At 32.9% G+C, this 54,104-nt stretch carries 74 protein-coding genes and 1 pseudogene (2 of these 75 only partly in view); 64 read left to right on the top strand and 11 right to left on the bottom strand.

The window, feature by feature from the left end; all coding sequences use genetic code 11:
• From HMPREF3023_RS01295 to HMPREF3023_RS01275, 5 genes are all read right to left on the bottom strand, one after another.
• A protein-coding gene (locus tag HMPREF3023_RS01295; RefSeq protein WP_070700055.1) for a tyrosine-type recombinase/integrase crosses the window boundary here: on the bottom strand, window positions 1–227 show its start. 943 nt of this gene lie to the left of the window's left edge; 227 of the gene's 1,170 nt are visible here — the first part of the coding sequence; the start codon lies at window positions 225–227; its stop codon lies off the left edge, out of view.
• Between the two features lie 96 nt (window positions 228–323).
• Window positions 324–824 (bottom strand): OB-fold protein, encoded by a 501-nt coding sequence (locus HMPREF3023_RS09160; RefSeq protein ID WP_083315483.1) that lies wholly within the window; start codon window positions 822–824, stop codon window positions 324–326.
• Between the two features lie 137 nt (window positions 825–961).
• The gene (locus HMPREF3023_RS01285) at window positions 962–1,531 is read right to left on the bottom strand and encodes an ImmA/IrrE family metallo-endopeptidase (RefSeq protein WP_246829158.1); all 570 of its coding nucleotides are present in this window, start codon (window positions 1,529–1,531) and stop codon (window positions 962–964) included.
• A gap of 228 nt (window positions 1,532–1,759) precedes the next feature.
• Window positions 1,760–2,545 (bottom strand): type II toxin-antitoxin system PemK/MazF family toxin, encoded by a 786-nt coding sequence (locus HMPREF3023_RS01280; protein ID WP_070700053.1) that lies wholly within the window; start codon window positions 2,543–2,545, stop codon window positions 1,760–1,762.
• Between the two features lie 14 nt (window positions 2,546–2,559).
• Window positions 2,560–2,919, bottom strand: a complete 360-nt coding sequence (locus HMPREF3023_RS01275; RefSeq protein ID WP_070700052.1) for a helix-turn-helix domain-containing protein — start codon at window positions 2,917–2,919, stop codon at window positions 2,560–2,562.
• Between the two features lie 123 nt (window positions 2,920–3,042).
• On the opposite strand from HMPREF3023_RS01275, the gene HMPREF3023_RS01270 reads away from it, so the two are divergent.
• Window positions 3,043–3,249 (top strand): helix-turn-helix transcriptional regulator, encoded by a 207-nt coding sequence (locus tag HMPREF3023_RS01270; RefSeq protein ID WP_070700051.1) that lies wholly within the window; start codon window positions 3,043–3,045, stop codon window positions 3,247–3,249.
• 73 nt (window positions 3,250–3,322) lie between these two features.
• Window positions 3,323–3,472, top strand: a complete 150-nt coding sequence (locus tag HMPREF3023_RS09415; RefSeq protein WP_168165792.1) for a hypothetical protein — start codon at window positions 3,323–3,325, stop codon at window positions 3,470–3,472.
• Here HMPREF3023_RS09415 and HMPREF3023_RS01260 read toward each other — a convergent pair.
• Both HMPREF3023_RS01260 and HMPREF3023_RS01255 read right to left on the bottom strand, forming a co-directional pair.
• A complete protein-coding gene (locus tag HMPREF3023_RS01260) occupies window positions 3,459–3,893 on the bottom strand; it encodes a hypothetical protein (RefSeq protein ID WP_070700049.1) in 435 nt (144 codons plus the stop codon). The genes HMPREF3023_RS09415 and HMPREF3023_RS01260 overlap by 14 nt on opposite strands.
• Entirely contained in the window at window positions 3,886–4,287 is a 402-nt protein-coding gene (locus HMPREF3023_RS01255; RefSeq protein ID WP_144019616.1) for a hypothetical protein, read from the bottom strand. Before HMPREF3023_RS01255 ends, HMPREF3023_RS01260 begins: the two co-directional genes overlap by 8 nt.
• A gap of 245 nt (window positions 4,288–4,532) precedes the next feature.
• Between HMPREF3023_RS01255 and HMPREF3023_RS01250 the strand changes: the two genes are divergently transcribed.
• The 52 genes and pseudogenes from HMPREF3023_RS01250 to HMPREF3023_RS01010 all read left to right on the top strand — a co-directional run bounded on the left by HMPREF3023_RS01250 (window position 4,533) and on the right by HMPREF3023_RS01010 (window position 38,883).
• The gene (locus HMPREF3023_RS01250) at window positions 4,533–4,775 is read left to right on the top strand and encodes an excisionase family DNA-binding protein (RefSeq protein ID WP_070700047.1); all 243 of its coding nucleotides are present in this window, start codon (window positions 4,533–4,535) and stop codon (window positions 4,773–4,775) included.
• A gap of 13 nt (window positions 4,776–4,788) precedes the next feature.
• Entirely contained in the window at window positions 4,789–4,974 is a 186-nt protein-coding gene (locus tag HMPREF3023_RS01245; protein WP_070700046.1) for a hypothetical protein, read from the top strand.
• Window positions 4,975–4,986: 12 nt separating this feature from the next.
• Complete coding sequence (locus tag HMPREF3023_RS01240; RefSeq protein ID WP_070700045.1) at window positions 4,987–5,196, top strand: hypothetical protein; 210 nt, start codon at window positions 4,987–4,989, stop codon at window positions 5,194–5,196.
• Between the two features lie 110 nt (window positions 5,197–5,306).
• Complete coding sequence (locus HMPREF3023_RS01235) at window positions 5,307–5,519, top strand: hypothetical protein (RefSeq protein ID WP_070700044.1); 213 nt, start codon at window positions 5,307–5,309, stop codon at window positions 5,517–5,519.
• On the top strand, window positions 5,506–5,976 hold the full coding sequence (locus tag HMPREF3023_RS01230) for a siphovirus Gp157 family protein (RefSeq protein WP_070700043.1): 471 nt from the start codon (window positions 5,506–5,508) through the stop codon (window positions 5,974–5,976). The genes HMPREF3023_RS01235 and HMPREF3023_RS01230 overlap by 14 nt, the downstream gene beginning before the upstream one ends.
• Before the next feature lie 12 nt (window positions 5,977–5,988).
• On the top strand, window positions 5,989–6,843 hold the full coding sequence (gene bet, locus HMPREF3023_RS01225; RefSeq protein ID WP_070700042.1) for a phage recombination protein Bet: 855 nt from the start codon (window positions 5,989–5,991) through the stop codon (window positions 6,841–6,843).
• Between the two features lie 78 nt (window positions 6,844–6,921).
• Window positions 6,922–7,773 carry a DUF4373 domain-containing protein gene (locus HMPREF3023_RS01220; protein ID WP_070700041.1) on the top strand — a complete coding sequence of 284 codons (852 nt, stop codon included), beginning with the start codon at window positions 6,922–6,924 and terminating at the stop codon, window positions 7,771–7,773.
• Window positions 7,766–8,110: a DUF1064 domain-containing protein gene (locus tag HMPREF3023_RS01215; RefSeq protein WP_070700040.1), complete on the top strand. Its 345-nt coding sequence runs from the start codon at window positions 7,766–7,768 to the stop codon at window positions 8,108–8,110. Before HMPREF3023_RS01220 ends, HMPREF3023_RS01215 begins: the two co-directional genes overlap by 8 nt.
• Before the next feature lie 45 nt (window positions 8,111–8,155).
• Window positions 8,156–8,776: a Rossmann-fold NAD(P)-binding domain-containing protein gene (locus HMPREF3023_RS01210; RefSeq protein WP_070700039.1), complete on the top strand. Its 621-nt coding sequence runs from the start codon at window positions 8,156–8,158 to the stop codon at window positions 8,774–8,776.
• Window positions 8,769–8,987 (top strand): hypothetical protein, encoded by a 219-nt coding sequence (locus tag HMPREF3023_RS01205; RefSeq protein WP_070700038.1) that lies wholly within the window; start codon window positions 8,769–8,771, stop codon window positions 8,985–8,987. Before HMPREF3023_RS01210 ends, HMPREF3023_RS01205 begins: the two co-directional genes overlap by 8 nt.
• A gap of 6 nt (window positions 8,988–8,993) precedes the next feature.
• Window positions 8,994–9,149, top strand: a complete 156-nt coding sequence (locus HMPREF3023_RS09410; protein ID WP_168165791.1) for a hypothetical protein — start codon at window positions 8,994–8,996, stop codon at window positions 9,147–9,149.
• Window positions 9,146–9,442 carry a hypothetical protein gene (locus tag HMPREF3023_RS01200; protein ID WP_070700037.1) on the top strand — a complete coding sequence of 99 codons (297 nt, stop codon included), beginning with the start codon at window positions 9,146–9,148 and terminating at the stop codon, window positions 9,440–9,442. The genes HMPREF3023_RS09410 and HMPREF3023_RS01200 overlap by 4 nt, the downstream gene beginning before the upstream one ends.
• Window positions 9,439–9,756, top strand: coding sequence for a hypothetical protein (locus tag HMPREF3023_RS01195; protein WP_070700036.1), 318 nt, complete (start codon window positions 9,439–9,441; stop codon window positions 9,754–9,756). Before HMPREF3023_RS01200 ends, HMPREF3023_RS01195 begins: the two co-directional genes overlap by 4 nt.
• Window positions 9,753–10,280: a MazG-like family protein gene (locus tag HMPREF3023_RS09740; protein ID WP_256373634.1), complete on the top strand. Its 528-nt coding sequence runs from the start codon at window positions 9,753–9,755 to the stop codon at window positions 10,278–10,280. Before HMPREF3023_RS01195 ends, HMPREF3023_RS09740 begins: the two co-directional genes overlap by 4 nt.
• A gap of 16 nt (window positions 10,281–10,296) precedes the next feature.
• A complete protein-coding gene (locus tag HMPREF3023_RS01185) occupies window positions 10,297–10,695 on the top strand; it encodes a hypothetical protein (RefSeq protein WP_070700035.1) in 399 nt (132 codons plus the stop codon).
• 147 nt (window positions 10,696–10,842) lie between these two features.
• Window positions 10,843–11,319 carry a terminase small subunit gene (locus HMPREF3023_RS01180; RefSeq protein ID WP_070700034.1) on the top strand — a complete coding sequence of 159 codons (477 nt, stop codon included), beginning with the start codon at window positions 10,843–10,845 and terminating at the stop codon, window positions 11,317–11,319.
• A complete protein-coding gene (locus tag HMPREF3023_RS01175; RefSeq protein WP_083315482.1) occupies window positions 11,303–12,571 on the top strand; it encodes a PBSX family phage terminase large subunit in 1,269 nt (422 codons plus the stop codon). The genes HMPREF3023_RS01180 and HMPREF3023_RS01175 overlap by 17 nt, the downstream gene beginning before the upstream one ends.
• A gap of 12 nt (window positions 12,572–12,583) precedes the next feature.
• Window positions 12,584–13,933 (top strand): phage portal protein, encoded by a 1,350-nt coding sequence (locus tag HMPREF3023_RS01170; protein WP_083315481.1) that lies wholly within the window; start codon window positions 12,584–12,586, stop codon window positions 13,931–13,933.
• The gene (locus HMPREF3023_RS01165; RefSeq protein ID WP_070700032.1) at window positions 13,920–14,852 is read left to right on the top strand and encodes a minor capsid protein; all 933 of its coding nucleotides are present in this window, start codon (window positions 13,920–13,922) and stop codon (window positions 14,850–14,852) included. The genes HMPREF3023_RS01170 and HMPREF3023_RS01165 overlap by 14 nt, the downstream gene beginning before the upstream one ends.
• Before the next feature lie 93 nt (window positions 14,853–14,945).
• The gene (locus tag HMPREF3023_RS01160) at window positions 14,946–15,581 is read left to right on the top strand and encodes a DUF4355 domain-containing protein (protein ID WP_070700031.1); all 636 of its coding nucleotides are present in this window, start codon (window positions 14,946–14,948) and stop codon (window positions 15,579–15,581) included.
• 16 nt (window positions 15,582–15,597) lie between these two features.
• The gene (locus HMPREF3023_RS01155; RefSeq protein WP_070700030.1) at window positions 15,598–16,464 is read left to right on the top strand and encodes a hypothetical protein; all 867 of its coding nucleotides are present in this window, start codon (window positions 15,598–15,600) and stop codon (window positions 16,462–16,464) included.
• 13 nt (window positions 16,465–16,477) lie between these two features.
• Window positions 16,478–16,672, top strand: coding sequence for a hypothetical protein (locus tag HMPREF3023_RS01150; protein WP_070700029.1), 195 nt, complete (start codon window positions 16,478–16,480; stop codon window positions 16,670–16,672).
• A gap of 11 nt (window positions 16,673–16,683) precedes the next feature.
• Window positions 16,684–17,022, top strand: a complete 339-nt coding sequence (locus HMPREF3023_RS01145) for a phage head-tail connector protein (protein WP_070700028.1) — start codon at window positions 16,684–16,686, stop codon at window positions 17,020–17,022.
• Window positions 17,019–17,318 (top strand): hypothetical protein, encoded by a 300-nt coding sequence (locus HMPREF3023_RS01140; RefSeq protein ID WP_070700027.1) that lies wholly within the window; start codon window positions 17,019–17,021, stop codon window positions 17,316–17,318. Before HMPREF3023_RS01145 ends, HMPREF3023_RS01140 begins: the two co-directional genes overlap by 4 nt.
• Window positions 17,315–17,647 carry an HK97-gp10 family putative phage morphogenesis protein gene (locus tag HMPREF3023_RS01135; RefSeq protein ID WP_083315480.1) on the top strand — a complete coding sequence of 111 codons (333 nt, stop codon included), beginning with the start codon at window positions 17,315–17,317 and terminating at the stop codon, window positions 17,645–17,647. The genes HMPREF3023_RS01140 and HMPREF3023_RS01135 overlap by 4 nt, the downstream gene beginning before the upstream one ends.
• Window positions 17,647–18,063, top strand: a complete 417-nt coding sequence (locus HMPREF3023_RS01130; RefSeq protein WP_070700026.1) for a hypothetical protein — start codon at window positions 17,647–17,649, stop codon at window positions 18,061–18,063. Before HMPREF3023_RS01135 ends, HMPREF3023_RS01130 begins: the two co-directional genes overlap by 1 nt.
• Before the next feature lie 12 nt (window positions 18,064–18,075).
• The gene (locus tag HMPREF3023_RS01125) at window positions 18,076–18,615 is read left to right on the top strand and encodes a phage major tail protein, TP901-1 family (protein WP_070700025.1); all 540 of its coding nucleotides are present in this window, start codon (window positions 18,076–18,078) and stop codon (window positions 18,613–18,615) included.
• 75 nt (window positions 18,616–18,690) lie between these two features.
• Complete coding sequence (locus HMPREF3023_RS01120) at window positions 18,691–19,104, top strand: tail assembly chaperone (protein ID WP_070700024.1); 414 nt, start codon at window positions 18,691–18,693, stop codon at window positions 19,102–19,104.
• A gap of 74 nt (window positions 19,105–19,178) precedes the next feature.
• Window positions 19,179–19,454 carry a hypothetical protein gene (locus HMPREF3023_RS01115; protein ID WP_144019615.1) on the top strand — a complete coding sequence of 92 codons (276 nt, stop codon included), beginning with the start codon at window positions 19,179–19,181 and terminating at the stop codon, window positions 19,452–19,454.
• A 2-nt stretch (window positions 19,455–19,456) separates the two neighbouring features.
• Window positions 19,457–22,258, top strand: coding sequence for a phage tail tape measure protein (locus HMPREF3023_RS01110; protein WP_070700022.1), 2,802 nt, complete (start codon window positions 19,457–19,459; stop codon window positions 22,256–22,258).
• A gap of 11 nt (window positions 22,259–22,269) precedes the next feature.
• Window positions 22,270–23,079: a distal tail protein Dit gene (locus HMPREF3023_RS01105; RefSeq protein WP_070700021.1), complete on the top strand. Its 810-nt coding sequence runs from the start codon at window positions 22,270–22,272 to the stop codon at window positions 23,077–23,079.
• Window positions 23,076–25,829: a phage tail spike protein gene (locus tag HMPREF3023_RS09150; protein ID WP_083315479.1), complete on the top strand. Its 2,754-nt coding sequence runs from the start codon at window positions 23,076–23,078 to the stop codon at window positions 25,827–25,829. Before HMPREF3023_RS01105 ends, HMPREF3023_RS09150 begins: the two co-directional genes overlap by 4 nt.
• Window positions 25,829–26,101 carry a hypothetical protein gene (locus HMPREF3023_RS01095; RefSeq protein WP_070700020.1) on the top strand — a complete coding sequence of 91 codons (273 nt, stop codon included), beginning with the start codon at window positions 25,829–25,831 and terminating at the stop codon, window positions 26,099–26,101. The genes HMPREF3023_RS09150 and HMPREF3023_RS01095 overlap by 1 nt, the downstream gene beginning before the upstream one ends.
• 12 nt (window positions 26,102–26,113) lie before the next feature.
• On the top strand, window positions 26,114–27,973 hold the full coding sequence (locus tag HMPREF3023_RS01090; protein ID WP_070700019.1) for a BppU family phage baseplate upper protein: 1,860 nt from the start codon (window positions 26,114–26,116) through the stop codon (window positions 27,971–27,973).
• Window positions 27,974–27,998: 25 nt separating this feature from the next.
• Complete coding sequence (locus tag HMPREF3023_RS01085) at window positions 27,999–28,343, top strand: hypothetical protein (RefSeq protein ID WP_070700018.1); 345 nt, start codon at window positions 27,999–28,001, stop codon at window positions 28,341–28,343.
• A gap of 49 nt (window positions 28,344–28,392) precedes the next feature.
• Entirely contained in the window at window positions 28,393–29,655 is a 1,263-nt protein-coding gene (locus tag HMPREF3023_RS01080) for an N-acetylmuramoyl-L-alanine amidase (protein ID WP_070700017.1), read from the top strand.
• A complete protein-coding gene (locus HMPREF3023_RS01075) occupies window positions 29,652–29,918 on the top strand; it encodes a hypothetical protein (RefSeq protein WP_070700016.1) in 267 nt (88 codons plus the stop codon). The genes HMPREF3023_RS01080 and HMPREF3023_RS01075 overlap by 4 nt, the downstream gene beginning before the upstream one ends.
• 126 nt (window positions 29,919–30,044) lie before the next feature.
• Window positions 30,045–30,284 (top strand): hypothetical protein, encoded by a 240-nt coding sequence (locus HMPREF3023_RS01070; protein WP_070700015.1) that lies wholly within the window; start codon window positions 30,045–30,047, stop codon window positions 30,282–30,284.
• Window positions 30,285–30,807: 523 nt separating this feature from the next.
• The gene (locus HMPREF3023_RS01065; RefSeq protein WP_070700014.1) at window positions 30,808–31,002 is read left to right on the top strand and encodes a hypothetical protein; all 195 of its coding nucleotides are present in this window, start codon (window positions 30,808–30,810) and stop codon (window positions 31,000–31,002) included.
• Between the two features lie 458 nt (window positions 31,003–31,460).
• The gene (locus HMPREF3023_RS01060; protein ID WP_210400900.1) at window positions 31,461–31,742 is read left to right on the top strand and encodes a hypothetical protein; all 282 of its coding nucleotides are present in this window, start codon (window positions 31,461–31,463) and stop codon (window positions 31,740–31,742) included.
• A 125-nt stretch (window positions 31,743–31,867) separates the two neighbouring features.
• Window positions 31,868–33,052 (top strand): AAA family ATPase, encoded by a 1,185-nt coding sequence (locus tag HMPREF3023_RS01055; protein ID WP_070700012.1) that lies wholly within the window; start codon window positions 31,868–31,870, stop codon window positions 33,050–33,052.
• Window positions 33,049–33,588: a hypothetical protein gene (locus HMPREF3023_RS01050; protein WP_070700011.1), complete on the top strand. Its 540-nt coding sequence runs from the start codon at window positions 33,049–33,051 to the stop codon at window positions 33,586–33,588. Before HMPREF3023_RS01055 ends, HMPREF3023_RS01050 begins: the two co-directional genes overlap by 4 nt.
• A gap of 161 nt (window positions 33,589–33,749) precedes the next feature.
• Window positions 33,750–34,217 (top strand): terminase small subunit, encoded by a 468-nt coding sequence (locus HMPREF3023_RS01045; RefSeq protein WP_070700010.1) that lies wholly within the window; start codon window positions 33,750–33,752, stop codon window positions 34,215–34,217.
• Window positions 34,204–35,085, top strand: a pseudogene (locus tag HMPREF3023_RS01040) (PBSX family phage terminase large subunit). Before HMPREF3023_RS01045 ends, HMPREF3023_RS01040 begins: the two are co-directional and overlap by 14 nt.
• A 29-nt stretch (window positions 35,086–35,114) precedes the next feature.
• Window positions 35,115–35,780, top strand: a complete 666-nt coding sequence (locus tag HMPREF3023_RS01035) for a hypothetical protein (RefSeq protein WP_070700009.1) — start codon at window positions 35,115–35,117, stop codon at window positions 35,778–35,780.
• A gap of 186 nt (window positions 35,781–35,966) precedes the next feature.
• Window positions 35,967–36,107, top strand: coding sequence for a hypothetical protein (locus tag HMPREF3023_RS09405; RefSeq protein WP_168165790.1), 141 nt, complete (start codon window positions 35,967–35,969; stop codon window positions 36,105–36,107).
• Between the two features lie 58 nt (window positions 36,108–36,165).
• Window positions 36,166–36,804: a peptidoglycan recognition protein family protein gene (locus HMPREF3023_RS01030; RefSeq protein WP_246829157.1), complete on the top strand. Its 639-nt coding sequence runs from the start codon at window positions 36,166–36,168 to the stop codon at window positions 36,802–36,804.
• A gap of 8 nt (window positions 36,805–36,812) precedes the next feature.
• Window positions 36,813–36,914, top strand: a complete 102-nt coding sequence (locus HMPREF3023_RS09590; RefSeq protein ID WP_371327604.1) for a stalk domain-containing protein — start codon at window positions 36,813–36,815, stop codon at window positions 36,912–36,914.
• Window position 36,915: 1 nt separating this feature from the next.
• Window positions 36,916–37,302 (top strand): phage holin family protein, encoded by a 387-nt coding sequence (locus HMPREF3023_RS01025; RefSeq protein ID WP_070700008.1) that lies wholly within the window; start codon window positions 36,916–36,918, stop codon window positions 37,300–37,302.
• Window positions 37,289–37,597: a phage holin, LLH family gene (locus HMPREF3023_RS01020; RefSeq protein ID WP_070700007.1), complete on the top strand. Its 309-nt coding sequence runs from the start codon at window positions 37,289–37,291 to the stop codon at window positions 37,595–37,597. The genes HMPREF3023_RS01025 and HMPREF3023_RS01020 overlap by 14 nt, the downstream gene beginning before the upstream one ends.
• Window positions 37,598–37,843: 246 nt before the next feature.
• Window positions 37,844–38,695, top strand: a complete 852-nt coding sequence (locus HMPREF3023_RS01015; protein WP_070700006.1) for an SDH family Clp fold serine proteinase — start codon at window positions 37,844–37,846, stop codon at window positions 38,693–38,695.
• The gene (locus HMPREF3023_RS01010; RefSeq protein WP_070700005.1) at window positions 38,692–38,883 is read left to right on the top strand and encodes a hypothetical protein; all 192 of its coding nucleotides are present in this window, start codon (window positions 38,692–38,694) and stop codon (window positions 38,881–38,883) included. Before HMPREF3023_RS01015 ends, HMPREF3023_RS01010 begins: the two co-directional genes overlap by 4 nt.
• A 378-nt stretch (window positions 38,884–39,261) precedes the next feature.
• On the opposite strand, the gene HMPREF3023_RS01005 is transcribed toward HMPREF3023_RS01010, so the two are convergent.
• Entirely contained in the window at window positions 39,262–39,669 is a 408-nt protein-coding gene (locus HMPREF3023_RS01005) for a hypothetical protein (RefSeq protein ID WP_070700004.1), read from the bottom strand.
• A 47-nt stretch (window positions 39,670–39,716) separates the two neighbouring features.
• Here HMPREF3023_RS01005 and HMPREF3023_RS01000 point away from each other — a divergent pair, with 47 nt between their 5' ends.
• The 4 genes from HMPREF3023_RS01000 to HMPREF3023_RS00985 all read left to right on the top strand — a co-directional run bounded on the left by HMPREF3023_RS01000 (window position 39,717) and on the right by HMPREF3023_RS00985 (window position 44,151).
• On the top strand, window positions 39,717–40,712 hold the full coding sequence (locus HMPREF3023_RS01000; protein ID WP_083315477.1) for an MBL fold metallo-hydrolase: 996 nt from the start codon (window positions 39,717–39,719) through the stop codon (window positions 40,710–40,712).
• A gap of 88 nt (window positions 40,713–40,800) precedes the next feature.
• Window positions 40,801–41,775 carry a dihydropteroate synthase gene (gene folP / locus HMPREF3023_RS00995; protein ID WP_070700003.1) on the top strand — a complete coding sequence of 325 codons (975 nt, stop codon included), beginning with the start codon at window positions 40,801–40,803 and terminating at the stop codon, window positions 41,773–41,775.
• 54 nt (window positions 41,776–41,829) lie between these two features.
• Window positions 41,830–42,801 (top strand): phosphate acetyltransferase, encoded by a 972-nt coding sequence (gene pta, locus HMPREF3023_RS00990; RefSeq protein ID WP_070700002.1) that lies wholly within the window; start codon window positions 41,830–41,832, stop codon window positions 42,799–42,801.
• Between the two features lie 84 nt (window positions 42,802–42,885).
• Window positions 42,886–44,151 (top strand): erythromycin esterase family protein, encoded by a 1,266-nt coding sequence (locus HMPREF3023_RS00985; protein WP_070700001.1) that lies wholly within the window; start codon window positions 42,886–42,888, stop codon window positions 44,149–44,151.
• 220 nt (window positions 44,152–44,371) lie between these two features.
• On the opposite strand, the gene HMPREF3023_RS00980 is transcribed toward HMPREF3023_RS00985, so the two are convergent.
• The gene (locus tag HMPREF3023_RS00980) at window positions 44,372–46,882 is read right to left on the bottom strand and encodes a leucine-rich repeat protein (RefSeq protein WP_070700000.1); all 2,511 of its coding nucleotides are present in this window, start codon (window positions 46,880–46,882) and stop codon (window positions 44,372–44,374) included.
• A gap of 327 nt (window positions 46,883–47,209) precedes the next feature.
• Between HMPREF3023_RS00980 and HMPREF3023_RS00975 the strand changes: the two genes are divergently transcribed.
• On the top strand, window positions 47,210–47,992 hold the full coding sequence (locus HMPREF3023_RS00975; RefSeq protein ID WP_070699999.1) for an ADP-ribosylglycohydrolase family protein: 783 nt from the start codon (window positions 47,210–47,212) through the stop codon (window positions 47,990–47,992).
• A gap of 60 nt (window positions 47,993–48,052) precedes the next feature.
• Here the strand turns inward: HMPREF3023_RS00975 and HMPREF3023_RS00970 are convergent, their stop codons facing one another.
• Both HMPREF3023_RS00970 and HMPREF3023_RS00965 read right to left on the bottom strand, forming a co-directional pair.
• A complete protein-coding gene (locus HMPREF3023_RS00970) occupies window positions 48,053–48,610 on the bottom strand; it encodes a chromate transporter (protein ID WP_070699998.1) in 558 nt (185 codons plus the stop codon).
• Window positions 48,603–49,163 carry a chromate transporter gene (locus HMPREF3023_RS00965; RefSeq protein WP_070699997.1) on the bottom strand — a complete coding sequence of 187 codons (561 nt, stop codon included), beginning with the start codon at window positions 49,161–49,163 and terminating at the stop codon, window positions 48,603–48,605. Before HMPREF3023_RS00965 ends, HMPREF3023_RS00970 begins: the two co-directional genes overlap by 8 nt.
• Window positions 49,164–49,241: 78 nt before the next feature.
• Between HMPREF3023_RS00965 and proC the strand changes: the two genes are divergently transcribed.
• The 5 genes from proC to HMPREF3023_RS00940 all read left to right on the top strand — a co-directional run.
• Entirely contained in the window at window positions 49,242–50,006 is a 765-nt protein-coding gene (proC, locus tag HMPREF3023_RS00960) for a pyrroline-5-carboxylate reductase (protein ID WP_070699996.1), read from the top strand.
• Window positions 50,007–50,015: 9 nt separating this feature from the next.
• Window positions 50,016–50,582: a DJ-1 family glyoxalase III gene (locus HMPREF3023_RS00955; protein WP_070699995.1), complete on the top strand. Its 567-nt coding sequence runs from the start codon at window positions 50,016–50,018 to the stop codon at window positions 50,580–50,582.
• A gap of 193 nt (window positions 50,583–50,775) precedes the next feature.
• Window positions 50,776–51,924: a cation diffusion facilitator family transporter gene (locus HMPREF3023_RS00950; protein WP_070699994.1), complete on the top strand. Its 1,149-nt coding sequence runs from the start codon at window positions 50,776–50,778 to the stop codon at window positions 51,922–51,924.
• A gap of 9 nt (window positions 51,925–51,933) precedes the next feature.
• Window positions 51,934–53,334, top strand: a complete 1,401-nt coding sequence (trkA, locus tag HMPREF3023_RS00945; protein WP_070699993.1) for a Trk system potassium transporter TrkA — start codon at window positions 51,934–51,936, stop codon at window positions 53,332–53,334.
• Window positions 53,324–54,104 carry the 5' portion of a TrkH family potassium uptake protein gene (locus HMPREF3023_RS00940; RefSeq protein ID WP_070699992.1) on the top strand. Its footprint extends 674 nt past the window's final position, so 781 of the gene's 1,455 nt are visible here — the first part of the coding sequence; its start codon is at window positions 53,324–53,326; the stop codon falls past the right edge of the window. Before trkA ends, HMPREF3023_RS00940 begins: the two co-directional genes overlap by 11 nt.

Here is a 54,104-nt window from a genome sequence, read left to right as displayed (position 1 = left end):
TACCACTTACAAGCTCCTTGTATATCTAATCTTGATATTTTGTCAGAATCACTAGCTTGTAGTTTAACATCTTCAAGTAATTCCATTTCTTTAGTTTTAACAAAAGCTTTTAACTGTAAACCAGTTAAATTTGTTTTAACTGTACAGCTAGGTCTATATCTTATACCGTCAATAGTATGATCTCCATAGACTCTAATTTTGCCATTTTTTAGTTTTTTATATGCCATTCTTACCTCCTAAAATTTATTTTTAGGAAGCTAAAATTCACACGTTGGGGGACGTGTTAAAACTTTACATTATTTTTTGGCAAGGATTTTTTATACTTATTTAGCTTCTATTTGGTCAACTTTTATTGTGTAACCAAGAACTTCCCCTACATCAGTAACATGACCTCTTACAACTACAGTTGCGCCTTTTGAAATGCTTGCAACTACATCTCTTTGTTCATCATTTTGTAAGTTACAAGTGATGCCTGTCATTGTAAATTCTGAATTTAGTCCATCAATATTGATGTATTTTCCTGAACTATCAATGTTAAATACTTTTCCAGTGATTTCAAGATCCTTATCTTTGTAAGTTTTTTCTGCGTTTAATGCATTATTGTCTAAATCAGAAAGCATTTGTCCTGCATCTGCTGCTGTGTAGGTAATTTCCTTTGTGCTTGTTTCTGCTGTCTTGTTTGCTGTGTCAGCACCTTTGTCGCCCTTTGGCATTACTGCAGCAATAATAACTACTACAACCAATACAATAAACCATACTCTTTTGTAGAAAGGTTTCTTTTCTACATACATTTTTCCGTCTTCGCCTTTAATTTTCTTTGCCATGCGAAAAACCTCCTTATAAATTTTTATATATTTTAAACTAAAAGTTTAAACTAATTTAAAGTACCATTTCTTATTCTAGTAATTAATTTTCTTATAAAAAGTTCGTCTTGATACATTTTTCCATAAGATTCTACTTTCTAATAACAACCATTTAAAATCAATGAGTGTTTTGTATATTGGATAATATCATTTAAAGACATGGACTTCTCATCTTCTATTTTCTTAGAAAAGTTTTCCATATCATCTAAAAACAACTTCCTTTTTTCGTAGGCACTGTAGCTAACTCCATATAAGTCCAAGACATAATTTGGTGGGAACTTTGCCGTCTTATACATCATTTCTCTAGGCATTAAGAGTTCTCCCGCAAAGGCATCTGCAGATTTTTCTTTTACATAATTACTTAAATGCCTGTATTTGGTATGATGCTGAAGGAAGATGTGACCAAGTTCATGGGCAAGAGTAAATCTTTGGCGGGATAGGTCATAGTTTACATCATCGAGGGCTATAAGATATCTTTTAGTTTTATAGTTATAGATGCTATATCCATCTAAGCCTAAGAGATCTTCTTTTTTAACCTTTATATCTGGCCTATATCTAATAATATCTTCTACATTTATGGGCAAGAGTTTCTCCTCATATTTAATTTTTTTGTGTACGCAGTTTGCCATGCTAACTGCATAACGTATGTTATAGTTTAAATTATTCATATTGTCAAACCTTAGTTCTTTTTGAAGTAAAAAATATATAAGGGTTGAGATCCCTATATATTTAGCAAAACATTAAAAATTAATTTATATCATACAAAAAAGCCCTGTACAGCAATGGTACAGAGCTTTTTTGATTTAGTGCTGTTCTAGAAACAGCGTATCATTATTTTCGTGATGAATTTAATCATCGTGTACCATTATTATAACATTGTGTTAAAAATTGTCAATTTAAAAATAAATTTTTTCAAATTTTTCTTTAATTTTTTCCATAGTAGAATCTGAAAGAGTTATGTTATAGAGAGTATCATGAACTCGTATAGGGTCTTTAACTCTCATTTTACTTATTGTAAGCACTTGATTGGGAAGGGCAATACTACCATCTTTTAGTTTAGATATTCTCTTTAAACAATTACTAAGTTCTTTTATCTTGTTACTTAACTCTCTATCTTTTAAGAGAAGTTCTTTTAATTTATTATCCAGATCAATTTCACTAATTATAGTAGAATCTTCACAATTCAATTCATCTTTATTTTTTAACATTTCCTTAAGATTTCCAATTTCTTTTTCCAAGTCATTTTTTATTGCATTATGTTGTTCATTAAGTAGAGTAACTTTATTGTTCACAAGATTATAAAATTCATTTCCAATATTAATTTCTGAATAATGTAAATTCTGCTTTAAAGATCTCATAGGAATAACAGTTAGGTTGGGATTTGATTTCTTATCTTTTCTATTAATTACAATTCCATAGTGTTGTCCACCAAACTCAGAGCCAACTCTAAAACCAAGGTTTATTTCGACAATTGAGCCAAATTTATAAACTGGTAAATATGTAGAGTCAAAAGTTTTTTCTTTTTTTAAAAAGTTTTTATAATCTCTAATCCAATATGTGAGATTTACAGATTGTTTATAATCTCGTATCATAAGTTCGTTTATTGAATCGTCTAAGTCAGAAATACACTCAGATTTAAATTGTATAAAATCATCTTTATTATTAATATCTTTGAAATCCATATTATAGACCTACTTTATTTTTCATCATCTTCGAAGAAAGTTGCTTTTATCATGCGAAGCATCATTTCTTTTTGTTCTGGTGTGAGGTTTTTGTTTGCTCTATAAAGCACAGAAATTCCCTCTGGAAAATCTTCCTCTAATTCTTCAGCTTTGGATTTGGTTTCTTGGGTTTTTGGAATATATGAGTTGCCCAATAAATAATCCACAGACACATTAAATATTTGTGAAAAAGATTTTAATAGCTCGTTTGAAGGCTCTCTTTGATTTAATTCATAAAAAGATATAGCCTTCGGAGTTACTTGAACTTTATCTGCTAGTTCTTTTTGCGTCATATTATGTAATTCTCTTAATTGTTTAAGAATTTTGCCTTCCATAGTTTACTCTCTTTCTTGTTTCTGTACTGTGAGTACATTATACAATAAATTTTTTAAAAAATCTATTGACATTCTTCATTTTGTACTGTACACTATGTACATAGAATGATTTGAGGTGATAATTTGAATAAAGTCAAAGAGAAAAGACTTGAAAAAAACCTAACACAGTTAGAATTGGCTAATTTAGTAGGTGTCACACCTAAATATATTGGGTTCATTGAAAACGGAGAAAGGAATCCGTCATTACAAGTAGCACAAAAAATAGCATCTGCTCTTGGATATGGAATAGATGATATTTTTTTGCACTCCAAGTGTACAAAATGTACTTAAAATTGATTTAGGAGGTGGAGAGTGAAAGTAATAATTAATCATGAATATGGAAGTAAAAAGGAAGGTGCATAAAATGGTTAGATTTGTAATAACAATTTTAAGTTTAGTAACTTTGATTTTGAATTTATTAGCAATAAAAAATATCCACGACATATTTAAGAAAGACCAGTTCAACATGTCATGGATAGACAGAGTTCTAGATAGAAATTTCAATCGTTTATAAAGTCATCAATAATTTTATCTAATTCATTTGGAATTGTTTCTATCTTTTGGATTTCTGAAATTAGATTTAGTACTGATTCATTAGTTAGGGCTAATTGGTAAGGCTCAGATTTTGTATCTTTTGCAATATAAATATTATTATCAATAAATTTAGTTTTTCCGTCTTTTTGAACGGCATAATCTGATCCGCTATCCATAGTTTCAGTCAAAACTAAGACTATAAAATTATTAGTAAAAGAGATGTAGGATTTTGTGTAATCTACAGAATGCCATGTATCTTGCCAAAGTATGTATTTGAAATTTGGCAATCTTTCATCAATATCTTCAGCATCGGTAAAAGTAAATAAACTATCCCAAAAAATTTTAGATTTTCGTGTTTCATATATGAGTTTTTCGAGAAATTGTAAGTGTTTATCATTCATAGTGTTCAACTTCCTTTCTTAGTTGAGATTTAATTTTAATAAGTAAATTGCTAAGGGTTATAGATAAATTTTCATCAATAGAAAAATTTTTAGGAAATGTGCTGATCTTAATTGCTTGATTTAAATTTTCTTTAAGCGATTTTCCTACAAAAGGATATTCACTTTGAATTTCAACTAATAAAATTCTTACTTTTGAAAATGTAGAGTAATTAGCATCTTCATCAAGAGAACACCTAAGGAAATCAATTCTATTAGATAAATCATCTATTTTTAAGCTAAGTTTATTTCTATCAACAGCATTCGATACCCTTTGTTTAATTTTTAATGAGAGATGCAAAGTAATTAAAGATACTACGAAGCTTATTGGCGTAACTATTAATGAAATAATTTCCAAAAAATTTTTTATAGGCAAACACATAATTGCACAACCTTTCTATAAAAATCTTTAAGTAAATTATATCTTATAAATTTGTTATTAACTAATTTAATTTCGTATTAATAAAATTCTGAATGAAAAGACTTTAATATCATCTAATTGAATTAATGGGACTAAGTAAATGATAGTGAAGAAAAAAGGTTAATTGAATATATCTAATTTGAGTAAAAAGGAAGCTAAAATTCACACGTTGGGGGACGGGAATGGAAACTTTACAAAAAAACATAACAATAGAAGATGTAAATCAAAAATTAAATTATTTAATTGAGCATTTAACAGAGCCTAAAGAAATATTTACATTCCAGGAGGCTTGCGATTATTTGAGAGTTGGAAAAACAACATTGAATGCAGAAATAGATGCTGGAAACATAAGGTTTAAAAGAAAGGGAATTGGTAATCAAAAGCTATTTAAAAAGATTTGGTTAGATGACTGGATGGAAATGTAAGGATGGTGTAAGCATGAAAGCTTTAAGTGTTAGTTGGTACAAGATACCAATTATAGCAAGGAGAATTTTAGGTATTAGTTTACTTTTCGTGTTTGGCTATTGGTTGGCCAACTTCTTTATAAAGTTTTTATTTTTCTTTATGTATGCAGGAGTGACGATTATTGACAAGGTTTTTAGCTTTGCAATTAATCTATTTTAGGAGTTGATAAAAATGAAAGATCTAAAAAAGAAAGAAAAATTTGATGCAACTATTGATGCGGCAATAACTATTTTACAAAATTACAAGGATAATTTTAAGGCTTATGAAAATGGAATTACTAATTTCATCAATAAGAAAAGAATTAATAGAGTGAGAATAACTGTAAATGATTTGTTGTTGGATATTGAGAATGGAAATATAGAAAGAATTGAAGAAAAATGAAGAAACAAAGGCAAATGAAAAAAAAGTCCCGCAGCGACTAAACAACAGGACTAAATAAATTATAAATATTTTTTATTTGCCTTTATTATACCACAAATAAGGGGGAAATTATGAAATTTAAAATTGAATTTGAACTTGATTTTACTAATAAAGAGATTTTAGACATGTTACTTGAAACTCATACTGTTGATGAGCTTACACAAAATGGTTACTGCTATACAGTTGATAAGATACTAAATAATTTTAACATCAACGGAACGCAAGAAGTGAGTGGAATAAAGGTTACTAGACTAGATGAGGAGGCAGATTATGCAATTATATGAACTAACAGAAATTTACTTGAATTTAAAAGACATGGATATAGAAGAGGGAGATCTTAATGCTGCCCTAGAAAATATTGATGATGAAATTGAAACTAAGGCTGATAATATTGCAAAAGTCTTAAGAGATTTTGACGGAGATATTGAGGCTTTGAAATCTGAAGAAGAAAGACTAGCAAAGAAAAGAAAGGCCATTGAAAATAGGCAGAAACACCTAAAAGAATATCTACAAAATGCAATGCTTGTTTTGGATAAAAGAAAATTTAAAACAGATCTATTTTCTTTTAACATTCAAAAGAATGCTCCATCTTTAAAAATTCTAGATGAAAGCAAGATTCCTGAAGGTTATTACATGATTGAAAAGAAATTAAATAAAAACGATTTAAAAGAAGCAGTAAAGAATGGATTGTTTGAAGATGCTGCTGAATTAGTCCAAACAGAAAGTTTAAGGATAAGGTAAGGAGAAATAATTATGTCACAAGAATTAATGGTTAGATACGAAGCAGGTGGCCAAGAAATAACACTTAGTCAAAGTGATGTTAAAAACTTCTTGGTAAGTGGAGATGCAAATAGAGTTACAGAAAAAGAGTTTAAGTTATTCTTGGAATTATGTAGGTTTCAAAAACTTAATCCTTTTTTAAGAGATGCCTATCTAGTTAAATTTGGAGATAAAGATGCAAATATCATTGTTGGTAAAGACTTCTTTATTAAGAGGGCTTATGCCAATGAAAAGTTTAAAAAATACACTGCAGGCATTATTGTTTTAAAACAAAATGGAGATCTTGAAAATAGAGCAGGATCCTTTTATGCAAAGCAAGTTGAATCTTTGGTGGGTGCTTGGTGCAAGGTTGAATTTACAGATGGCACATATTTTTATCACACAGTAGCCTTTGATGAGTACAACACAGGTAAATCAACTTGGGCATCAAAACCTGCAACTATGATAAGAAAAGTTGCATTAGTACAAGCCTTGAGAGAAGCATTTCCAGAAGATTATCAAGGTCTATATGATAGTTCAGAAATGGGAGTTAATGAAGAAGTTTTACCAAGTAGGGAAGTAGGACTTATTAACGATAATCAAAGAAAGAATCTTTTTAAAATTGCAGAAAATGACAAGGATATTGTAAAAGCAATAATGGTCAAGTACGGCTATGAAAACACTAGCGACATCAAAGAAGAAGATTATCAAAGTATTTGTGACGATATAAAAAAGTTAGTTAGTTTAAATAAAGAAGAGCCTGAAGTTATAGATGCAGATGAAGTAGAAGTTGTTGAAGAAGTTGAAGAAGAGGAAGATTTTTTAAAGGGTACTCCTTTTGAAGGTTAATCCTAATAAAAACAAACAAAATTTGGGTGCTAGCTGCTGACTTATGTCGGGGCTAGCACCTTGAAAGGAGTTTTTAACATGGCAAGACCTTTAAGTAGAGGGATAGAGTATTATCCTTTAGATGTGGATTTTTTAAACGATATAAAAATTAGAAAAATTATGAAATCTTGTGGGCCAAATAGTATTGCAATAATTATACTGCTGCTCGGAAATATCTATGGAGATGAAGGGTATTTCATGAAGTGGGATGAAGATGTATGCTTTTTAGTTGCTGACGCAGTTGGGGCTAAAGAGGTGTATGTAAAAGAAGTTTTAAAAAAGTGCTTGCAAGTAGATCTATTTTCTAATGAATTATTTGAGAAATTTAAAATTATAACTTCTAAAGGGATTCAAAAAAGATTCTTTGAAATAACAAAAAGAAGAAAGAGAGACAACTTAATAAATGATTATTTATTAGTTAATGTTACAGAAACTGGGGTTATTGTTACAGAAACTCCCGTTACTGTTGCAGAAACTGGGGTTATTGTTAGCAAAAGTACACAAAGTAAAGTAAAGGAAAGTAAAGAAAAGAAAAGTATAAAGGGTGATATAAATAATAAGCTTATATCTAGACTAAATTCTTTGCTTAAAATTCCTGTATATCCTAACTTCCTCACAAAAATCAATTCAAACATTGATGTTGAGAAGCTAATTGATGAGCTCTCTAAGAGTAAGTGGGTTTGTGAGAACCACAACCTTAACAAAGCTAACAACTCTTTTCTTGTAAAGCTTTGTAACGGCGATTATAGGGATTATAAGAGGCCTAATTCTAATAAATTCAATAACTTTAAGGGTATTACTGACTCTTTTTCTGCTGAAGAGCTTGAAGATGTTGCTATGAAAAAGCAGAAAGAGGGATTTAAGAAGCTAGGAGTTAATGTTGATGTATAGAAGATGTGGAAAATATAACGCTAGAAAAGTACAAATTGACGGAATTACCTTTGATAGTCTTAAAGAAGCTAATAGATACAATGAGTTAAAACTGTTGGAAAAGGCAGGGTTAATTAAGGATTTGACCCTGCAACCACGCTTTAATTTACAAGAAAGCTTTAAAAAGAATGGAAAAAGTATAGGAAAAATAGATTATATTGCTGATTTTATGTATTTTGACAATGAAAAGAAAAAAACAATTGTTGAAGATGTGAAAGGCTACAAGACTGATGTTTACAAGCTTAAAAAGAAATTATTTGAGCGTAAGTATATGAACTTGGAGATTAAGGAAATATAAGCTAGTTAAGAAACTTTAGCAAATTACAATATATAAGGAGTTAGAATGAAAAAGTTTTTGGTGGTATATGACAAAGAAATAGAGGATAGGGGCAGGGATAGTTACTTAAAAGCAATTAAGAAAAACATACCTGAAGCAATTATTGCTGATGTGGATAATTTACCCGACTGTACAGTAAGAAATGTATTAGCATTAAAACCTATGGCAGCTGATACTTATAAATGGATAATGGAGCTCCTAGAAGCTAACCCTATTAACGATATAGAGGGGGCAGCAAGTAAAAGGTTGACTATAACGGCTGAAGCAGTTTTAAGGGCAATTGGGGACGTTGAAAGAAAAACTGTTGTAATTATCAATCAGTCAGAAATCCTAGGCAAATCTCTAGCAAGAGAACTGTTGGAACTGGGGGCCAATGTTGTAAGCCTCAATTCTGATTATACTTCTTTAGAAAATCTTTTAACTATGACTGATATTGATGTTTTAGTTAGTGCAAGTAATAACAGTGATTTCACAGTAGATCGTTTTTTAACTAAGGACATTAAAATTAAAATTGATTTATCTGAAGATCTTGATGATCCAAATAAAATAACTAGAGTGCCAACTATAGATGTGTTAAAAGATAGGCTGGAAAACAGTAATAAGTGGTGGGAGCAAAACAATGATTAAAGTAACTTTATACTACGAAGATAACACCCTAGATTATAGCAACCCACCAAGCAAAGATGTCTTTGTAAAAAATGAAGAGGAATTCTGGGAAAAATATAATTCAAGCAATGAATATATTAAATGTGAAGATGAACTTGAAGGTGCTTATAGTGTATATCTTAAGAAAGACAAGATAATGGAAATTTGGGTTGAAAAAATTATAGGAGATTAAAGAGAAATGAAAACTTATAGATTTGAAATTTCTGCTTATGAAGAAATTGATATCAAAGCAGAAGATAAAGAAGAAGCTGAAAAAATTGCTCAAGCCTATTGGGATAAAAACTTTAGAAGTATGTTTGGTGGTGTTGAGTTTATGAAAGAGGTGGAAGAATGACAGTGGATTTAAATGATTTAATCAGTCGTAAAAGAATTAGATTTGAACTTGGTGAATCTACCATGCCTAAAAGATATAGAGATTTTTGCTTGAGAGTGATTGATAGCGAAAGATTAACACCAACGGTTGAAATAGCACAATTCAAACCTTTAAAGGTTAAAGAGTACACAAGGGACGCATGTGGGAGAACATTTTACATTAGCCAGTGTCCTAAATGTGGTTGTGGCTTAGATGGAAACCAAGTTCAAAGATTTTGCCATGGGTGCGGTCAAAGATTGGAGTGGGAGCAATGAGAGCGTGGATATTAAGTTCAGACGAGAGCCCAGAACTTTGTAGTAGTCTTGTGTGGGCTGAGTCGAGAGGTAAAGCAAAAGCACAAGCGAATTATGAGGGTCCTTATGCGTACCAATGCGACCTAGAGGTAGATGACTTTACAAGTATAAGGGCAATTAGAGCAAAGAGTTTAGATAATGGTGAGGAATTATCAGAGCAAGAAGTGTGCTTGCGACTTATAAAAGACTATGGATGGAGTTTTTATATAGGTCATGAAATTTATGACGAAGATAACATTGAAGAATTTGAAAAACTTTTTGAGGTGGAAAAATGAAAGTAAAAGATCTAATTATGAAATTAATTTATTGTGATCCTGAAGCAGAAATTGAGGGTCTAACTTTTGATAATGCGGATGAAAATGCCGCTTATTCGCTGAAAGTTAAAAAAGTAGAAGATTACGACAACACAGTCTTGTTAATTTTTGATAATTTAGACGTTGGTAAATTCAGCGAAGACGGTCAATTTGAGGAATTTACAAGACAGGTCCTTATTTGGGCAAAGGATAGAGATTTGCTCCATAGGAAAAATGCGCCGAAACAATTCTTGAAATGTATTGAGGAAGTTTTTGAATTTAAATCAGAAATGGACCAGGTTGAAAGAGTTGAACACGAAAAATTAAAAGAAATATATATAGAGAATATGAAAATAGAAATGGGGGACATTTTCGTCACTCTAATAATATTATGTGCGCAGCTTGGAATTGATGTCATTGAGTGCTTAGAAAAAGCTTACAAGAAAATAGAGGCTAGGACTGGTAAAACAATAAACGGCACTTTCGTCAAAAGTGAAGACCTTTAGAGGTCTTGGAGGATAAATGGATAAAGAGCAGCTATTACAGTACAGAATTTTAAAATTAGAAATTGAAGATCTAGAGGACAAATTACAGAATGTTAAAACCAAGCTAGTGATGGATAAAGTACAGGCCAGCGCAATTGAATATCCATATAACCTATATAGTCTAAAGATTTGCGGGCTTGAAGAAGATGCTTATATTCAAAGGCTGCAGTTGCTACTTAGAAGAAGAATAAGAAAATGTAAAAGGGCAAGGCTTGAGATTGAAGAGTATATTGACGGAATAAAGGACTCAAGAATGAGGTACATTTTTACAAAACGATATATTGACGGCTGGACCTGGGTAAAAATAAGCATGAGGTTAGGCAGCACTAACGAGTCATACTCAAGGTTATTGCATGATAGATTTTTAAGAAGTTGAACGATTTGAACGATTTTTAAGTAGTAATATGTAAGATGAAAGAATATAAGTTATTGGTCCATGATAGCAACTAAGGATTTCAATCTAAAAGAGCACTCTAACATAGAGTGTTTTTTTATTATCCAATTTTAGAAAGGTGGTGGAGAAGTGGGACTTACAGCAAGACATAGAAAGGTGGCGGAAGAATACCTTAGAACTGGAAATAAAACAAGAAGTTACTGGAAATTCTTTCCAACTTGCAAAGATGAGAAGAGTGCAAGCGTAGGAGCTACTAAGTTATTTAAAAAGCCCTACATGAGAGACTACCTGGAAGAAAGAATGAAAGAGATTGACGAAGAAGAAATTGCTGATACTAGGGAGATTTTAAGAGGGCTTACAAGGACCTTTAGAAGAGAAGAAATTCATTATGAGACTGTAACTATAAAGATCCCTTTAAAAGATGAACACGGAAATATTATTGGAGTTGAAGAAAAAGCCAAGGTTATAAAGACACCAACAGAAAACCGTGATGCAATTAAAGCTGGAGAATTGCTTGGTAAGAGGTATGGACTATGGACGGATAAAATCGACATGGATATTGATGTACCTACAATTATTTCTGGGGCTGATGAACTTGAAGACTAATGAGGTTTACCTTCCTGAAGTTATTGGTAAAGGCTACGGAACTTACTGGAATTATAAAGGGAGATACCGAGTAGTTAAAGGGTCTAGGGCAAGTAAGAAGTCAACTACAACTGCTTTAAACATGATTTATAGGATAATGACATACCCTGATTCAAATGGTTTAGTGATTAGAAAAGTCTTTAGGACTGTAAAAGATTCTTGTTTTTCACAACTTAAGTGGGCAATACACCGTTTAAAGGTTGACAAATATTGGAAGGCTACTAATAGCCCCTTAGAACTTACTTATTTACCTACAGGGCAAAAAATATTGTTTAGGGGACTTGATGATCCTTTAAAAGTTACATCAGTTGCAGTAGACAAAGGCTCTTTGTGTTTCTTATGGATTGAAGAGGCTTACGAAATCATGAGTGAAGATGATTTCAATATGTTGGACGAGTCCATAAGAGGGCAGGTTCCAGATGGTCTATTTAAACAAATAACTTTAACGCTTAACCCCTGGAATGACCGCCATTGGATAAAAAGAAGATTTTTCGACCGAGAAGATAAAGATATTTTAGCCATCACTACCAATTACAAGTGTAATGAGTGGTTGGACCAGGCGGATTTAAAGGTCTTTGATGAAATGAAAATCCATAACCCTAAAAGATACCGAGTAGCAGGCTTGGGAGAATGGGGAGTAGTTGACGGTCTAGTGTATGAAAACATAGAAGAAAAGAGATTTGATATATCTAGCCTTGTAGGACAAGAGGGGATAGAATCTGTTTTTGGTCTTGACTTTGGTTATACCAATGACCCCACAGCCTTATTCTGCGGTCTAATAGATCTAAAAAATAAAGTAATTTATGTGTTTGATGAACTTTACAAAAAAGGTTTATCAAATAAAAGAATATATGAAGAAGTAGAAGCCATGGGGCCCAGAAAAGAATCAATTATTGCAGATAGTGCCGAACCTAAGTCCATTGATGAATTGAGAAGCTTAGGACTTACAAGGGTAAGGGCAGCAAAGAAAGGCAAGGATAGCATTTTAAATGGCATACAGTTTATACAGGATTTTAAACTTGTAATACATCCTAGATGTGTAAATTTCCTAACGGAAGTAACAAATTATCAGTGGGCAAAAGATAAGTTTGACAACTCCATTAATAAGCCAATTGATGATTTTAACCATTTGATGGATGCCATGAGGTATGCAATCGAACCTTACATCATAAAGCATAAGAATTCAGTACAAACTTTTAGACATAGTTTATAAAGGAGGGATAAAGTGATAGACACAACAGAAAGAGTATTTAGCATAGATAACAAGGCTGATTTTAGCCTAGGGATGCTTAGAAATTTTATTGATAGGCATAGGGTGCTTTCAAAAAAATACTATGATTTAAGGGACATGTATAAAGGCAAGCACTTAATACTACTTAAAGATAATAACAAGCCAATTTATAAACCAGATAATAGGCTAGTGGTTAATCATGCTAAGTACATTGTTGATACTTTAAACGGATTTTTTACAGGAATACCAATTAAAACAATTGCTGAAAATCCTAGAGTTAATGATTATATACAAGAATTTGACAGATATAACAATATTGATGACTTAAATTCTGAAATAGCTAAGAAGTGCAGTATATACGGCCGTTGCTACGAATTATTATTTATAGATGAAAAATCTAAGGTTGGAGCTACTTATATAGATCCTATGGATGCCTTTATTATTTATGACAATTCCATAAGACAAAAGCCTTTATTTGGAATTAGATATACGAGGGATAAAGAGGGAGTTTTAATTGGAACTTTCAGTGATGATTCCAAGATTTATTATTTTAGAAGTAATGACAAGGGAGAACTCATAATTGACCAGGAAGAGCCTCATTATTTTAAAGCGGTCCCAATGGTTGAGTATGTAGAGAATGAAGAACTGCAGGGCGCATTTGAGAACGTAGAAACCTTAATTAATGCTTACAATAAGGCTATAAGTGAAAAGGCTAATGATGTTGATTACTTTGCTGATGCTTATATGGCAATTCTGGGAGCATTACTGGAAGAAAAAGACATCATAAATATTAAAAACAACAGAATTATTAATATAGAGCCCATTGCTGATAGTCAACAATTAGAGGTTAAATTCCTGGAAAAGCCTAACGCTGATACAACACAGGAAAATCTTATTGATAGGCTAGAAAAGCTAATTTTTAATATATCCATGGTGGCAAATATCAATGATGAAAACTTTGGAACATCAAGTGGCATAGCTTTGAAGTACAAATTGCAATCAATGAGTAATTTATCCAATGTTAAAGAGCGTAAATTTGTTAAGAGCTTAAATAAAAGATTTGAGTTAATAGCAAATGTCCCTAATACACCTATAGGAGAAGACGACCTTAAAAACATCAAATATATATTTACAAGAAATGTACCTAACAATACAGTGGAAGAGGCACAAACAGCAGCTGAACTTATAGGAATAACAAGTAAAGAAACAGCCCTTAGTACCCTAAGTATTGTTGATGATGTTAAGAAAGAATTAGATCTTATAAAAGAAGAAGAAGGACACGGGGACCATGACTATATAAATTATATGGATAGTCTTGAGGACTTAGACAATGAAGTTGAATAAAGACCAAATGAGGGCCTATCAATATGCAGTTAAAAGAGAAAAAGAACATATTGCAGCCAGGAAAAAGGAAGACAAGGCTTTTAACAAGCGTGTAGACAGCATTTATAAAAATTTAAGGTTTGATATCCAAGATGAGATTTATAAGTTTATAGGCAGGTATGCCGACAAAGAGGGACTAACCCGAACTGAAGCCAATAAAAGAATTGAAAGCATAGACTATAAAAGAGCATTAAAAAGAGTTAGAGACATCAACTTAAGAGGTCCACTTACTGAAGAACAGAAAAGACAGCTGGATAATTTAAACATAACATCTAATTTAACAAGGTTAGAAATGTTACTAGAAAATGTGAATTTATCCTTAATTGATACTTATGGACGGCTAGAAACCAATATTGGAGATTATCTTATCTATACAGGTAAAAAAGAACTTGAAACTCAAGCCGAGGACTTAAACCTTACCATTCACAGTTCCCAAAAAATAAAAAATAATATTGAGAAGATAGCACAAGCTGACTTTCATACAGCTACTTTTAGTGAAAGGTTATGGGCTGATAAAGCGAACTTAAAGAATAACCTAGAACTTGGAATTACAAAAACAATTATAAGGGGACAGAATCCAAAAAGGTGGTCAAGGAATTTACAAAGAAACCTTAAAGACAATATAGCTAATGCAGAATATTCTGCAAGAAGAATTGCTATAACCGAGACTGCAAGAGTTCAAGGGGAAGTAGTAAAGGAATCTTTTAAAAGTAATGGCTACGATAAATATATTTATATAGCCGAGCCGACAGCTTGCGAAATATGTACGGAATTAGATGGCACAGTCCACAAAATAGAGGATGCAGTACCAGGAATTAATTATTATCCCATGCATCCATTTTGTAAGTGCGGAGCTAGTCCATACTATGAAGAAAATTAAATTTAAAATTTAATAAAGTCCAAGCTTTGAAGACTCTAAAAGCCAAGGAGTATAAAAGTTAAGCATTATAACTATAAATTATGGAGGTTAAAAATGAACGAAGATAACAAGAACTTAAATCAAGATGTAGCTGATGCTGAAGAAACTGGTCACAACAAAGAATACTTTGATCTAGCTGGAAAAAAAGTCCCACGTGATTCTGTAGCTAAAAATAATAAAGAAAGAGATCCTGAAGATAATCAGGCTGAAAAGAAATATACAGATAAAGATGTGGACGACATCATAAATAAAAAATATGCTAAGTGGCAAGAACAAAAGAAAAAAGAAATTTCTGAAGCTGAAAAGCTAGCAAATATGGATGCTAACCAAAGGATTGAGTACGAAAGAGACCAATTAAAGAAAGAACTTGACGAGTTAAAGGCACAAAACAACAAATCATCTATGGCAGGGACTGCAAGAAAAATGTTATCAAAAGAGGGAGTAAATATTGAAGATGAACTTATTTATAACCTTATAACTGATGATGCAGAAACTACTAAAAATAATGTTGATAGTTTTATAGGTGCATTTAATAAGGCAGTTGACACTAAGGTCAATGAAATACTTAAGGGAAAAACTCCATACAGGTATGGAGGACAAAATAAGTTAACAAAAGCAGAAATACTTGATATTAAGGACGAAGACGAAAGAAGAAAGGCAATAGCCGAAAATCTTGAATTATTTGAATAAGAAAGGATGTTAAATTATGGCAAAATTAGAAAAACTAACTGAAAACCTAGGCAAAGCTAATGCAATATTAGTTACTAATAAATTTGGTAATTCCTTAAAAGGACTACTAGATGTTTTAGGAGTTCATAGAAGAATTCCACTAAGAGTTGGAGATAGCGTTCAAACTTATAAAACAGTTGCAACTTTAGAAAATGGTGCAGTTGATAAAGGGGACATTATCCCACTATCTGAAGTAAAGGTAGAAGAAGACGAAGCTAAAAAGCTAACTTACAAAAAATATAGAAAAGCAGTTGCCTTTGAAGATATCCAAAAATATGGCGCAGCTAGAGCAATTGAAATGACAGATGCAGCTATTATTAAGGAAGCACAAAAAGGTCTAAAAGCTGATTTATTTGGAAATATTAAGAATGCACAAAAAACAACTCAAGGTGTAGGTCTACAAGGTGCAGTAGCCCAAGCTTGGGGTAATATCCAAACTATTTTTGAAGATGATGGAGCAGAAACAGTTATTTTTGTAAATCCATTAGATGTTGCTGATTACTTAGGAGAAGCAACAATTACAACTCAAAAAGAATTTGGTCTTAATTATCTAACTAACTTCTTAGGTGCTGACGTTGCAATCATCACTTCTCAAATAACTAAGGGAGAAGTTTATGCTACAGCCATAGAAAACTTAATCTTTGCCTATGCAGATCTAAATGATGGTGATGCAGCTAGAGAATTTGAACTAATTACTGATGAAACAAATGTAATTGGACTAAGACATGACCAAACAAATGACAGATTAACTTATGAAACAACAGTAGTAGCAACAGGTCTATTAGTTGCTGAAAGACTTGACGGAGTAATTAAATCTACAATCCAAAAGGCGGCTACTGTATAAAAAGAGGTGCTAAATGATAGTAAAAGTTATCAAAGATTACTTTGACAAAAGCGATAATAAAAAGCTTAAGGTTAAAGGTTCCATCATTGAATATAAAGATGATAATAGAGCCAAAGAACTAATAAAACATGGTGTAGCTGAAGAAATCACAATAGATGTTGTTGAACCTAAGAAAGAAACAGGAAAAGATAAAGCTGCATCTAAATAGGGGGTGCAGCTATGACAATTTTTGAAACTGTTAAAGAATTAATTTTTATTGACCAGGAAATAACAGCAAGCCAAGAAAAGTTATTAAATACAATTGTAGATTTAACCACTAAAAAACTACTGTCTAAGTTACAGGATAAAGAAGTTCCTGAACAACTTGAGCACATAGTGATAGAGGTTTCTATTATTAGATACAACCGCTTAGGAAGCGAGGGCATGAGTAAAGAATCTCAAGATGGAAGAAGCATTGAATTTAATAACAATGACTTTAAAGACTTTGAAGATGAAATTGCTGATTATTTAAATGGTCTTAATAAAAATACACATAAGAGTAGGGTGCGTTTTCTATGAGATTTGAAACTAATGTAATTTTTATCAAGGTTGAAAAAACCTATAACCGCATTACTGGAGATTACAGCATGGAAGAGACGGACAGAACAGTAAGGTTAGCTGATGTTACTGACACAGGAATGGAAAGGCAGCAGCTGCTTTATGGAACCGTGGGAAGCCAAGCTATAACCATAAGGTTAAAAACACCAGTACAGCTTGATTATGACTATTTAATTGTAAATGGTATAAAGTACACGGTAAGAAAATTAGTAACTTATAGAGGACGTCAAACTATAGAGGCGGTGGTCCTAAAATGAAAATAAAATTAAGTGGGATAGGAGCACTAATAAAAGCCTTAAATAGTGAAACGGTAAACCCTAGAATTAAAGAGGCGGTAAAGAAAAATGGTGCAGATATGCATCAAAAGGCTTTGGAACTTGTACCAGTTGATACAGGAACTCTAAAAAGAAGTATTACTTTAGAAATTAAAGACGGAGGCCTTACAGCTGAAGTTAAAGAACATACTGAATACGGAGTGTATTTGGAGTTAGGAACTAGGTATATGGCAGCCCAGCCTTACATGAGGCCAGCCTTAAATTTTGTAAAAGATAAATTCAGAAATGACTTAAAAAAGGCGGTGGATTGATGATAATTACACCCCATCAAGAATTTTTTAATATTTGCAGGGATATAGCTATTAAATTAATAGGGGAAGAGAATGTTTATGATTTTCTCCCACCTAAAGGTGCCAAGTATCCTTTTATATACATTGGATCACAACAGCACGTGGAAGACACCTGGAAAAACAAAGATGCTATATATCCAACAATTTATCAAGACATATATATTTATAATGACAATCCACTTAAACGAGGGAGTACAAGTAAGCTTGCAATGGACTTCGTCAGTATTTTAAGAACAATTAATACTACGAATATTGCCTCCTTAAACCCTAATTATGATTACCATTTTAACGAAATCACTTTCAATTTACGCCCCGACAATACTGCCGAGGTCCCATTGATGCAAGCACACATTTATATAGAATTAAAAGCTTACTAAGGAGTTGAAAATATGAATAAAGACCTAAAGCCTATAATGGGCATTGAATTGATATTACTATTTAGAGATTTAGAAGAAGCTGCAACTAAGCCAGCAACTAAAATGGCCTTCCAAACTGAACACTCAATGGAAGCATCAAAAGATAGTGATAGCACAGAAACAAAAGACGGAGCAGTAACAACATCATCTACTGTAGAAGAAGAAATTACTGTTACTACAATTATGGCAAGAGAAGACCCTACTGCAGATTTTCTTGAAGAAGCATTTTATGACAATAAAATTATTGAAGTATGGGAAATTGACAAGAAAAATAAAAATGAAGAAGGACTTTATAAGGCAGAATATAGACAATGTAAGATTACAGATTTTAGCAAAACAGCAAGTGCTGAAGATCCTACAGAATTGGAACTAACTCTTTTAACTAACGGACAAAGACAAAAGGGTTATACACCTCTAAGCAAGGAACAAGAAAAGATAGCTCAATATGTATTTAGAGATACTGAAGTTTATAAGGGCGAAGAAAACGAAAAGAACGCAATTAAGAAAGCGTAATAAGACATTTATAAATTTGGAGTGCAAAAAGCACTCCTTTTTTTTGAAATTTTTAGATGAAAAGGAGCATAAAACATGGCAATTCTTAAAAATGGACGAGATTTTACCTTAAAAATTAAAGATAAAGAATATCCTCTAAGAATATCTTTTAGATCTTTAGATTATTTAGATCAAGTTTATACCCTTGAAGACAAAGAAAGCGGAATTAAATTTGGATTTGGTCTTAATCTTTTAGTTATGGGACTACAAATTAAGAATATAACAGCAATTATTAATCTTTTAAAGGCTGCAACTTTACATTTAGCACAAAAACCATCTGAAGATGAAATTATAGAAATGATTGATGGCTTAAATGATAAAGAATACTTTGCTTTATTTGATGGGCTAGATGATTTTTTATCAAATGCGGCTCTTACAAAACACGCTTACAAACAAATCAAGAAAGCCGCAGCATCAGAAACGAAAAAACTAGAAGAAAAGAAGAACTAAGTTATTTTGATTTCTTAGCTAACATCTTAGAGATTTACCCTCATTTAAGCGTTGACGAAGCTGCAAATACTAGCTTGAGAGACTATGAAGTAATGACTGAAGCCTTTGTTAAAAGGGAACAAAAAGAAATATTTAATAATAAATTTATTGCATCTTATACTGCATGGCAAAATGCACAAATACAAGCAACGGACAAGAGGGGCAAAAGATATGTTAAAAACTTTAAAGATCTCTTTGATTATGACAAGGAACTAAAAAAACTAGGAAATAAAGACAATAAAAAACCTGAAGAAAGAAAAGATTATAGCTTATTAGATAAGCTAGCAGAAATAAACGGAGAAGGGAGGTAAAAATGAGTGATTATAATGTAACGGCCATACTAACGGCAAATGCCAAAGGTTTAATTGCAGGCATGAAAGAAGCCCAAGCCAGCGTACAAGAATTTGGGAAATCCACTACAAGCATTGGTGCAAGCGTACCTGGAATGTTAAATGGAATTGGTAAAGGTTTAACAGCTGCTTTAACAGTTCCGATTACAGCAGGATTTGCAGCAAGTGTAAAGGCATCTAGTGACTTTGAAAGCGCCTTAACTGGAGTAGCTAAAACTACAAATTTAAGCGGTAAAGAACTAGAAGCAATGGGAACAGCTATTAAAAACATGGCTAGAGAAGTGCCAGCATCAACAACAGAAATAGCAGCCGTTGCTGAAGCTGCTGGACAATTAGGAATCTCTAAAGAAAATATAATGGGATTTACCCGTACAATGATTGATATGGGAGAAGCCACGAACCTTACATCTGAAGAAGCTGCAACTGCATTTGCTAGATTTGCCAACATAACTCAAATGCCTCAAACGGAAATGTCAAACTTGGGGTCCGCAGTTGTAGCTTTAGGTAATAACTTTGCCACAACGGAAAAAGAAATTGTTGACATGGGAATGAGATTAGCAGCGACAGGAACTCAAATTGGTCTTAATCAAGCCGAGATTATGGGGCTTGCAACTGCAATGTCATCTGTTGGCATTAGTGCCGAAGCAGGCGGTAGTGCAATGTCTACTGTTATGCAAAAAATAAACACAGCAGTTTTAAGCTCTAGCGATAAGGTTCAAGGATTTGCAAAAGTTGCTGGTATGAGTGCCACAGAATTTTCTACAGCTTGGAGAGAACAGCCAACAGTAGCTATAGAAGCTTTCATTCAAGGCTTAAAGAAAATCCAAGATAGTGGCGGAGATGTTAGCAGCGCCTTAAAAGAACTAGGTATAAATGGACTAAGAGAAGTTGACACCCTTGCAAGATTAGCGGGCGCTGGAGATATGGTTGGCCAGGCATTTGACATGGCTAATGAATCTTTTAGTCAAAACACGGCCCTTTCTGACGAGTCGGCTCAAAGGTATGGGACATTTGCCAGCCAAGTAAAGACTTTAGGGAACTCTATTAAAGAAGTTGGAATTGATATTGGAAATATACTATTACCCTATGTTCAACAAGCCGTGGATTTTATTGGTAATCTTGTAAAAAGTTTTTTGGAATTAGATCCATCAGCACAAAAAGCAATAGTAGTAATTGCTGGAATAGCAGCGACCATTGGACCCTTATTGATTACTTTATCTAAGATTCCAAATACTGTTAAAAATATACAAACTGGATTTGGACTTTTAAGCAAAGGCCTTGGACTACTAGGCGGAGGATTCACAAAATTAGGTGGATTTGCAAAAGCTGCCTTTGGAATTATAATGGCGCATCCATTTGTAGCAATAGCAGCAGCCGCAGCAGTAGCAATTGGTCTTATTATTGCTAATTGGGATAAAATTGGTCCAATAGTAGCCCAAGTTTGGGAAGGTATTAAGACCAAGGCAGCCGAAACATGGACGGCAATAACTGAAGGAGTAAGCGCCTTTATAGAGGGCTTTAAAGCCGTATGGGAATCAATCCCAGAATTTTTTAGCAATCTTTGGACTGGAATAACTGAAGGAATTACTACAGCCTTTGATGGTGCCAAAGAAGCTATAGTTAATGTATGGGACGGTATTAAAACGGCAGTAGTTGAAAAGGTTAGCGGTATTAAAGATGGAATAATGCAAGCATTAGAGCCTATAGCAGGAAATATTAAAAATATATGGAATGGTATTAAAACAGCTACTCAAGCAGCTTGGGATATTGTTAAAAATGTTGTTATAGGTGCAGGCCTTGTAATATTACAAACAATTACTGGTGACTTTAAAGGTGCAGTAGATAGTGCAAAACAAATTTGGGATAACTTAAAACAAGCCACTCAAACACTTTGGACTGCAATAAAAGATATAATTAAAAATGCAATTGAAGCAGCTAGTACAGTTATATCAACAGTTACTGCAAAAATTAAAGAAGCAATAACAACTGCATGGAATAATGTAAAAGAAAAAACTACAAGTGTATGGAATAGCATTAAAGAGGCTATAAAACAAGCTTGGGAAAATATAAAAGAATCTGTAAAAACATCAATTGAAAATGTTAAAACAAGCATTAAAGATGGATTTGACCAGGCAAAACAAAATATAAGCACAGCAGTAGAAAACATTAAGAAAACTGTTAGTGACGGCTTTAAAAATGTATTAACTACTATTAAAAATACGCTACGAGAACTACCAGGAACTATTAAAACAGCATTTACTAATGCAATAAATGCTGCTAAGTCTTTTATAAGTCAAGCAATCCAAGTTGGTAGAGACCTAATCAATGGATTTATTACTGGAATAAAAGAAATGGCCAGCAATTTAGCAAACGCTGCTAAAAGTGTAGTTGGAAATGCAATAAGCGCTGCAAAAAGTGCCTTAAAAATCCATTCTCCTTCTAGAGTCTTTAAAGATATAGGTTTTTATACTGTTAAAGGATTTGCCGTAGGACTTACTGATAATGCAAAGATGGCAGCGAATGCTATGAATAAAGTAATAGATCCTTTAACTGGAACGAGTGTAGATATAGGTTCTAATCTTGCAGATATTAATGGGCAAGCTAAAAATGCTATAGATTATACAATTACTGACAAGTTAGGGGGACAAAAACAAAGTCAAACTCTAATTTTAAGGCTAGGAAATAAGGACTTTAAAGCATTTATAGAAGACATTACAGATTTACAAGGTCAAGAAATAAAGCTTCAGGAAGTTTATGGAATTTAGGAGGTGCTATTATGTATGATTTTTTAAGGACAGATAAGGTAAGATTGCCGAGTTTTAGCACTACCCAAACTATTGTTGATGGTATAAATTTAGATGAAACATTGAAAGGCTATCGAACATTAGCAGTTAGAGGAAGAGAAACAAGTTCCCGAAACATACAAGTTCACGATAAAAATAGTTATATAAATAGCACCAATCCAATTTTAGATGGTGCTATTTTATTGGGCTCTAACATACCAGCAAAGAATATATTAGTTGAATATCAAGTATCCACAAAAAATTATAGAGACCAAACGGAACTATATGAGTTGTTAAATTATTACATCAACAAGCCACTTGTAAAGCTTATATTTACAGATGATTTAAAGTATTTTTATAAGGGGACTTTGGCAAACATGGGAGAAATTGAAACATCACTAGAACATAAAGGAGAAATGGAGTTTGCAATTCATGACCCTTATAAATATTCTAATGAAATCTTTATAGAGAAATTTGCTGGAAGTGGAGAAATTAAAAGATCTATGCTTTATCCAGTGGCTTTAGAATGGATTGAAATAAAATCTAAAACAAATACAGATAAACTAATTATAAAAAACAACTCTACAGGTAGGAGAATTATTATTGATTCCAACCTAACAAGCACAGATAGGATAAAAATCTACTTTAAAGAATTTTTAATAGAACAGAATGGAAAAGGAAATATAAGCGCTAAAATGGATATTACTAGCGACTATGAAGACTTTGAAATAAATACTAAAGATGTAATAAGCACAAATATAGATGCAGATATTGAAATATCTTATAGGGAGCGTAAATTATGATTTATTTATTTGATATAAAAGAAAAGTTTATAAATCTTATTAGGCGCAACGAACTTAAAGAAGCTATCCAAGAAGAAAATCTTAATGGTACTGATAGGATAGATTTAGAAATCTTATTGGAATATAAGGATAAATTAAAAGGCGCAGCCTATATTGCACATAGAGATGTTACAAACCCCAATGAATTTTATTTTTATAGAATAATTACTTGCAGCAATACATCTAATAGCATACTTGTAACGGCTATAGCTAGTCAATTTGACGATTTAAGAGCCTATGGGTACTTAAGAGAGTTTAGAAGAGACAAGGCAACAGCAAGAGAAGCTGCAGAAATTGTTTTTGGTGGAAGTAGATGGGAAGTAATACAAGCTGACGATACACCGCAAAAACAATTTTACATCTATGATCTAACAAGGTTAGATTCTCTTAAGAAACTAATTGAAACTTACAATGTTGAATTAGAATTTAAGGTAGTTATAACAAAAAATAAGATAACTAGAAGAATTGTAAAGATATATAACCGCCGTGGAATTAAAGTAAATAAAAGATATTACTATGGATCCAACGCATTAGAGGTTATAAAAGAAGAAAGCCGTCAGGATATTGTAACAGCGGTAATTGGTAGAGGTAAGGGAGAAGAAAAGTTTGATACTAGTGGCAAAGCTACTGGTGGATTTGGAAGAAGAATAGATTTTAAGGAAATAGAGTGGAGCAAAGAAAAAGGAAATCCACTTGATAAGCCTATAGGTCAAGAATACCTGGAATTAAAAGAGGCTACTCAAAAATATGGATATTCTGATGGCACACCTAGATTTAAAATTGTAGTCCATGACCAAATAACGACTCCCGAAGAATTAATACAAGCTTGTTATGAAGATTTAGTTAGACTATCAAGGCCCTTAGTACAATTTAAAGCAAACATTTTGGAAATTGGAGCTGCTAACATAGGGGACAGAATACAAATAATAAGAAAAGACCTAGATATTTATTACACAGCTAGAGTTTTTAAGATTAAGAGGAACTTATTAAATGCTGACTTAACAAGTGTAGAACTGGGAGACAACATTGCTTATAACCAGGTTACAAAAAATAAAGAGCTTGTTAATCAAATAGAAAGCTTGAATAATAGAGTTTCTGAAGTTGCAAAGAGTGCAAACCTTACATTTATAGATGTACTGGAAGAAATGAGAGAGGGGCTTGAAAACTCCTATTTTAATCAAGACGGTTACAACTATGAGTTAAAAGTTGGGAATCCATATAAGTTACCAGCAGGCTATTATAGTTTTAATGCTCCAATAGAAAAAAATCCTACTAAAGTAATTTATATGGGCGCTGGGACTATGGCAATAGCTAATAAAAAGGACTCTACGGGCAAATGGCAGTGGCAAACGTTCGGAACTGGAGATGGAATTTTAGCCGAAGCTATAGTTGGTAAATTAGGGGAATTTGCAACAGTAAATGCAAATCAAATAAATGTTAATAATGACTTTTATAAAACAGCAATTGGTAAAAAAGTTGACACTAAAATAGTTGGAATGGGCAAAGATTTAGATGGAAAAATCACAGCTTTAGACCAAAAGACAGTTGAAGGTTTAAGGCTTGTTAATGGCAAGCTTGTAGATGAAACTGGAAAAATCTATGAAAACCTAAAAGAGGTTAATGGAAACATAGTCCAATTAGATGAGCAGATAAGTGAAAAGTTAAAAATCGTTGATGGTAAAATTGTAGACGAAGCTGGCAAGATAAGAGCAGATTTAAAAATCGTTGATGGCAGAATTACTGATGAGACTGGGAAAATAAGAAATGACTTAAAAATTGTTGATGGTAAAATTGTTGAAATCGAAGAAAAAGTTGTCCTTAAAGGTGTTTTATATAACAATGTGAAAATCACACCTGAAAAAGGAATCCAAGTTTTAGATGCTCAAAATAGAGAAAGATTACAACTTGGAAATTGGGCACCTGGAAGATATGGACTTAATCTTAAAGATGCAAGTGGTAATAGAACAATTATTGATGACAATGGTATTTTACAGTCATGGCAAGATGGAAGATGTGACAATGTAGACTCAAGCAACCCTTTAAAGTTACACATTTATATTCCAAAAGAAACACAAAGGATTTACAAGGCAGCATTAAGAATTTACACAGAGGGCTTCAGGGCTTACTCCAAAGCTACAGAGTGGAAGGGAACCCAATCAACATCTACAGATTCTGGTGGTGGAGATTATACATCCACAGATTCTGGAGGTGGAGATTATCCATCAACAGATTATGGTGGTGGGAAACTTCAAACTTCGCATGGCGCTTCTCATGTAAGAGATACAATGGCAAGAGTAAATGTTCAGGGAAGTGCTAATGGTGGATATGTTGAAATCTATAAAGTTACTTATCACGAGCATGATGTTGACATACCCGAACATAGGCATGATGTAAGAATTCCAAGTCATAGACATGATGTAGGCATTCCAAGTCATAGGCATGACGTAGATATACCTGGGCATGGTCATGATATTGTTTTTGGCATTTACCAAGAATATGCAAGAAATGTAAGGACTGAAATATATATTAACGGTACTGACAGAACATCTGCAATATCTGGAAGTGGCTATGTTTATGGAAATAATGATGAGATGAATTTGACTAGCTACTTGAAAAACGGATGGAATGAAATCGAAGTAAGGTCAAATAATAGATGTCGTGTAGATGCAACTATATTTATACAAGCCTTGCTTAATTATGGAGGATATTAATGGAAAAACAAGAAATAAAAGTCACAGAACTCAAAGAAAATGGTGCAGTTATTGAAGAGACAATGACTTATGAAAAGAATATCGACCAGTTAAAAAACGAAGTAAGAGATTTGGAATACAGAAAACAAAGCCTATATGAACAAATGGTAGCAATGAGAAAAATGTATAAAGGATATGAAGAAAAGCAAAAAACATTAAAAGATGTTATTGCAAAGTTAGAACCTAAAACCGAAACATCAGGAACTGTAGATGATATTTTTGAAAACCTATAAAAAGGAGTAAATATGATAAACAATGAAATAATTAAATTAAAGTTTGACAACTCTTTCAACGGTCGACTCTTTGCAGTACAAGGCGACACTGGAAGAGTTTTTAATTTGCAAGTTTTTGACGACTACAACAAGCCAGTTGATGTTACTGGCATGAAACTAAGAATGTATGTGGCTAACTCCAAAGAAGTTTCTTATTCTGAAGGAGAAGTTGTTGAAGCTGCTGAAGGTAAAATTAAGGTACAAGTTTACAACTCCCAACTTAAATATCCTGGAAAGCAAAAGTCGCAATTTATAATCACAGATAAAGATGGTCAAAAAATTGGATCTAAAATATTTGATTTGTGGATTGAGGAAGGGCTTGAAGCAGGTCCAACTGTTGGCAATAACATTTATGTAGACTTTGAAACAATCAATGAAGCACTAGGCTTGCTAAAAGACTATGACAAGACTCTAGAAGAAGCTAAAGAAGTTGATGCATCTCTAAAAGTTGGAATTAATGAGGGAATAGAAGCAAGAAATAATCTTGCTGACTGTAAGAAAAAAGCTTTGGAAATTAAAGGACAGTTAGATACATCAAAGTCTAATGCAAGTAGGACTTTAAGTAGTTTGAACAACTCTAGAGCTGAAGGTGGTAAATTAGATGCAAGCTTAAAATCAGAAAACACAAAAGCAAGTGCAAATATTGAAAATTTAAAGACAAATATTGCGAGTGGGAACTCAACAAATGATGCCTTGATAAAAAGCACCACTGAAGCAAAGGCGAACAAGACTAATCTTGACAAATCTAATACTACAGCTTTAGGAACAAATAAAACTTTGAATGGAACAATCAATTCTGCGAAGTCAATAAATACAGAACTTGGGACTTTAAAAAATCAAGGAGATACTTTGACTAAGGACTTGGCTCAAAAGTTAGCAGATGGAAAATCTACTAAATCTAATCTTGACGGAAGTATAGCAAGTGCAAAGACAGAAAAACAAAATCTTGATGGAAGTATAGAGACTTCAAAGACAGAAAACTCTAATTTAACTAAAGTTATTGAAAGTGCTAAAAATGTTGATGGCGAAATTAAAACTAAGATGACTACGGTGCAAGGTTGGATAGATGACCCAGAACAATTGAGAGGTCCTAAAGGAGATAAAGGAGACCAAGGACCTATCGGTAAAGGTCTTACAGTCTTAGGGAAACTTAACTCATCTTCTGAATTGACAGCAAAGGGTACTACGGGAGATGCATACTTTGTAGGAACTCATCTTTATGTTTGGACTGGAAGCAAGTGGGAAGATATGGGCGAAGTAAAAGGAGAAAGAGGAGATATTGGACCTCAAGGTCCTCAAGGACCAAAAGGTGCTACTGGGGCACAAGGAGCAACAGGACCAAAAGGACCTAAAGGAGATAAGGGCGACCCTATAAACTTTGCAGAACTTACTGACGCACAGAAAAAAGAGATTGCAAACAGAGTAGTTGTCGAAGATATATCAAGTGAATTTGCAAAAGCACAAGATCTTTCAGATTTAGAAGCAACAGTTCTTTCAATACAAGATTGGGCTGATTCAGAATATACAATATTCTCTCTTAAAGATGGAAGTACTTCTAAACATATAACAAAAGCATTAACTGCCGGAGCAGAAGCTGATTTTATCATGGCTTATTTCAAACCTGAGTGGGCTTTTATAAAAGATATGAAGATTGGTGCTGATATACAAGCGTCCGGTTTCATAAGAACTATTATCTGTGAAGACTTTATAATACAAAATTTTTATTCAGTTACTGAAAAATATTCTAATTCAATATTTTATCGTATAGGAAAAAACGAATCTGATACTTTGTCTTGGGGTAAATGGTATCAATTCAAAGGCACAGTATTATAACTTACAAAAAAAAGAGGGTGACCGCATGGAATACAAGACAATTGAGGAACTTTATTTAGCAGTGGGAGTTGCAGGGGCTATAATTATTGTTTTCTTGGGAGTGTTTGTTTACTCCATAGTACAAAATGACAAGAGAAGAAGCCAAGAGATGAAGGAGATAACTGACACTCTTAAGCAGCTGATATTGGATAATCAACTATTAAACACTGCAATAGATAAACTATCAGAAGCCACAAAAGAAGTTGCAACAACTAACAGAATTGTAGCTGATACGGTTAGTAAGGTTGATTATTACAACCGAGAACTCCACAAAAAACTAGATAAACATGATGAAAAATCAGAAAAAATATTAGATGAATTAAGAAAATGAGGGCGGCTTTAGTAGCTGCCTTTTATTATGCAATAAAGGAGTTGATGACATGGTAAAAATAATGTTGGACCCTGGACATGGAGCTGGTGCATTCCATAACCGTGGATTTAAAAACATTCCAGGCTTTGAGTTCTGTAACGAGGGGGACTGTAATTATATCTATTCCCTCAAACTCAAGAAAGCCTTAGAGGACTATGGATTTATAGTTGGCATTACACGTTATAACAGATTTGACAACCCGACCTTAGCACAAAGAGGTCAAAAGGCAAAAGGTTATGACTTACTCATTAGTTTACATTCTAACGCTGCAGGTGGTACTGCTACAGGAACTGAAATTTGGGACTCTACAAATCCAAAAGAGAGCATAAAGACTTTGACTGATAAATTATGCGTAGCAATATCAAATGCAATTGGAACTAATAACAGGGGTACAAAATATCGTAAAAATAAATCAGGAACTAATTTTTATGGAATCCTAAGAAATGGTATGGCTAAGCACAATTTTATAATAGAGCATGCCTTTCATGATAATTATTCAGATTGCAAAAAATATGTGGATAATTTAGATAAAGTAGCAGCAGCAACAGCAAAGACACTTGCAGAATACTATGGACTTATTAAATTAAATAAGTCACAGCCTACTAAGACACCGATATTAAACAAACCTAGTGCAAGTTTGGAACAAGTTAAAGAATGGGCAAAGTCAAAGAATAATAACCAAGAACTTATTGGACTTGCTGAAATCTACTTTGAACTGGCTCCAAAAGTAGGAGTTGACCCAGTGATAGCTTATGCACAAATGGCACACGAAACGGGTTTTTTATATAAAGTAAAGTCTGCTGCAGGGATAGATTCCAGCTATCATAACCCTTGTGGTCTTAAAATAACTCAAGGTGGTGGAGATTATCAAGCATCTGCCCATAAAAAATTTGCTGATTGGGGAGCTGGTGTTGGTGCTCATATAGACCACTTAGCTTTATATGCAGGGGCTTTAGGATATCCAAAAACATTCACTGCAGATCCAAGACATTTCCCTTACTTGCTAGGGACTTGTAAATTTGTAGAGAACTTAGGCGGCAAATGGGCACCAAGTAAAGACTATGGTTTAAAACTTTTAAAATATGTAAATGAAATTAGAAACACAAAGGCGGTAGGAAAAATGGAACAACAAAAAGAACATTGGGCAGAAAAATCTTTTAAAAATTTAAACGATAAAGGAATTGAGATCCACGAAAGACGATTTGATGAACCGATTACAAGAGGAGAATTATTTTCTCTATTAGATAGGGTTTTAGAAAAAATTGAAAAATGAAACTAAGCATAAAGTTTAAGCCGAAATGTGACGAGAGGCCCTGGCTCTTGGTAAGGGTAGGAGGAGAATATTCCCAACACGCGCACCTTAAAAGCAAAAGTGATGCAATTAAGGTTAGGCATTTAATTGATATAAACAAGTATCCTTATAATAGTGAGTTTAAAATTGCAATGAAAAGATTACTCACGGAGGAAGAGTTTAAAAACTTGGAAAAACATCAACGATATTTGAACTCTAACCGTGGAGTAAGAAGAAAAAGGTAATTTAAGCTATTTTAAGGCATACATTTATATTAATTAGAAATAAAAAACGCTTATATGGGCAATCTGAAGGGTTGTCCTTATAAGCTAGTAAAATGCAGTATTTTAGAGATATAAAGGGGTGATTGTTTGAAAAAGGAAGATTTAATCAGGAAATTAGGCTCCAGAAAATTTTGGGCTTGCATAACAGCAGTAATAATTGCACTTGTTGCATTTTTTAATGCTCCAGCAGAAACTACAGAAAGAATTGTGGCACTAGTATCAGCAGTTGGTGGGTTATGTATCTATATGTTAAGCGAAGGCATGGCAGATAGTAAATCTGAAGATGTGACTAATTACATTGAGACAAGAGACTATATGGAAAAATAGTAAGAACATAACTTGATGAGTTTAAGTAGAATTTTAATTAATTATTTATTTCAAATACACTAGCCCAGGGAGAGATCCCTGGGCTTTTTTTATTGAAAATATTTTGAAAAAACTTATAAAAAGTGTTGCTTTTATATAATACCCGTAGCATAATATAATCAGGAGGTGAGGAAATGAGCAAAAAGAAACCTAAAAAGGGTAATAAAAAAGAGCTACTAGAATTAATAATACTTTTTATCAATCTGACTATCGCAATACTAGGACTGATAAAAGAAATATTAAAATAGTAACTCAAAGAGAGGGAAATTCCCTCTCACCCTTTAAGGGTATTATATTATAAAATGCTCATTACGTCAAAAAATGAAAAAAATAGATACGAATATAGTTTTATTAAGTTTAATCACAGGAATAAATGTGTTAAATATTTTTAAAGACTTAGGGGTTATAGTCAATATATTGGTTATTATTTTATGTTTACTATTAATTGTTAAAATTAAGGTAAAGTAAAGAGGAGTTGGTAACATTGAAAGAATTAAAAACATCAGAAGCACAAAGACGGGCTACAAGGAAATGGGAACAGAATAACCCAGAGGCGAAGAGATATAGCCGAAACAAGGGAAATGCAAGAACTTTTGCTAGAAAATATGCTAAGACTTTGGAAGAGGTAGAAGAGTTGGTGGAGATCTTTAAAAATGAAAATCCTAATTATAAAGCATAATAAAATTAGGGCTATTTATTAGCCCTAAAATATATTAAAAAACAATGTAAAATTATGTTTAAATTTCAACTTCCCACATTTACACCCCAACATTTTAAAAGTAGTAGCTTTTAAACGTTAGAAAATGCACGCTCATTTAAGAACGAGAAATGAATTCGACTCCCACCGCCTCCACCATTCATACTTAACCACAGTTAACCATATTGTGTAGAAATAGCCATTCCTTAGTGAATGGTTTTTTTGTTTGTGTTGACAATTAACCATATTTAACCGTATTTGATGGTAATTTCCCACCTAAAGTCCCCACCTGTTTTTTAAAATGAATGTCTATTTATAGCCATTCCAGATGATAACTTTTTTGATTCCGCGATTAAGTCCCCACTTTTTTGAATTTACTCAACTTTTAATAAATCCATATTCACAGTTCCGTTTAAAACATTAAAATATATATTTCTTTTTTGAAAACTCAAGAAGTAACTGACAAGGTTCTTTCATCTGCTTCTGATTTTCCCTATAACCAGTATCAACTTAAGATTCAAGGTTATGAAAATAACAAATACATAGAGAAGATAAGGGCAAAATTTCTAAGAAGAATTAGAAGATGTAAGAAGCTTAGGCTTGAGATAGAGGATTTTATAGAGGTAATAGAGGACTCAAGGACAAGATTAGTTTTTCAACTTAGATACCTTGAAGGTAAGAGTTGGATATATATTTCTAGACAATTAAGAAGTCCAAACTAGTCTTATGCGAGAATGATTTATAATAGATATCTAAGTATTTAATAAATAAAAAACCAAAGAAATAAACATTTTTTGCGTTCATATCTATGGTTTTCTGGTATAATATTAACATAAGGAGGTTTAGAATGAATACAATAAAAATTTTAAATATTAAATTCAATAATATAAATATTTTTGAAGGAAATATTTATTTTGATTTTTTTGCGAATGATAGAGTAGTCAATGAAGAAGGCACGTTCTCTTTATCTAAAAGTATTTATGCTAATAATATTATATCGGTTGTAGGGTTAAATGCCGTTGGCAAAACAACGCTTTTGAAAATAATTCATTTTGTTATGGAAATAGTAATAAATAATAAAAGTTTAAATGAAATTAACAATACATTTTTAACTCCTATTGATAAATTTAGTTACGAAGTTACATTTTTCTTTAATAATAGATTTCATAAAATTTTATCTTTTGTTGAAAGAGATAAGGATAAGAATGAAGTAAGAATAAAATATACAAATGAATATTTAACTAGTATTGCACGATCTAATATAACATCAAAAGTTAAGTTAAAAGAATTGCTCATAGATAAAGAATTAGATGAGAATAATTCAGATATAGTTAGAAATAAACTAGATAATTCTCTTAAGTTAATACTTAAAGAAGATGATAGTATTATAACAATGATTACTAAAGAAAATCAATCTTTAGTAAGAGATATGATAGATAACGTTAATTTAAACTTTCTAAATGTAAAAAAGAGTGTCCCTTCTGAAGTTCTAAATCTTTTTGATGAAAACATTGATTTTATTAAAAGAGAGAACGAAGACTCTGATAGCAATTTAATGCTTAAGTTTAAAAACTCTAATAGTGTATATTCTACTGGTAATCCATTTATATGGGGAGAATTAATATCTTCTGGGACTATTAAGGGCAATAGTCTTGCTGATATGACATTAGAAGTCTTAAAACATGGAGGATATTTATTAGTTGATGAATTAGAAAATCATTTGAATAAACAATTGGTTAAAGTTTTTATTGATTTATTTAGGAATAAAGAAATCAATAAAAATGGAGCTACAATAATCTTCACAACACACTATCCTGAAATAATAGATTTTATGAATAGGTCAGATAATATTTATGTTCTGAGAAGGAATTTAGAAAAAAGAGCAAACATAGAATTGCTGAGTGATCTTGTTGAAAGAGATGATCTTAAGAAGAGTGATGTTTTACTCTCAAACTACATTAAAGGCACAGCTCCAAGCTATGAAGCTGTAAAATATTTTAGAGATTATATAAAATCTGAGGTATTTAAATGACAGATAAAACAAGTATAAATGAAATAGATTTTGATAATAGTTATATAATATGTATTTGCGAAGGTAAAGCAGAATGTGCAATAATGGATATCCTATTAGACAATGATTTGCTTATTTTTGATAGGAGTAATTTATTAGATGAAAAGGTTTATAAAAGAATGACACCACAGACTTTTATTGATAATTTTATGCAATTTAATTATCAAAAAGAATTAGTGGTTTTTAGAATTTTAGATTCTAAGAATGAAAAATTTAAAATAAAGAAACCATATGAGACACCTAAAACATTAAGTTTTTATACTGCATATGAAATAGAATTTGTTTTTATAAATTATGATAATTTATATGAAGAGTTTCAAAAATGTAAATCTAAAGTTAAGGCGAGTGAATTTTACAAATCACAAAACCAAAAATATTCAAAAGGATATGATTATGTAAGAAAGTATTTTTCTGATGTTGATAAACTATGTGAGGCTTTAAAGAAATCAAGAACTAAGAAAGAATTAGGAATATATGATTTACTAAAAGACAAATAACTTTGTGCGTTTTGTGCGATTTTTGTTTGCTATTATGTATCATGTAAAAATGTATGTAGTAGTAAGGGTTTATAATGTTATGGATTTCAATCAATTTTGACGATCCCCTAAGAGGCTTGCTGAGGCAGGTCTCTTTTATTATGCAAAGAAAGGTGGTAATAATGGTATTAACAATTAAACAGAAACAAGTTGCTGATGATTTTATTATCACTGGCAACAGGACTAAGAGTTACTTAAAATTTTATAAGAATGTTAAAAATAGAGAGACGGCAGCTGCAGCAGCGAGCCGTCTTTTTAGTACTCCAGAAGTTAAGGAATACATTGAGCAGAAGATGAAAGAGCTTGATGAGGAACTCATTGCTGACCAAAGGGAGGTTTTAAGAGGTCTTACAAGGCAATTCAAGAGAGAAGAAATTGACTATCAAGTTGTTATGATTAAGAAGCCTAGCTTTGATAATAATGGGAACTTCTTAGGAATTGAAGAAAAGCCAGAGGTTATTAAGCTACCTACACAGAATAAGGACTCCATAAAGGCAGGAGAACTATTAGGTAAGAGATTTGGTATGTGGACTGATAAGGTTGAACTTGAAGCGTCTAATCAAGTAGTGATAGTTGATGACACAGATTAAATTATCTGAAGTCTTTACTAAAAGCTTTATTGACCTCCATAAAAAAATAAAGAATGAAGACTATCTAAAGTATGTCTTAAAGGGCGGTCGTGCTTCGGGCAAGTCCTCCTTTATTGGCCAGGAGATAATCTTGGATATTATCAAATATCCCATAACTATCCTATGCGTGAGAAAAATAGGGAATACCCTACAAGAATCATGCTATGAACAGATAAAAGAAGCAATAGACCAATTAAATTTAAATGATTACTTCAAGTTAAATATCAGTCCACTTAAAATTACATATACTCCAAGGGGAAATGCAATTATTTTCAGGGGTGCAGATGATTCTGCAAAGATTAAGTCCATTAAGATGACGAAATATCCAATAGCAAGATTATAGATTGAAGAGCTTGCAGAATTTAAGACAGAAGATGAAGTTTCTATGATTGAGAACTCAATCCTGCGTGGAGAACTTGATGGAAATTTAAAGTATAAGTTTTATTACTCCTACAATCCGCCGAAGAGAAAACAGTCCTGGGTCAACAAAAGGTATGAAACTAATTTCTTGCCTCAAAATACCTTTGTACATCACTCTTGTTACTTAGACAATCCCTATATTTTAAAAGTTTTTAGGGAAGAGACTGAACATATAAAAGAGACTAAGCCTTTAAAGTATAGGTGGGAGTATCTTGACGAACCTATAGGTTCTGGAGTAGTGCCCTTTGATAACCTTGAATTTAAGGAGATTTCAACGAAAGAACTTTTAAACTTTGACAATATAAGACAGGGCATAGACTGGGGTTATGCCAATGATCATTTTGCATTTGTGAGATTGCATTATGACAAAACTAGAAGAAGAATAAGTATTATAAGTTGCTCTCCTTGATATAATAGTATTGAGGAGAGTGATTAATTTTGGATACCAATATTAAAACTACTTTAATATCTGCTATTGTTTCATTAGTGATAGCTATGGGAACTTCAATTTATAATACTAGGAAGAACATAAAAATTGAGAAAGAAATTTATTTTAGAAAAGAAAAGATTGAAAGTTTAAAAGAAAAAATACAAAAGCTTGAAGATATAGGTGACTTCTATAATGAACAAATAGTTAAATTAACTTCTTTTTATTATAATGATATAAGCTTAGATGATTTAATCAAATATCATGATTTTATTTCAAACCAGATTTATAAGAATTTTGTAAATTTTTCTGAAGGTGTTATCAACATACCTTTCAATAATCAAGAAAAAGATATATTAGATAGATTGAAATTGGAAAATCTTAAAATTAATTTCAATAGTGAAATAACTAAAACAAATTCAAAATTAAAAAATATATACGCAAGCTGGGATTTGAATCCTGAATTTAAAACAGACAATGATAATAGACTAATGTCTGCTAGCGAAGTTATGACTAAATTAATTAGATATAAATTTAAGACAAAGATAATATTAAATTTTTTGTTAGAGTTACACTTAAATGAGATGAGCGATATTAAAACTAAAAAGATAGATAGTGAAATATTGATGTTAAAGCTAAACAATGAATTAAAAAAATATAATTTAAAAGAGCTCTAATGAGTTCCTTTTTATTGCAACGGGAGAGGGTGACATCTGGATCAAGATATAAGAGATAAATTTACTGAATTAGAGAAAAAGGTAGGCAGTGTTGATTCAAAAACAGATAAGACCAATGAAAGAATTGATGATTTAGAAGCTAGACTCTATGATTCAGAAACAAATATAAAAATAATTCAAACAACTATGAACTTGATTCTTAATGACACCAAAGAAATAAAAGGTGACATAAAAGAAATTAAAAAGAATAGGGAAGAAGACCACTTCGTTAGACCTATAGAGAAATCAGAAAAGCTGCGAAATCAAATTTTTGGTGTAGTAATATGAATTCTGGTTAGTGGTTTTGTCGTATATCTCTTTCCGATGCTTAATTAGGAGGTGGAAGATGTTAGAGTTTAAATTTATGCCGATTAAATATAACTTTTCCAGTAGAAAAGGCAAGAAAGTTCAGTTTTTAGTTATTCATGACACAGGTAATTCTGGAAGAGGAGCCAATGCTTTTAATCACTTTAAATTTTTGAGTGGTGGAAATAGGAATGCAAGTGCCCATTATTTTGTAGATGACCATGAGATAGTGCAAATTATAGGAGATAGTTTTTCTTCCTGGCATTGTGGAGATAATCAAGGCCATGGTAGGGCTTTAAATGGTGTTAGGAATTGCACTTCAATTGGGATTGAGCTTTGTATAAATTCAGATGGAGATTATCAAAAAGCTTATGAAAATTTAGTAGAGTTGGTTAAAAATCTCAGGGTTAAATTTAATATACCTATAAAAAATGTTTGTAGGCACTATGATGTTTCCAGGAAAAGATGTCCTGGAACTTTTTTTACAAAAAAACTTTGGGAAAAGTTTTTAAAGGATGTCCAAAAGCCTATAAAAATAAAATTGGATTTGTCAAAGTCCAGTGTTGGTGTACCTGTGCAAGAAAAGGCACTTAAAGAAAGGATTGATAAAGTTATGGATCAAATATTAAAGTCCGACAAGGTAAAAATTAATTACAACGGCAAGGAAATTAACTTGTGAGGTAAAATATTCAAGGTACTAATTATGTATCTATAAGAGACCTTGCAGAAGCCCTAAATTTACAAGTTGGTTGGAATCAAGAAAAGCAAACTGTTGAATTGAGGGGATAGGATGCAAGACTTAGTCTTTAGCTTAAAAGAGTATTTAAGTCCTGAACTAGTCTTTATGATTCCTGTGCTTGTTGTGATAGGAAAAGCTTTAAAGATGTCAAATAGAATAAGTGATAGTCTAATACCTACAATTTTATCCATTGTAGGTATTCCTATTGCCTTGGTGACAAGTCTTGCTAATCGAATAGATCCTATGAATAATATTCAGGTTGTCGTGTGGATCCTCATGAGTATTGGCCAAGGAGTTTTTCTTGGTGCAACAGCTGTAGGAGTGCATCAATTTTATAAGCAGCACACTGAATTTAAGAATCTTAAGAACTGGGAAATGAAAGAGGACTTAATTAAGGAATTTAAAGAATCTATGGAGGATAGAAATGAATGCAAGTAATATTTTTTATATAGTTTTATCCAGTGTATCTGTGCTAATCACTGGTGTCTTGGTGCCTCTCTTAAAACAAAAATACTGCAAAGAAAAAATTGTTAATGTAATGGAGGCAGTTGACATTGCAGTAAATGCTGCAGAGCAGATATACACCAAGGCAGGACAAGGACAATTAAAAAAGCAGTATGTATTAATGCGACTTAATGAGCAGGGGATAAAATTAAGTGAGAAGGAATTAGATGATATGATAGAAGCTTCGGTTTTGGAGCTTAATAGGTGGAAGTTAGAAATTAGTAAGTAATTTTATGAAATGGAACTTAAACAACTTTTTAAGACATACAGTAGATTAGTATTTTTGAGTATAATTTTTAAGAATTTTGAGCCTGGGGATTATCCCCTGGGCTTTTTTGTAAAAAATGGGTATATTAATCTATATAGTATATTATGGACAATAATATGAAATTCAACACAATGGGTGCTACTTGTCAATATGCAAATTTTTATGATATCATGATTTAACAAAAGATATCATTATATGGAGTTTTTTATGAACAGAATCCCAAGAGCTATTAACAATATATTAATTTCAGAAATTGAAAGGATAGAAGAGCTAACAAAGTCTGATGTTTTAGCTATTAATAGTCCAATAGTTGATGAATTATTAAATATTGTTCTCAATTTAATTGAAAATATAAAAGAAAAAAAAGGCAATCTTTCTGTTATATTAACAACCAATGGTGGTTCTGCAGAGGTTGCAGAAAGGTTGGTACATATATTTAGGCATCACTATGAAATTGTTAACTTTTATGTGCCGGACTATGCTTATAGTGCAGGAACAATATTGTGCATGAGTGGTGATGATATTTATATGGATTATCATTCAGTACTTGGACCTATAGATCCTCAAGTTCAGAACAGGGAAGGTAAGTTTGTACCTGCATTAGGGTATTTAGATAAAATCGATAATTTAGTGAAATTAGCAAGAGCTGGTGAAATTTCAGAAGCAGAATTTTTGATCTTAAAAGATTTCGATTTAGCTGAACTTAAAGCTTATGAGCAAGCAAGAGACTTAACAGTGGATTTGTTAAAAGAATGGCTTGTTAAGTACAAATTTAAAAATTGGGATTGGTCAGAGTCTAGAAATTGTGAAGTTACAAACGAAATGAAAGAAGAAAGAGCAAAAAAAATAGCTGAGAAGTTAGGGAACAATAATGTTTGGCATTCACATGGAAGACCGATAGATATTGATAAACTGACTAGTATAGGTCTAAAAATTAAAGATTTTGAAGAAGATAAAGAAGTCCATGAGTCTATAAGAGAGTTTCATAACTTAATGATTGAAAATATGGAAGCTTCAAGTTTAAATGCTATGGTATTGACAAAGGAGGCTTTAAAATGAAATCAATTTCAAAAGAAAGAAAAGAAATTATAAAAAAAATTGAGAAAAAAGGATTTAAATCTAATATAATACCTAATAAATTTGATATTTCTATTAAAGATTCAAGAGGGTATAATTTAAAAACAGTTGAAAATATTAAAAGGGCAGATAAGAGCTATTCTAACGGTCTAATAAAAACAATATACTAACAATTACTATAAAAACCCGGTGCTAAGACTGGGTTTTTTATATTGGCAATATAAATTTAGTAATGTAGATTTTCCACCTATAGTCCCCATTTATTCAGTTATAAGGTTGCATTAAACGGCTGTTTTAAGCGGTTTGATATTAAAAACATTTCGGGTTCGACTCCCACCGCCTCCATCAAAGCAAAGTCATTCATGTGAATGGCTTTTTTATTTTGCTTAAATTCACAAAAAAAGGACTTAAGTTATCTTAAGTCCCTTTGTGTTTTTATTCTTTTTTAATTTTCAAGAAATCAAGAACTATATCTTTAACAGATATAATCTTTAAACTTTACAATAAATTAATTTTAAGCCCTGAGAGTTAATAATATTTTATGAAGACTACAAGAGTCTTTCATACTCTTCTATTAACTCCACTGGTATTACAAAGTTAAAGTAGCCGCCACTTTTAGACAAGAAGAGATACATTAGTCCAAGTCTTGTGAATTTTTTCATGTTGACGTAGACGTTCTCGTCTGAATAGTCTACGGCTCCCTCGTAAAAGTCGTAAAAGGACTTGTGTTCTTTCTCGTCAAAGGAAAGTAGGGTGTCCTTATACTTTGACAAGATGGTTTCGTGGATTGCATCAATTTCTTCTCTTTCGCTTAGTCCTTCAAGGCTTAGTTTATAAGAAGAAGCGATTAGCTTTCTCTGGTCCTGGTCTAAAGCCTCCACAATGGGGTATAATCTATCTATAGGCAGTTTGTTAATGCTTTCAACTTCAAATAGTTTTAATAAAAAATCGCTCATGTTTCACCTCGTATTTATTATACATGAAATGAGCAATGGGAGGTAATATGTCAAAAATTAAAAAACTTTCAGATGGCGTTTATTGTAAGATTATTCCTCTTAAGGGCAACCCCCTAAAGAGCATCAACATATACATGGTCAAGTCCAAGGGCGAAGCAATGATTGTGGACACTGGTTTTAACACAGAAGAAATTAGAAATGAGATGCTTTCTTTTATGAAGGACATGGAGGTTGACTACGACAAGACAATTTTATTCTTGACCCACCTTCACTCTGACCACACTGGCCTTGCTTCATGGTTTCATGAAGAGCTTGGCATTGATATTTACATGGGAGATATTGACTACAGAATGATGTCCTCTATGGCTGATGCTAATTCAAAGAGATGGAAGGAAGTTATGGAGACTACTCACATCCAAGGCCTTGAAGAAGACAATTTAAAAATCGAAGAGCACGCTGGTTTTGTTTATAGGCCAAAGGCAGAGTTCCCTTATGTGTCTTTCAATCCAAATTATATTTTAAAAGTTGGGGACTTTACCTTTAAGGGGATGGACTTTTCTGGTCACACTCCTGGTATGGTTGGTCTTTATGAAGAAGATAGAAAGATTTTATTCTGCGGCGACCACCTCTTGGGAGACATCACTCCAAATATAACTTTTTGGAACTTCACAGTGGGCGACAGTCTTGGAAGGTATCTTAAAAATATTGAAAAGTTAAGAGACTTGCCAATTGATCACTTGTATTCTTCTCACAGGGCCCTTATTGAAGATGTGCCAAAGAGGATTGATGAATTGAAGGCCCACCACAAACACAGGGTGGATGAAGCTTACAAGACTTTAAAGGAAAAGGGCAAGTGCACTGTTAGGGACATTGCCATGAACATGACTTGGGATATGAGGGCCAGAGACTTTTCTGAATTTCCTAATACTCAAAAGTTTTTTGCAGCTGGAGAAGCTCATGCCCATCTTGAACACCTAAGGGCAATAGGCAAGGCTGACTTTGAGTGGACTGATGACGGAGTCCTTTTATACTACGCAAAGTAAAATTTATTTGATTTAAGAAGCTACAAGTCATAAAATATTTATTGATTAGTAAGTAAATAATTGGAAGAAATAAAATTTGGAGTGAATTATGGAAAATTTAGTTTGTAAATATAAGGACAAAGTTTTAAAATCTGGCGGAGAAACTATTCTTTGTGGAATTGTAAATGTTACACCGGACTCCTTTTCTGATGGGGGCAAGTGGTATGGCAAGGACAAGGCCATTAAGAGGGCCCTTGAACTTATAGAAGCTGGTGCTAGTATGATCGACCTTGGTGGTGAATCCACTAGACCAGGCTCCCATTATGTTGAGATCCAAGAGGAAATAGAAAGGGTTGTTCCTGTTATAAAGGAATTAAAGACAATGACTGATGTCCCACTTTCTATTGATACATGGAAGGCAGACGTTGCTGATGCAGCAATTGAAGCAGGAGTTGACTTTGTAAATGACATCACAGGCTTTATGGGAGACCCAAGAATGGCAGAAGTTGTGGGCAAGAGTGATGTTGGTGCAATTCTTATGTTTAATCCAAAGATTGCAAGGCCAAACCACAAGTCATCTGCCAACTTCCCACCTTTTGGTGGCGAAGGAGCCTTCACTGAAGAAGAATTAAAATCTTTTGAAGACATGGATGTTGTGGAAGTCATGAAAAAATATTTAGGGAAATCTCTTGAACGTGCAGAAAAAAATGGAATAGCAAGAGAAAGAATTATGCTTGATCCAGGTATTGGCTTTGCCCTTACAAAAAAGGAAAATTTAAAATTAATTGATAAAATTGACGTCTTAAGAGACATGGGATGCTTCACCTTCCTTGGAGTTTCAAGAAAGAGATTTATAACAAATATTTTAAGTGAAAACAATATTGATGCTGACGGCAATAGTGAAGAAGGCTTTGAAAACAGGGACGAAGCTTCAGCAGCCCTTACGACTATTGCAGCTTACAAGGGTGTAGAAGTTTTAAGAGTCCACACAATGGACCACCACCGTCTTGCAAAGCTGGTTGCAGATTCAGTTAGACTTAACCAAGTAATAGAAGATGTAAGTTTTAAGGCTTATTCACTTTAAATTATTTTTCATAAGATATATAATATTATTTATTAATAGAATTAGGGGGAAATTATGGCACTAATAGAAGAATTAAAAGCAAAAGTTAGAGAAGCAAAACCAGAAATAGTATTTCCAGAAGGAAACGACAGAAGAATCTTAAGAGCAGCAATTAGACTTAACGACGAAGGCGACATTAAACCAATCGTTCTTGGAGACGAAAAAGAACTAAAAGCTCTTGCAGAAAAAGAAGGCGTTGAACTTGGAAATCTAGAAATCCTTAATCCAGAAACTTACGAAGGAAAAGACGAAATGATCAAGGCTTTCGTAGAAAGAAGAAAAGGAAAAGCTACAGAAGAACAAGCAGCAGATATCCTAAAAGACAACAACTACTTTGGTACAATGCTTGTATATATGGGAAAAGCTAAGGGACTTGTATCAGGTGCGGCTCACACAACTGCAGACACAGTAAGACCAGCTCTTCAAATTATAAAGACAAAACCAGAATACAAGAGATGCTCAGGTGCCTTCATTATGATTAGAGATGACGAGCTTTACCTAATGGCAGACTGTGCGATTAACACAGACCTTGACGCAGATGGCCTAGCAGAAGTAGCAGTAGTATCAAATGAAACTGCAAAACAATTTGGTATCGATCCAAAGGTTGCAATGCTTTCCTTCTCATCTCACGGATCAGCTTCTCACGAAAGAGTAACAATGGTAGCTGACGCAGCTAAGATGGCAGCAGAAAGAAATCCTGAAATGGCAGTTGACGGAGAACTTCAATTTGACGCAGCCTTCATCGAAAGAGTTGCAGCTAAGAAAGCTCCAGAATCAAAGGTAGCAGGTCACGCAAATGTATTTATCTTCCCAAGCATTGAAGCAGGTAACATTGGCTACAAACTTGCACAATACTTTGGTGGCTTTAAGGCAGTAGGCCCAATCCTACAAGGACTTAACGCACCGGTAAACGACCTTTCAAGAGGCTGTGTAGAAGACGAAGCTTACGCACTAGCTATCATCACAGCAGCACAAGCAGTTCTTTAATAAAAAATAAACTTAAAGACTTCCATAGGGGAGTCTTTATTTTTTTGATCAAAATAAATATAATAAGGAAAAGAAGGTGAGAAAATGATAAAGAAAATATTCAAAGGGATTTTAATTTTTTTAATGTCCCTTATTATTCTTATAGGGATTGGAGATTTTTTGTGGATTAATCTTCCAAAGTTAAGTGCAAGAAAAAATATTTCTGATATAGAAGAATATGGCAAAGAGGTAAGCCAGATAAATTTAGACGACAATGTGAAAGTTGTTGGCCTTGGGGAAGCAACTCACGGAAATTCTGACTTTCAAAATTTAAAATTAGAAGTTTTAAAGACCTTAGTTGAAAAAAATAATTTAAAGAGCTTTGCCATAGAAGCTGATTTTGGCGAAGGAATGATAATCAATAATTACATTCATGGAAACAAAAGAGATGAAAATATTTCAAGAATTTTTTCTTTTAATATTTATCACACAAAAAATATGAATGATCTTATAAATTATATGTTTGACTACAACCAAAAAGCAAAGGATGGGGACAAGCTTTCTTTTTACGGCTTTGACATGCAAAACCCAGAAAAATCTATTGAATTAATTTTAGATTATTGCAAGGAAAATAATATTTTACAGGAAAAAGACTTACAAAAGGAATTTTCCTTTATTAAAGATGAAAAATTTAAGATTTCACAGCTAAAAGATAAGGAAGATTTGTTGTTAGAAATAAAAGCTCACGCAGACGCTCTATCTTCTCCCAATGCAAAAATTCTTTCAAGAGCTCTTACAAATGTCTTGGATAGTGTTAAGTATTACGAATTAGATTTTAATGACTATGTAAAAGTAAACAATGTGAGAGATGAACTTATGGCTGAAAATGTTAAGTGGATAAGTGATTTTGAAAAATCAAAGGGAAATAAGATGCTTTTAATTTCTGGTCACAATGGTCATATTGCAAAAAGTGAAAAATTTTATGAGCCAATGGGGTCTTACTTAAAGAAAATTTTTGGAGAAAAATATTTTATTATTGGAACAGACTTTTATAAGGGAATTGTAAACATAAACGAAGTTGGACCAGATAACAAGAGGTCAAATCATGCCTTTGTCTCTGCTGATCCTTTAGCTTACAGTGCCAGAAAATTTAAGGGAAAGTATTATTTAGATTTCACAAAAGTTGGAGATGGGGAAACTTTTGACCTTATAAATAAAGAAATCAACATGGTAAGTCTAGGTGAAGGATATTCTCCACTGATGAAATTCATGCCAAGAACTTATAGGGTAAAGGAAGTACCTAAAGATTTATTTGATGCAATGATCTTTGTTTATTATGCAAAGCCTATTGCTGTGATCCATGAAGACTAAGTTTATAAAAAAATTATGAGCTTAAACATTGTAAGACAAGGGTCTTGAAGCCTATATGTTACTTGCAAAAATTGATGACGACAAGTTAATAATCTTTTTTATAAATAGAAGAAATTAAAATATTTATTCATAAGACTTCCCTAGGGGAGTCTTTATTTATGCAACAAAAAAGTCACTATGCTCAATGCATGTGACTTTTTGCAAATATTAAATTATATGTTTAATCTAAATTAATAGTTACGGTTTTGGATTCTTGATCCCATTCAATATCTTGGTCTATTTTATCTTTAGTATTTCCGTTAGTTAGATTAAATACCTTAGCAACATTTGTTAAACTAACACAAAGTCTGTCATTTTTAATGATTGGATTTGAGTCCATTTTTACTTTTTCTCCACTTGAAAGAACTATTTCATCCCCGTCAATTTGAATTGAAGCTGTAACTCCGTCTTTGGTGAAGGAAGCTGTTCTAGTTTTATTGTCCCACTTAACATCACATGATAGAGCTTCAGCAACATATCTCAATGGCATCATAGTCCTGTCGTTCTCAATAAAAGGAGCAACATCCATTTCAAAAAGCTCATCTTTTCCATCAATATTTTTGTAGTATAAATTCATACCGATTAAGAATTTAAAATACTTACTAGTATTATTATTTTTTTGAACTTTAGAATCCTTAACGTCATTTTGTTTTTCGTCGGATTTTGTAAAATCGTTAGAAATATATTTAGGTACATATGAAGCTATATGAGATTTTGTATTCCTATCAATGTATCTTGTCTCATTATTATAAATGTAAACAGGTTTCTCTATATAATGTTTTTCAACAACTGTTTGTGTGCTTTTATTATTATTGAACTTATCTTTTAGATACAGGTTGTTAAGATAAATCAGCTCATCAACAGTTTGTGCCTTATCAATTTGATTAGACTTAAATGAAGTTAATATTCCTTCATTTCTTAAAAGTCTCTTAATATACTCTTTAGTATTATTTAAATTAACGTCTTGGATATTTGGTCTATTGTAATCAGGTCTTCTTGGAGGATTTGTGTCTTTATTAATGTCTTCCCACTGAGCAATAAATTTTATGCCTTTTATGTTAATTAGGTTTCCGTTAATTGCGCTAGTAGCTCGTGAACCTGGTAAATACAGTCTGTTTCTTTGTATTAATTCATCTTCGCGTGCATTATAATCACTATGATACTCGACAAGAGGTTTCCATCCAATGAATTTTTTGCCCTGAGGAGCAGTAAATTTATTTTCTGGCAATTTTAGATTATAGAAATCATCTATTTCTATAGTTTCGTTAGTTATTTTACCTACCCCGCCATTGGGATCATAGCTTATATTGAAGTTTATTATATTATTTATTTCAATCTCCCAATAAGGATTAACTTTTAGGAACAATCTTCTATAATTAAACTTCGGATCTTTCTTCAAAGAATAAGTACCATCAGATTTTTTTGTAATAGAAGGATCATTGATTTCATAACTTTTTTCTGTATCTTCCAAGTTAAGATTAAAGTTACCATTGATTGAATTTATAAAAATTCTTTGTTTAGCATATCCAGTCCTATAGGTTTCATTTTCATCGTCAGATATTATCAAATTTTCAGGGAAATTCTTGAAGCTTTCTATTTTGTTATTATCAAAAGCAGATTCTCCTATAAATTTTATGGAACGAGGGATTGAAATGGAATTAATTCTATTAGCATTAAAAGCTTTTTCTCCAATAGAATTTATATTTTCAGATAAATCTAAATCTGAAATTTCGTTAAAAGAGAAAGATTCTTTGCCTATAGATTTAACATTTTTTGGTATTTTAAGATTTGTTATATAATTTCCAGAAAAAGCTAAATCATCTATTCTTTCAACAGATTCAGGAATCTTAATGTCTTTTATCCTGTTATTTGAGAATCCACCAAGATAAACTAGAGAGTTTGGCAAAAACAAAGTTTCTATTTTATTATTGGAAAACGCATTTCTTTCGATGGCTTTAAGATTTTTTGGTAAATTAATACTTTTTAATCTGTTATTAAAAAAAGTATTTTGTTTTATTAATTCTAAATTATCGGATAAATGCAATTCTGTAATTCTATTATCAGAGAAAGCAGCTTCATTTAATTCTTTTATACTGTTTGGCAATATTAGTTTTTCGATTTTGTTATTATAAAAAGCACCGCTACCAATTACTTCAATATTATTTGTTAAGTTTATTTTATTAAGATTATTCCCTGAAAAGGAACTAGATCCTATAAATCTAATGTTTTTTGATAAGACTACCTCTTTTAAACCATCTGAGCCAGAGATATTAGCAAATGCATTACCATCAATATATTCTATTGAATTAGGCATACTTACACTTAAAAGATTCCTACTGGTAAATGCACTGAATCCAATTCCCTTCACCTTATCTCCTTCAGTAGAAAATTCTGGAATTACTAAGTCTTTATTTTTATCAAGTTTTTTAAACCCTTTTTCAGAAAAACCTGTAACAGATACTCCGTAGTCTACATAGTTTCCTGAAGAATAAGTAGGTTCTTCATATTTTCTATAAGTAAAGTCATCTGCTTCCCATTGATTTTCGTCTTTATCGACATTAGAAGTAGATTCCACATTATTTGTAGCATATGTATCTGCAGCTATCACACAATTAGGCAATGAAGTCGTTAATATAGAAAAAAGAGTAGCACCTAACAATACTTTTCGGACTGTTGAATTTTTATAATTCATTTAAACCTCCTATAGTTAATTTTTAGTTTAAAATTTGTTAATGTTTTCATTTAGTCTAATTATAGTAAAAATCAAAAGTAAAGTAAAATTTATTTAGAATGCTTTAGTTATTTAAAAGACTTTATGGTAAGGTCCTTAGAAGTATAGGATTGGTGACTATAGACTCCTTGCAAAAATTGACGACGACAAGTTAATAATCTTTTTTACAAATAGAAGAAATTAAAATATTTATTCATAAGACTTCCTTAGAGGAGTCTTTATTTTTTTGTCTTTTATTTATATAATTGATTTAACAATTTATTAAAGCAAATTAAAAAGGGGGTTTTTATGTCTAAGCTTAGGGATGGAATTTATGGACTGGCTATAGCTGATGCTCTTGGCGTGCCCTTTGAATTTAAGAAGAGGGGGGACTTCACCTGTACAGGCGTGGTGGGTTTTGGAACTTGGAATCAAGTTGCTGGGACCTGGTCTGATGATACCAGCATGACTCTTGCCACTTGCAAGTCTATAAAGGATAAAAATAAAATTGATGTCATAGATATAAGAAAAAATTTTGAGGCCTGGCTCTTTGAAGGGAAGTTCACTTGTCATGGAGAAACTTTTGATGTGGGGATAACAACGAGAGATGCCCTAACAGAAGGTCATGGTATTGATGATTTTTATGCCAATGGCAACGGGTCCCTTATGAGGATCTTGCCCCTTGCCTTTACTGATGCCAGTGATGAGGAAATTGAAGCTGTGTCAAGCATAACTCACGCTCACGAAATTTCTAAAAAGGCTTGTCTTGATTATGTTCATATAGCAAGAAAGTTAATTGGGGGAGAAAAGTTAGAAGACCTTGGCCTTGACGATATAAAAAATAAGTCTGAAGATGAAATCCAGTCAACGGGTTTTGTCCTCCACACTCTCGAAGCCTCTCTTTGGTGTCTTTTAAATACAAATTCTTATAAGGAAGCTGTCCTCAAGGCAATAAACCTTGGCGATGACACAGACACCACTGGAGCAGTGACAGGAGGATTGGCAGGAATTATCTATGGTTTTGATGAAATTCCAAAAGAATGGTTGGACGAATTAAAGTCTAAAGAAATAATTGATGAGTGTTTATTTTAGAAAATTTAAAAATTGAAACAAAAAAGAAAAACTCCCTGGAAAAATCCAAGGAGTTTTATTTTACATAAGAGTCAAAGCGTACTTGACTCCAATCCCAATCACTGCACCTAGTCCTATTAGCTTAAATAGGTCTACCTTCTTCATGTAGAGGACAAAACCTAGGACGAAGGAGATAAGGGCTGCAAGGCTCATGCCTTCAAGCTTAAGTCCTTCAGGAAAGACTGATGATTGGAAGAGTTTTAAGGTTGTTATAAAGATGAGGGACACAACTCCTGCCTTGATGCCAAGGAGGGAGTAGTCCATGATTTTAAATTTTTTGCCCTTGCTAAAGAGGAAGTATCCCAAGATCATCATTAGGATGAACTGAGGAAGGACAAGTCCTGCTGTTGCAAGAATTGAGCCAAGGATTCCGTGGACGTTTTGCCCAACAAAGGTTGCTGAGTTAATGGCAATTGGTCCTGGAGTCATTTGTGAAATGGAAATCAAGTCTATAAATTCTCTTGTAGAGATCCAGGCGTGTTCTTCAACAACATACTTTGAAATCAAGGGTATTACTGCGTAACCGCCACCAAAGGCGAAGCATCCGATTTTAAAGAAAATTAAAAATAAATCAAGCATTTTTGTACCTCTCCATAACACTAAAATAAGAAATTCCTGCTATAGCACAGAATAAAATTATTAGACCTGTGTTGATATTTGTGAAAAAGGCAACTAAGAAGACCAAGATAATCATGGCTGCACTAAAGCGTGGATTGTTCTTGTAAGAAGAAATCCCCATGCGAGCTACAGTTATAAATAGAACTGCAGAGATCACTCCACTGATCCCTTCTAGGGCTGCGTTTATAAAAAAGTTTGACTTAAATTCTTGGTAGAAATTTGAAATCACCGACAAAATTATAAGACAGGGAAGAGCCGATGCAACAAGACAGGTTATTGCTCCAAGAGGCCCTCTCAAGTAGTAACCTGTAAGGACTGAGCAAGAGATTGCCATGGCCCCAGGTCCACCTTGGGAAATGGCAACTATATCCATCATCTGGTCTTCGTCAATGAGTTCTAGGTCCGATACAAAAATGTCCTTTATAACAGGGACAATTGTATAGCCTCCTCCAAAGGTTATGGCATTTATTTTAAAAAAAGTTAAAAATAACTTTGAGATAGAAATTTTTTTCATTAAATCACCTCATCAAATTATAGCACAAAAATGAATTTTTAAGCAATTTCGTGTATAATCTACTTAAGGAGTGATGTGATGAAGATGGGAATTATAGGCCTTGGTAACATGGGTGCTGCCATGGCACATGGTCTTTTAGATAATAATATAGAAACTTTTCTTTACGACAGGAGCGAAGAAAAGAGAGATGCCTTTAGGGGCAATGAAGCAGCAAGAGTAGTTGAGTCAGAAGTAGACGTGGTGAAGGGTGCAGATGCAATTATCCTTGCAGTAAAACCCTATGTTTATGAAGCTGTAATCGAGGCAATAAAAGCTGAAGTGAAAGATCAAATCATTATTTCTATTACTTCAGCTTTTGACCTTGAGAAACTTGAAAAGAGTCTTCCAAATAAAAAACTTATGATGGCTCTTCCAAATACACCGGCAAAAATTTTGAATTCCATGACAGGTATTTGCCCTGGCAAAAATATTTCAGAAGAAGAAGTGAATGAGATAAGAGAAATCTTGTCCAACTTTGGAGAAACTGAAATCGTAGAAGAAAAGAACATAAAAATTTATGAGGCAGTTTCAGGTTGCATGCCTGCCTATGTTTACATGTACATTGAAGCAGCAGCAGACGCAGCAGTTTCTTATGGAATGCAAAGGGACATGGCTTACAGAGTTATATCTCAAGCAGTTGCTGGATCAGCAAAGATGGTGAGGGAGTCTGGCATTCACCCAGGTGAACTAAAGGACCAAGTAACAACACCGGCTGGCACAACTATTAAGGGAGTAAAATCTTTAGAAAAGGATGGTTTTAGGTCTGCAATTATAAATGCAGTTGATTCTATTATGAATAAATAGGAGGTCATTATGAAAGATTTATTGGTATTTTTGGCAGAAGGTTTTGAAGAAATTGAAGCTTTAACAATTGTTGATGTCCTTAGGAGGGCCGACCTAAAGGTTGACACAGTTTCAATTAAGGACAGACTTGAAGTGAAGGGAGCTCACGGTGTGACAGTTCTTGCTGACAAGACTTTTGATGAAATTAACATCGAAGACTATAAGGCAATGTACATTCCAGGAGGTCAACCTGGTGCTACAAATCTCATGAACGACAAAAAAGTTCTTGAGTTTGCCAATGTCTTTAATGATGAAGAGAGAAAAGTAATAGCAATTTGTGCAGGACCACAAGTTCTTGATGCAGCAGGTCTTTTAAAGGACGGAAAGTTCACTTGCTACCCAGGAGTTGAAAATAGATTAAAGGTTAAAGACCCACAAGACTCACCAGTAGTTGTTGAAGACAATATAATAACTGCTATGGGGCCAGCCCTTGCAATCCTACTTGGGGTTAAGCTAGTTGAAATTTTAGTTTCAAAAGAAAAGGCAGAAGAAGTTGCAGAAGGCTTACTACTTCCACAACTTAAAAAATTTATTTAAGATAAGATTAGAAAATGTGCCAGCTTAAACTGGTGCATTTTTTATTTTTAAATTTATTAACTTACTTCCCAGAATATAGGAAAGTTCTTTTCCTTTTATTACTAATATACTAGTGTTATAATTATTTTAACTTAAGAAATCTAAGTAAGTGGGCTTTTAGCCTATTTTTATTATTATAAATTTTGGAGGATAAATGTTCGCAAAACTTATTTTGAAGAGGGGAGAATCTGCCTACGGTTATGACAGGGCAAAAATTTCTAAAGAGACTTCTTTTCTTGGACTTATATCAAATATACTTGCAGCTGCATTAAAAGTTATTCTATATATCTTTACTGGTTCAATTTCTATTTTATCTGACGCGGTAAACAACATTACAGACTGTGTCAGCTCTATTATTTCTATTTTGGGGATAAGACTTGCAGCCAAACCAAGGGACAAAGATCATCCCTATGGACATGGGAGACTTGAGTATTTGATTTCTCTTGTAGTTTCTGGTATTGTACTTTCCGTTGGTTTTCAATTTTTGAAAACTTCTGTGGGAAAGATCCTTCACCCAGTTGCCATTTCTTATCCAAAATCCACTCTTGTGATTTTGATTGTAACTGTGGCGATAAAATTTTGGCAGGCCTCTCTTTATTCAAAGGTTGCAAGGGCAATTGACTCTGTAACTTTGAAGGCCCAAGAGAAGGATTCACTTAGCGACACACTTATAACTTCTGTTGTAATTATTTCTATATTAATAGAAAAGTTCACAGGAAAAATATTAGATGGCTATGTTGGTTTAATAGTTGCTTTATTTATTTTATACACAGCTATTTCACTAATATACGAGACTATTTCAATTATACTTGGACGTGGTCTTAGTGATGAGACTAAACATGAGATAAAGTCCAAGGTATCTAACTACGATGGCATATCCAATGTTCACAATATGATGGTGACAGACTTTGGTCCAGACAATATGATTGTGATAATTGATGCAGCCCTAGATTATAATTTGACCCTTGAAGAGGCTCACAATATTGTTGACAAGGTCGAGAGAGAAATCTCTGACCTACTTGGAATAAAATTAATAATTCACGCAGACCCAAAAGGCAGTAGCAATGAGATAATCAACTCTGTCTCCAAGGACCTTAAAAAAATTGTGAGGGAGTCCCTAAATATTTACTCCTTCCACGACATTGTCCTTGAGGGCAAGAAAATTTATATAGACATTGATTACAATGCCGATTCTGTAAAAACGAGAGAAGAAAAAGATGCTCTGAAAAAAGAGATAAGAGATAAGTTAAAATCCATCTATCCAGATTACGAATTTGATGTAACTCTTGATGCGATTTTTTAGGAGGAATATATGAAGGCTTTAGTTGTAGGTGCCGGAAAACTTGGCTATAGGCTTGCAGCGTCATTACTAGATGAAGACTGCGAAGTGACTGTAGTTGACAACAATGAAGATGTAATCGAAAATATATCCAATTCGTTAGATGTTTTTAGTATTTGTGCAAATGCTTTGGATTTTGGCGTCTTGGAAGAACTTGATATTTCTCTCTTTGACTATGTAGTTGCAACTACAACAAATGATGAGGCCAATGTAATTCTTTGCACAATCTCCAAAAAACTTGGAGCAAAGTATGCCATTGCAAGGGTAAGGGACCCTGAATACAGGAAGCACCTTGATTTCATATCAGAGGAACTTGAAATAGATAAGATCATAAACCCAGACAATGCAACTGCAAGATCAATTTTTAAATACCTAATGAAGAGATACCAACTTTACTCTGATGAGGTTGCTGGTGGAAGAGTTTCCCTTGTTGAATTTAATATAGGAAATGACACAAGCTTTATTAACAAAAAAATCATGGACATTGATAACATTAAAGACCTTCTTATTGCAGCTATATCGAGAAATGGTGATGCAATTATCCCAAATGGCCGTACTGTTTTAGAAGAAAATGATGTTATAATCCTTGCAGGCAAATCTGAAAATATTGAGGCCTTTGACAAGGACCACACAGGAGTTAATAGGACAAGGTCTCTTAGGAGTACAATGATCCTTGGTGGAGGAAAGACTGGACTTTATCTAGCCATGCTCCTCTTAAAAGAAAATGTGGATGTCACTATTGTTGAGATAAATAAGGAAAGATGTCTTGAACTAAAAGAAATGGTTCCAGGAGCCAACATTATAAATGGAGACGGGACAGACATAGCAATCCTTAAAGAAGAAATGGTCCACACTTATGATTCCTTTGTAGCAGCAACAGGTATTGATGAGGCCAACCTCCTCATGAGTCTTGTGGCAAAGCAAAGTGGAATCTTTAAATCTGTTGCCAAAATTTCTAGGACAAACTATGACAAGGTCCTAGACAAACTTGACATAGATGCAGTCTTTAACACTTCTTATATAACAGCTGCAGAAATGCTAAAGGAAATCAGGGGAAAAAGCTCCCTTGCCCTACATTTGCTTTTAAACGGTCAAGTTGAGTGCGTCGAATTAATTATAAGGACAAGCCATTTAGTTTGTGGCAACACCCTAGAAGACTTGAGTCTACCTGATGGAACTCTTATTGTTTCCATAATTAGGGGCCAAAGCATGATAGTCCCTAATGGTAAGACAGTCCTTGAATCTGGCGACAGGATAATATTATTCTCCATGCACGAAGTTGCTCCAAGGGTTCAAAAGATTTTCTCTTCTGAAGGGAAATTAAAGGACGCAATTAAGTCAATTAAGAAGAGAGGAAAGAAAGATGAACTATAAGCTTATTTCAAAATTATTAGGCTATATTTTATTAATAGAAACTGCCTTTATGGCGCCATCTCTCATCCTGAGTTTAGTTGAAAGAGATGGGTCATCTTACGGCTTCTTAATCCCAATGGCTATAGCAGTCTTTTTGGGATTAATTTTAATTAATTTAAAAATAAAAAAGAATTCCTTGTCTCCAAGAGATGGAATCTTAACAGTTACTGCATCCTGGATCTTGGTCTCCATTGTGGGGGCACTTCCACTTTGGATTTCTGCAGGTATGACTTATGTTGACTCTTTTTTTGAAATTGTATCTGGTTTTACAACTACGGGAGCTTCAGTTATATCAGGCATCGAGTCCTTCCCAAGATCAATTATACTTTGGAGGTCCATCACCCACTGGATTGGTGGTATGGGGATTTTGGTCTTTACTGTGGGACTTCTTCCCAAGCTAGGAGTTGGGGCCTTCCAAATTTTTAAGGCAGAGTCACCAGGACCAGTTGCTGGAAAAATAGAGTCAAGGATTTCACAATCATCTAAGAGACTCTACATAATCTATCTAATTTTAAGCTTGATGTTATTTATTTGCTTAAAGTTTGCTGGCATGTCTGTCTTTGATTCCCTAGTTCACACTTTTGGTGTCCTAGGTACTGGTGGATTTTCTTCCTACAACGACTCCTTTATGTCCTATGAAGGAAATTCAGTTCACTTTATCCTGGCAATTTTTATGTTTTTTAGTTCCACAAACTTTGCAATTTATGCCCTTCTTTCTAAAAAGAAGTTTA

Source organism: Peptoniphilus sp. HMSC075B08, from assembly GCF_001815405.1.
Taxonomy (GTDB): Bacteria; Bacillota; Clostridia; order Tissierellales; family Peptoniphilaceae; genus Peptoniphilus_A; species Peptoniphilus_A harei.
This window is presented reverse-complemented; position numbering and strand designations above follow the sequence as displayed.

What these genes read in the sequence shown, in the direction of transcription:
- HMPREF3023_RS09160 (WP_083315483.1), bottom strand. Translation starts at nt 824, where the DNA reads ATGGCAAAGAAAATTAAAGGCGAAGACGGAAAAATGTATGTAGAAAAG.
- HMPREF3023_RS01285 (WP_246829158.1), bottom strand. Translation starts at nt 1,531, where the DNA reads ATGAATAATTTAAACTATAACATACGTTATGCAGTTAGCATGGCAAAC.
- HMPREF3023_RS01280 (WP_070700053.1), bottom strand. Translation starts at nt 2,545, where the DNA reads ATGGATTTCAAAGATATTAATAATAAAGATGATTTTATACAATTTAAA.
- HMPREF3023_RS01275 (WP_070700052.1), bottom strand. Translation starts at nt 2,919, where the DNA reads ATGGAAGGCAAAATTCTTAAACAATTAAGAGAATTACATAATATGACG.
- HMPREF3023_RS09415 (WP_168165792.1), top strand. Translation starts at nt 3,323, where the DNA reads ATGGTTAGATTTGTAATAACAATTTTAAGTTTAGTAACTTTGATTTTG.
- HMPREF3023_RS01260 (WP_070700049.1), bottom strand. Translation starts at nt 3,893, where the DNA reads ATGAATGATAAACACTTACAATTTCTCGAAAAACTCATATATGAAACA.
- HMPREF3023_RS01250 (WP_070700047.1), top strand. Translation starts at nt 4,533, where the DNA reads ATGGAAACTTTACAAAAAAACATAACAATAGAAGATGTAAATCAAAAA.
- HMPREF3023_RS01245 (WP_070700046.1), top strand. Translation starts at nt 4,789, where the DNA reads ATGAAAGCTTTAAGTGTTAGTTGGTACAAGATACCAATTATAGCAAGG.
- HMPREF3023_RS01240 (WP_070700045.1), top strand. Translation starts at nt 4,987, where the DNA reads ATGAAAGATCTAAAAAAGAAAGAAAAATTTGATGCAACTATTGATGCG.
- HMPREF3023_RS01235 (WP_070700044.1), top strand. Translation starts at nt 5,307, where the DNA reads ATGAAATTTAAAATTGAATTTGAACTTGATTTTACTAATAAAGAGATT.
- HMPREF3023_RS01230 (WP_070700043.1), top strand. Translation starts at nt 5,506, where the DNA reads ATGCAATTATATGAACTAACAGAAATTTACTTGAATTTAAAAGACATG.
- bet (WP_070700042.1), top strand. Translation starts at nt 5,989, where the DNA reads ATGTCACAAGAATTAATGGTTAGATACGAAGCAGGTGGCCAAGAAATA.
- HMPREF3023_RS01220 (WP_070700041.1), top strand. Translation starts at nt 6,922, where the DNA reads ATGGCAAGACCTTTAAGTAGAGGGATAGAGTATTATCCTTTAGATGTG.
- HMPREF3023_RS01215 (WP_070700040.1), top strand. Translation starts at nt 7,766, where the DNA reads ATGTATAGAAGATGTGGAAAATATAACGCTAGAAAAGTACAAATTGAC.
- HMPREF3023_RS01210 (WP_070700039.1), top strand. Translation starts at nt 8,156, where the DNA reads ATGAAAAAGTTTTTGGTGGTATATGACAAAGAAATAGAGGATAGGGGC.
- HMPREF3023_RS01205 (WP_070700038.1), top strand. Translation starts at nt 8,769, where the DNA reads ATGATTAAAGTAACTTTATACTACGAAGATAACACCCTAGATTATAGC.
- HMPREF3023_RS09410 (WP_168165791.1), top strand. Translation starts at nt 8,994, where the DNA reads ATGAAAACTTATAGATTTGAAATTTCTGCTTATGAAGAAATTGATATC.
- HMPREF3023_RS01200 (WP_070700037.1), top strand. Translation starts at nt 9,146, where the DNA reads ATGACAGTGGATTTAAATGATTTAATCAGTCGTAAAAGAATTAGATTT.
- HMPREF3023_RS01195 (WP_070700036.1), top strand. Translation starts at nt 9,439, where the DNA reads ATGAGAGCGTGGATATTAAGTTCAGACGAGAGCCCAGAACTTTGTAGT.
- HMPREF3023_RS09740 (WP_256373634.1), top strand. Translation starts at nt 9,753, where the DNA reads ATGAAAGTAAAAGATCTAATTATGAAATTAATTTATTGTGATCCTGAA.
- HMPREF3023_RS01185 (WP_070700035.1), top strand. Translation starts at nt 10,297, where the DNA reads ATGGATAAAGAGCAGCTATTACAGTACAGAATTTTAAAATTAGAAATT.
- HMPREF3023_RS01175 (WP_083315482.1), top strand. Translation starts at nt 11,303, where the DNA reads ATGAACTTGAAGACTAATGAGGTTTACCTTCCTGAAGTTATTGGTAAA.
- HMPREF3023_RS01165 (WP_070700032.1), top strand. Translation starts at nt 13,920, where the DNA reads ATGAAGTTGAATAAAGACCAAATGAGGGCCTATCAATATGCAGTTAAA.
- HMPREF3023_RS01160 (WP_070700031.1), top strand. Translation starts at nt 14,946, where the DNA reads ATGAACGAAGATAACAAGAACTTAAATCAAGATGTAGCTGATGCTGAA.
- HMPREF3023_RS01155 (WP_070700030.1), top strand. Translation starts at nt 15,598, where the DNA reads ATGGCAAAATTAGAAAAACTAACTGAAAACCTAGGCAAAGCTAATGCA.
- HMPREF3023_RS01150 (WP_070700029.1), top strand. Translation starts at nt 16,478, where the DNA reads ATGATAGTAAAAGTTATCAAAGATTACTTTGACAAAAGCGATAATAAA.
- HMPREF3023_RS01145 (WP_070700028.1), top strand. Translation starts at nt 16,684, where the DNA reads ATGACAATTTTTGAAACTGTTAAAGAATTAATTTTTATTGACCAGGAA.
- HMPREF3023_RS01140 (WP_070700027.1), top strand. Translation starts at nt 17,019, where the DNA reads ATGAGATTTGAAACTAATGTAATTTTTATCAAGGTTGAAAAAACCTAT.
- HMPREF3023_RS01135 (WP_083315480.1), top strand. Translation starts at nt 17,315, where the DNA reads ATGAAAATAAAATTAAGTGGGATAGGAGCACTAATAAAAGCCTTAAAT.
- HMPREF3023_RS01130 (WP_070700026.1), top strand. Translation starts at nt 17,647, where the DNA reads ATGATAATTACACCCCATCAAGAATTTTTTAATATTTGCAGGGATATA.
- HMPREF3023_RS01125 (WP_070700025.1), top strand. Translation starts at nt 18,076, where the DNA reads ATGAATAAAGACCTAAAGCCTATAATGGGCATTGAATTGATATTACTA.
- HMPREF3023_RS01120 (WP_070700024.1), top strand. Translation starts at nt 18,691, where the DNA reads ATGGCAATTCTTAAAAATGGACGAGATTTTACCTTAAAAATTAAAGAT.
- HMPREF3023_RS01110 (WP_070700022.1), top strand. Translation starts at nt 19,457, where the DNA reads ATGAGTGATTATAATGTAACGGCCATACTAACGGCAAATGCCAAAGGT.
- HMPREF3023_RS01105 (WP_070700021.1), top strand. Translation starts at nt 22,270, where the DNA reads ATGTATGATTTTTTAAGGACAGATAAGGTAAGATTGCCGAGTTTTAGC.
- HMPREF3023_RS09150 (WP_083315479.1), top strand. Translation starts at nt 23,076, where the DNA reads ATGATTTATTTATTTGATATAAAAGAAAAGTTTATAAATCTTATTAGG.
- HMPREF3023_RS01095 (WP_070700020.1), top strand. Translation starts at nt 25,829, where the DNA reads ATGGAAAAACAAGAAATAAAAGTCACAGAACTCAAAGAAAATGGTGCA.
- HMPREF3023_RS01090 (WP_070700019.1), top strand. Translation starts at nt 26,114, where the DNA reads ATGATAAACAATGAAATAATTAAATTAAAGTTTGACAACTCTTTCAAC.
- HMPREF3023_RS01085 (WP_070700018.1), top strand. Translation starts at nt 27,999, where the DNA reads ATGGAATACAAGACAATTGAGGAACTTTATTTAGCAGTGGGAGTTGCA.
- HMPREF3023_RS01080 (WP_070700017.1), top strand. Translation starts at nt 28,393, where the DNA reads ATGGTAAAAATAATGTTGGACCCTGGACATGGAGCTGGTGCATTCCAT.
- HMPREF3023_RS01075 (WP_070700016.1), top strand. Translation starts at nt 29,652, where the DNA reads ATGAAACTAAGCATAAAGTTTAAGCCGAAATGTGACGAGAGGCCCTGG.
- HMPREF3023_RS01055 (WP_070700012.1), top strand. Translation starts at nt 31,868, where the DNA reads ATGAATACAATAAAAATTTTAAATATTAAATTCAATAATATAAATATT.
- HMPREF3023_RS01050 (WP_070700011.1), top strand. Translation starts at nt 33,049, where the DNA reads ATGACAGATAAAACAAGTATAAATGAAATAGATTTTGATAATAGTTAT.
- HMPREF3023_RS01045 (WP_070700010.1), top strand. Translation starts at nt 33,750, where the DNA reads ATGGTATTAACAATTAAACAGAAACAAGTTGCTGATGATTTTATTATC.
- HMPREF3023_RS09405 (WP_168165790.1), top strand. Translation starts at nt 35,967, where the DNA reads ATGAACTTGATTCTTAATGACACCAAAGAAATAAAAGGTGACATAAAA.
- HMPREF3023_RS01030 (WP_246829157.1), top strand. Translation starts at nt 36,166, where the DNA reads ATGTTAGAGTTTAAATTTATGCCGATTAAATATAACTTTTCCAGTAGA.
- HMPREF3023_RS01025 (WP_070700008.1), top strand. Translation starts at nt 36,916, where the DNA reads ATGCAAGACTTAGTCTTTAGCTTAAAAGAGTATTTAAGTCCTGAACTA.
- HMPREF3023_RS01020 (WP_070700007.1), top strand. Translation starts at nt 37,289, where the DNA reads ATGAATGCAAGTAATATTTTTTATATAGTTTTATCCAGTGTATCTGTG.
- HMPREF3023_RS01015 (WP_070700006.1), top strand. Translation starts at nt 37,844, where the DNA reads ATGAACAGAATCCCAAGAGCTATTAACAATATATTAATTTCAGAAATT.
- HMPREF3023_RS01010 (WP_070700005.1), top strand. Translation starts at nt 38,692, where the DNA reads ATGAAATCAATTTCAAAAGAAAGAAAAGAAATTATAAAAAAAATTGAG.
- HMPREF3023_RS01005 (WP_070700004.1), bottom strand. Translation starts at nt 39,669, where the DNA reads ATGAGCGATTTTTTATTAAAACTATTTGAAGTTGAAAGCATTAACAAA.
- HMPREF3023_RS01000 (WP_083315477.1), top strand. Translation starts at nt 39,717, where the DNA reads ATGTCAAAAATTAAAAAACTTTCAGATGGCGTTTATTGTAAGATTATT.
- folP (WP_070700003.1), top strand. Translation starts at nt 40,801, where the DNA reads ATGGAAAATTTAGTTTGTAAATATAAGGACAAAGTTTTAAAATCTGGC.
- pta (WP_070700002.1), top strand. Translation starts at nt 41,830, where the DNA reads ATGGCACTAATAGAAGAATTAAAAGCAAAAGTTAGAGAAGCAAAACCA.
- HMPREF3023_RS00985 (WP_070700001.1), top strand. Translation starts at nt 42,886, where the DNA reads ATGATAAAGAAAATATTCAAAGGGATTTTAATTTTTTTAATGTCCCTT.
- HMPREF3023_RS00980 (WP_070700000.1), bottom strand. Translation starts at nt 46,882, where the DNA reads ATGAATTATAAAAATTCAACAGTCCGAAAAGTATTGTTAGGTGCTACT.
- HMPREF3023_RS00975 (WP_070699999.1), top strand. Translation starts at nt 47,210, where the DNA reads ATGTCTAAGCTTAGGGATGGAATTTATGGACTGGCTATAGCTGATGCT.
- HMPREF3023_RS00970 (WP_070699998.1), bottom strand. Translation starts at nt 48,610, where the DNA reads ATGCTTGATTTATTTTTAATTTTCTTTAAAATCGGATGCTTCGCCTTT.
- HMPREF3023_RS00965 (WP_070699997.1), bottom strand. Translation starts at nt 49,163, where the DNA reads ATGAAAAAAATTTCTATCTCAAAGTTATTTTTAACTTTTTTTAAAATA.
- proC (WP_070699996.1), top strand. Translation starts at nt 49,242, where the DNA reads ATGAAGATGGGAATTATAGGCCTTGGTAACATGGGTGCTGCCATGGCA.
- HMPREF3023_RS00955 (WP_070699995.1), top strand. Translation starts at nt 50,016, where the DNA reads ATGAAAGATTTATTGGTATTTTTGGCAGAAGGTTTTGAAGAAATTGAA.
- HMPREF3023_RS00950 (WP_070699994.1), top strand. Translation starts at nt 50,776, where the DNA reads ATGTTCGCAAAACTTATTTTGAAGAGGGGAGAATCTGCCTACGGTTAT.
- trkA (WP_070699993.1), top strand. Translation starts at nt 51,934, where the DNA reads ATGAAGGCTTTAGTTGTAGGTGCCGGAAAACTTGGCTATAGGCTTGCA.